We start from the raw sequence: 55,286 nt of genomic DNA on the forward strand, positions 1-55,286 counted from the left end.
TTTCGCGACATGGCGGACCGCACCGGCGCCCGTACCGTCTTCTATGGCGTTGGACCGGAACGCCTGCCATTGTTCCTCGACATGGGCCTGACGGCGCTCAAGCTGGGCGAAGTTGCGCGCGTCGAACTGCGCGATTTTTCGCTGGAGGGTTCAAAACGCCAGCCGCTGCGCTATGCGGCGAGACGGCTGGAAAAGGAAGGCATTTCCTTTGAAATCCTGCCCAAGGAGCAGACACCGGCGGTCATGGACGAATTGCGCGAGGTGTCCGATGCCTGGCTGGAAATGAAATCAGGTTCCGAAAAGCGTTTCTCGCTCGGCTCGTTCGAAGTGGCGTATCTCTCGCATTTCGACATTGCGGTCCTGCGCAAGGACGGCGCGATCGTCGCCTTTGCCAATGTCTGGCGCGGCGCGGGGCAGAAGGAAATTGCTGTTGACCTGATGCGGCATCGGCCGGATGCGTCGAGCGTCATCATGGATGGCCTGTTTGCCAATTTGCTGATGGCGGCGAAGGCAGAGGGCTATGAGTGGTTCAATCTTGGTGCGGCTCCCTTGTCCGGCCTTTCCGACAGCCATCTTGCGTCCCGGTGGAACCGCATCGGTTCGTTCATCTACCGGCGCGGTGCTGAATTTTATCGATTTGACGGATTGCGCGCGTTCAAGGATAAGTTCGGTCCGAAATGGACACCCTATTATCTGATTTGCCCCCCAGGCCTTGCCACACCACGTTCCCTGATCGATGCAACAAATCTGGTGAGCGGCAGCCCCTTCGAGGTCTTTAAACGATGAAATTTCTACGCAGGCCTTATCTGTATCTTGTTGCTGCGCTTGTGATCATCAGCATCATTCTTTCCGTCACCTATCGCTATGTGCCAAGGCTTGCTTTCTGGACATCCGGACGCATTCTGGTCACGTCCGAACGCCTGAGCGAAGTCCCGCTTTTGCAGCCGAGCATGAAACCAACCGGTATTGCCATCCTCGTGTCGCAGACCGGCGGTATCCGTGCCGATGACGAGGCGCTGTCCAAGCTGCTGCTTGATCGCGGTTTCCTCGTCCTGATGGTCGATCTGGAAAGATGGCGTCAGCAACTTAATCAGGATACGGGCGAATGCACCTATTTCGTCTCCGATCTTGAGGGCCTTGCGAAGGAAGCTCAGCGCATGATTTCTCTTGATACCTATATGCATCCTGTGATGATCGGCATTGGTGAAGGCGGCGTGATGTCCTACGCGTCGGTCGCCAATTCACCGGCGGCAACCCTTGCGGGGGCTGTCGCGCTCGACCCGACCGTTGCGCTCAACACCAAGCTGCCATCCTGTGAAGGTGCGGATTTCGAGCCCGTGGCCGGACAGGGCTACAGCTATTCCTATGATGCCGACCTGCCCAATCCGGCGGTCATCGTGCGGGAAAAGGCCGATCCGGCACCGTCCGGCCCGCCGACCCCCGGCTATTTCAAGGCGCAGGAGAAGCTGGCCGCAGGCAAGCCTGAGCGCATGCAGATGGCGGCCGATGCGGCGGTGGAAATTGCCAATGAAGATGCCTCGGCCGATACCTTGCCGATCGTCGATATTCCGAGCAGCAACGGCCCGGCGAAATATCTGGCCGTGTTCTTCTCGGGCGATGGCGGCTGGCGCGATATCGACAAATCCGTCGGCGATATCATCGCCAAGGAGGGTGTGCACGTCGTCGGCGTCGATTCCCTGCGCTACTACTGGTCGGTGCGCAAGCCGGAAGACATCGCCAAGGATATCGGCCGCATCATCAAGAAAGCCGATCCGACAGGCAAGCTGCCCGTGGTCCTTCTCGGCTATTCCTTCGGGGCCAACACCGTACCCTTCGCCTGGCCCTTCATTCCCGAGCACCTGCAGCAGCGCATCGCCATGGTCGGTCTGATCGGCACGGAGGAAACCACGCCGTTCCAGGTTTCGGTCGGCGCGTGGCTCGGTCTTGGCGGCGACAACGAGGTGGCACCCGCCGTTGCCAAACTGCCGCCGGCAAAGGTGCTGTGCGTCTATGGCACGCAGGAGGACGACACCGCCTGCAACGACCCGTCGCTCAGCACGGTGCAAAAGATACAGCTGCAGGGCGATCATCACTACGATGAAAAATACGACACCCTGGCTGCCAAGCTGATGGAAGCCATTGCGTCCCGCGTGCAGGCACAGCCGGCGGCGCAGTAATAGGCGGGCCGGGCTGAACGAAACAGGGGCTGCACGGTGTGCGGCCCCTTTGTTTTGTCTGCCGCGCGGAAATTTAGGCCCCGCGCGGCTTGGCAATATGTGTAATCTGGCAAAGCTGTTGCCGAATCCTTGCTGAGAGACTGTTTATGACGCTGGACCAGTTGCGCATCTTCATCGCGGTTGCCGAGCGCGAGCACATCACCCATGCGGCGGCGGCTCTCAACATGACGCAGTCGGCGGTGAGTGCAGCCATCACCGCGCTTGAGACCAGACATGGCGTCACCCTGTTCGACCGGATCGGACGTTCCATCGTTCTCAACCAGACCGGGCGTGTGTTTCTGAAGGAAGCTGTCGCCGTGGTCGCGCGGGCCAAGGCCGCGGAAACCGCATTGACCGATCTGGCCGGTCTGATGCGCGGTGAGCTCTCGATCATGGCAAGCCAGACGATTGCCGGCTATTGGCTGCCGGACATGCTGGCCGCCTACAGGAAACTTTATCCCGGCATTACGCTTGATATCCGCATCGGCAACACCCGGCAGGTTGCGGCGGCTGTGGAAGCGGGCGAGGCGGAACTGGGGCTGGTGGAAGGCAGGGTTGAGCATGCGCTGCTGTCGACCAGGGTCGTGGCGACGGATGACATGGTGATCGTGGTTGCTGCCGGTCAGCCCTGGGCCGCGCACCGCACTGTCGACGCGAGGGATTTCCGCGATGTCGCCTGGGTCCTGCGCGAAAAGGGCTCCGGCACCCGCTCGGCTTTTGAACAGTTGCTTGGCGCAGTGAACATGGACGTGACCATGCTTGATATCGCCATGGTGCTGCCGGGCAACGAGGCGGTGATCGGAGCTGTCGAGGCCGGCGTGGGAGCGACGCTGATATCGCGCAGTGTTGCCTCATCCAAGCTTCGCGCCAGACTGTTGCGGGAAGTTGCCTATCCGACCATGCCGCGGCCGTTCTATCTCCTGCATCACCGCGAGCGCTATCGCAGCAAGGCGGCGGATGCCTTTGTTTCCCTTGCGGAAGCGCGAGTATAGGCGATCATTCGATTTAGTCGATTGGTTTGACAATTTTAATGCGTTGGAATTGATGGGTTGGCGCTTGCTAAGGATGCTCTGCCAATGACGCAGAGATTCATCATGACCACGCTTGACACCTCGACACGCTCCGTTCCCCGTTCGATTGCGCCCAAAAGACTGGGTATTGTCCGTCAGTTCACGCCCAACTGGTTTGCAACGACGATGGGGACGGGCATTCTTTCCATTGCCTTGGGGCAATTCCCCGGCCAAGCTGCGGTGTTCGCCTTGGGTGAAGCGCTGTGGCTGGGCAATATGCTGCTCTTCGCCGCCTGCAGCCTGGCCTATGTCACGCGTTGGCTCCGCTATCGCCAAGAGGCGAAGCGGGTGTTCGATCATCCCGTCATGTCGATGTTCTTCGGCTGCATTCCCATGGGGCTTGCGACCATCGTCAACGGTTTCCTGGTCTTCGGTATTGCCAGGCTGGGTGAAAGTGCCGTTGCCATCGCCTATGCGCTCTGGTGGCTTGACGTGGTCCTTTCCGTCGGAATCGGCCTTGCCATACCGTTCATGATGTTCACCCGGCAATCCCACGCGATGGAGCAGATGACATCCGTCTGGCTTCTGCCGGTGGTTGCCTGCGAAGTTGCGGCGGTCAGTGGCGGCCTGCTCCTGCCGCATATTGCCGATGCCTCAACGCAGCTCTCCGTCCTTCTTGCCAGCTATGTGCTCTGGGCCCTGTCCGTGCCGCTGGCGATGTGCATTCTCGTTGTGCTGTTCCTGCGCATGGCGCTGCACAAGCTGCCGGCGCCGAACATGGCCGCATCGAGCTGGCTTGCTCTCGGACCGATCGGGACCGGCGCGCTCGGCATGTTCGTGCTCAGCGCCAATGCGCCCGACATCCTCACCGCCCATGGATTGGGCGCTGTCGCCAGTGCTGTCTCCGGCGCGAGCCTGCTTGCCGGCGTGATCCTCTGGGGCTACGGCCTGTGGTGGCTGGCCATGGCCGCGATGATCACCATCCGGTATTTCCATGACGGCATTCCGTTCAACATGGGCTGGTGGGGCTACACATTCCCGCTCGGTGTCTATGCCGTGGCGACCCTGCGCCTGAGCCATATTTTCCCGGTTGCCAGCATTGGCCTGTTTGCGGAAGTACTGGTGATCACCCTTGCCATGGTCTGGCTCGTGGTCAGCGCGCGCACGCTTCGCGGTGTCTGGCTCGGTCAGGTGTTTGCCGATCCGAGCCTGGAAACCCGCGCTGCCTAACCGGCAGCGCTGGTGGCAGCCTTTTTATCCCCGGCGGATTGGACCAATGCCTCGGATGCCTGCTTCTTGCGGGCATCCGCATAGCGCTGGGCAATGACGGCACAGGCCATCAGCTGGATCTGGTGAAAGAGCATCAGCGGCAGCACGATGCTGCCGATGTTCTGTCCGGCGAAGATCACCGTGGCGATGGGCACGCCGCTGGCAAGGCTTTTCTTCGAACCGCAGAAGGTGATGGCGATCTCGTCCTCCTTGGAGAAACCCAGCCAGCGGCTGCCATACATGGTCGTGAGCAGCACAAGTGCCAGGAGCACGATGTTGACGGCAATGACCACGCCGAGATCGCGCAGCGACATGGTCTTCCACAGGCCTTCATTCACCGACTCGCTGAAGGCGAGATAGACCACCATCAGAATGGAGCCGCGATCCACCGGCATCAGGATTTTCTTCTTGCTGCGGATGAAATCGCCGATCCATGGCTGCAACACCTGTCCGAGGATGAAGGGCGCCAGCAATTGCAGCAGAATGGATTGCAGCGCATCCAGCGAGAACCCGGCGTGACCGCTGGCGGAAAACAATACGCCGGCTAGAAGCGGCGTCAGGAACATGCCGAAAATATTCGAGGCGGATGCCGAGCAGATGGCGGCCGGTACATTGCCGCCGGCAATCGATGTAAAGGCGATGGACGACTGCACCGTCGAAGGCAGCACGCACAGAAACAGGATGCCCGTGTAGAAGGCAGGCGGCAGGATTGTCGGCACAAGCACACCGGCAGCCAGGCCGAAAATCGGGAACAGCACGAAGGTGGCCGCGAGAATCGTCAGATGCAGCTTCCAGTGCAGAAACCCGGCAATGACCACATCCCGCGACAGGCGCGCGCCATGCAGGAAGAACAGAAGCCCGATTGCCACTTTCGTCGCCAGACCGAAATAACCGGCGGCGACGCCGCTGACAGGGAAAAACGATGCCAGCACGACGGTCGCAACAAGCATCAGGGTGAAATTGTCAGGCAGGAAACGGGACATGGCTGTTATTCCGGTACGATAGATTTGCGGCAGCATCCACTATCATGATATGGGATGCAAGGAATAACACTTATCATGATTCAGGATTTCAAATGCTTGATCTCATGCAATTGCGCAGTTTCGTCGCCCTGGAGCAGATGGGCAGCTTTTCCATGGCGGCGAAAAAGCTGGGGCTGGGGCAGTCCACGGTCAGCCAGCACATCCAAAGGTTGGAGACGCAGCTTGGCCGCAGTCTGGTGCAGCGCGATACGCATCGTCTTGCCCTGACGCCGGATGGCGAGGCGCTCCTTGCCCATGCGCGGACCATGCTGACGATCAATGGCGAAGTGCAGGCGCTTTTCGCCGAAAACAGCTTGCGCGGCCATCTGCGCCTTGGCGTCTCCGAGGATTTTGTCACCAGCCGTCTGCCTGACGTGCTGGAGGATTTCGGTCGGGCGCACCCGTCCGTCGACCTGGAACTCACGGTATCCTTGAGCGGTGTCCTCTATGAAATGCTGGACCGGGGCGAGATCGACCTGGTCCTGGCCAAGCGTCGCCTTGGCGATCCGCGTGGCGAGCTGGTCTATCGCGAGCCGCTGGTCTGGCTGGCGCGCGATCCGGCGCGTCTTGGCGGAAAGCAGAAGGCGCTGCCGCTGATCGCCTTTCCGCCGCCGAGCATCACCCGCCGCGTTGCGCTGGAAACCCTGGAAAAGCACCAGATTCCCTGGCGCATCGTCTGCACCTGCGGCAGCCTCAGCGGGCTGATTGCGGCAGCGAGAGCCGGCATGGGCGTTCTGGTGCAACCGCGCAGCATGGTTCCGGCAGGCTTGCAGGAGCTTCCCGTGGGCCGGCTGCCCACACTCGAGGACGTGGAATTCGTGCTGGTTCCGCGCAAGGGCGCCGACGGTGAACTGATCGCGGCGCTGTCGAAGGAAATCCTGTCGAATGTCCGCAATTTCCAGAATGCCGGTTAAACTTCCGTCAGATTGCTGAACACCAGTCCTGACGGATTGGCCTTGGCTGAAGCCTTGATCGCCGCGATGGATGCGCTGACCCGATTGACATCCGCATGCATGAGGCCTTCGGCGATCTCCAGCACGGCAATGCTGCAGCGCATGAGCGGGAAGTGGCGCTCGCCGCCGGATCGGTCGTGGGCGCGGATCGCACCGGCGGCGCGGTCTTCCGGCGTATAGAGATCAAGCACATTGGTCTGGAAATCGCCCAAGAGCGCGGTCAGCCGTTCCTCGATTTCCGCCCGGCTGCCGCCGCTCATGCCGATGAAGAAGTCGTCGCCGCCGACATGGCCGAGGAACTTGTCTTCCCCGACAAAATGATGGCGGAGCAGTGAGGCAAACAGGCCAATGGCCAGATCGCCCTTCTGGAAGCCGTAATGGTCGTTGAACGGCTTGAAATTGTCGAAGTCGCAATAGCAGAAGAAGCGGGTCACCGAACTGTCCCGCATGATATCCTGCACGTAGTCACGGATGGACCGGTTGCCCGGCAGGCCGGTCAGCGGGTTCTGGTCCTGTGCCGTTTTGAGCTGTTTCTCGTTGATGATTTTCAGCAGGGACGAGGCGGAGAGGACACCGGCATAGCGCAGGTTCTCGGTAAGGATCACGCAGTCGCTGCCGTCGATCCCGGCGAAAATCTTGAGCATCTGCTCGGCGGGCGTATCGAGATCGGCGATCGGGGTGCCCGTCACGAAGTGCGAGATGCCGCGCTGATAAATGCGGTTCTTCAGGAGATCGCGGCCGAAGGGATGATAGATCATCGCCTTGACGTGGTATTCGTGCAAAACGCCGCGCGGCTCGTCATTGGCGCTGAGCACCGGAAAAAAGCTCTGCTGCGGGTTTTTGCGGAAAAGCTCGAAGACATTGTCGAGATCGTCGTTCTCGCGCACGGCGGGAAGGCGCTGCACCTGCGCCCGGATGAGAATGCTGTCGAGCGTCGTGGTTTGGCGGCGCCCGCTACCTGCCTGTTCCAGGTGGGGATAAATATCCTGCAGCTCGCCGACATTGGTGGTGGGGCGCGCGATGTAATATCCCTGGACGAGATCGCAGCCGAGATCGCGGCAGACAATGTATTCCGCTTCGGTCTCGACGCCTTCAGCGATGACGCGTGCACCCAGCATATGCCCCATCTGCACAATCTGCTTGACGATGTGGCGTTTGCGCGGGCTGGCATCGAGGCCCGAGATGAAGTGGCGGTCGATCTTCACATAGTCGGTCGGATAGTCGCAAAGCAGTTTCAGCCCGTTGAACCCAACGCCGAAATCATCGATGGCAAGCTTGAAGCCGCCATGGCGCAACTTGTTGATCAGCGCGGTGAACGCCGCATCCTTGGTGTTGTCGAAGCGCTCGGACAGTTCGAAACAGATGGAGGAGGGACGAATGCCGGCCTTGATCAGCTGCTGGGCAAGGCGCTCGATGAAATTGGTGCCCAGGCTGATCAGGCGTGCATCGATATTGATGAACAGCATGCGGTGGGTGAAACCGGGCAGGCCGGAAAACCCGGCAAAGGCCCGGCCATTGATCATCTGTTCCAGCTCGGCCAGCTGGCCGACATCATGCGCCTTGTCGAGCAGTTCGGGCGGCGAACCGAAACCCAGCCGGTCAAACCCGCGCATAAGCGATTCATAGCCGAAGGTCGCTCCCGTTGCCGCCTCGACGATGGGCTGGAAAGCGGTTTCTATGGCCAGCTTGGCGAGGGTCACGAGCTGATCGTCACCAAAACGGCGCAGGACCAGCATTTCGGCAGGTTGGAAGGACATGAGGTACTCCGGCATGGATGCAAATTGCTGCCGGATAATTTCCGCTTATCCTTGAATATTCCGTTTCTGCCAGATGACAGTTTTATGAAGTTTGCCGCAGGTATCGGGCCGGGACGTGCCGGTGGTGGTTTCAGCGCGTTTCCGGCCTCACAGTTCACCCGAAATCTCTCGCCGCCGCTGGTCGAGCTCTTCGCTGTAGCGGCGCAGCGTATGGCTTTCCGTAAGAAGCCCGACGACGTTGCGCTCGATGAGATTGTCGATGACGGCCAGCGCTTCACTTTCCGTCTTGTCGAAGATGCCGACCGCCTGCTTGGCATTCATCTGCGGGTGCAGATAATCGCTCTGGTATTTCATCAGGCTGCCGATTTCCTGGGTGCGGGCCGATTCATCGACGATTTCCGAATGGGCTTCGGGTACGAGAACAATACCGGCATATTTGCCCGCATCGTCGAGAACCACGACGCGCTGTGTGGAGCCGAGGGGGAAATCGTGGCGGAAATCGGCGATGGTCATATGCGTCGATGCGGTGCGCACATCCCGGCGCATCAGACGGTCGACGGTGAGATTGCGGATCCAGCCGACATCGTGTGCGCTGCGGATGCTTTCCCCACGCAGATGAAAGCGCCACGTGGCGAAGGAATAGCCAAAGGTGTTGCGCACGGTCAGCGATGCGGTGATGACGGCGGCCAGAACCAGCGCGGTGATCGGAAAATCCCCGGTGATTTCCAGAGCGAGGAAGGTCATGGTCAGCGGTCCGCCAATGACGGCGACAGCAAGGGAACTCATGCCGACCACGGCGTAGATCACCGGTGTGAGCGTGGCATGGGCGAAAATGAAGGGAGCGGAATAGGCGAATATCTTGCCGAGCAACGCCCCCATGAACAGCGACGCGAAAAACAGACCGCCGCGAAAGCCCGAGCCGATGGACACTGCCGAGGCCGTCGATTTGAGCAGGAGGATGCCAAGCAGCGAGGCAATGGTTGCCGTATGATCGAGATTGAGATGCAGGGCGCCATGGCCGCCGGACAGCACCTGCGGCGAAACCAGTGCGAGCGCACCCACGACAGCTCCGCCGATCGCCGGACGGATCGATGATGGAACCGAGCTTTTGCGGGCGAGTTCCTCGACAAAGGAGACGCCCTTCATCAGCAGGATGCCTGCACCGGCACAGAGGATGCCGAGCAGCAGGGCCGGCACATAATCGGCGGTGACGACAGTGCCGAAACTGCCGACGTCAATCATGAAATCGCTGCCGACAAGGGCGCGCGCGACAATGGTGGAGACAAGGGCGGACACGACAACCGGCGCAAGGCTGGTGATGGTGTAGGAGCCGATGATCAGCTCGAAGGCGTAGAACGATCCGGTCAGCGGTGCGTTGAAAGCCGCTGAAATGGCGCCCGCTGCGCCGCATCCAACGAGAATGCGCAGTTCAGCCCGGCGCAGCTGCAGCGACAGGCCAAGTTTCGAGGCCAGGCCCGATGCCAGCTGGGTATAGCCGGCTTCCAATCCCACGGATGCGCCGAAACCATTGGAAATGACATTCTGCACGGCGACAATGATGCTGTCGTTGAGGGAAAGGCGGCCGCCATGCAAGGCGTTGGCTTCGATGGGATCGACCATGGGACGCTTGCGCCAGCGGGCCAGGATCAGCACCAGAATTCCGAGCAGAATGCCACCGGCGAGCGGAGCGGAAAAAACGATCATCTGATCCAGCGCGCTCATGGAACTCAGGCGCTCGCCTTCTTCGATCTTGAAAATGAGCTGATGCATTTCCTGGGTGATCAGGCTCATGCCGGTGACCACGACACCCGCAACCAGACCGATCAGCGCAGCGGCCAGAACAAGCCCGAGCTCGCTGCCGCGCGCAAAGGCCCGGAGCCGGCTGGGTGCCAGAAGAATGGAAAGGACACCGAGGCGGCGAATGTTGAATTTTCGGAGCATTTTAGACTGCAGGGACGAGGAAAGTTGCCCGTGCAGGTTTATACCCAAGGCGCTGCCACGTCAAAACAAGAGGCACGCCAAGCGACCGGATTGTGGCTTCAGCCGCGTGTGTAGCCGGGCCGGTACGGCGCGCTGGGCCCCGGCTTCACCAGGGCAGCCTTGCGGGCCGCCGCCTCGGCCTGTTCGCGGCGCTGCTGATGGGCTCTTGCAGCATCGAGCGTCAGGCGCAGTTCAAAATTCTTGCGGACCGCACGGTCAAGCGAAAGCGCGGCAAGCCGCGTCACATCCGATACACCTGATGTATAGATCTGCAGGATGATGAGGGAGATTTCCTGCGCATAGATCTTTGAGCGCGGGCCAAGATCCAGCATGCGGAAAGCTTCAGCATAAGCCTTTCGCATGATTGCCAGGTCTTGCGGCGAGTAGACCGGTCCCGCTGAATCGCAAAAAATCATTTTTACCCCCGAAACGGCACGCAAAACATGCCGTCACAACCCAATCAGCCCGTCACCAAACTATTGGTAATAGGCGCGGAGAACAACTGGAAATTGCGCTGAGGCATGCAGCCCATTGCAACGACCGTTGATGGGCTGATGCGGTGGCGTGGATTCGACGCCTGTGCCGTCAGTGCGGGCAGGTCTGCGGCTGTCCGTTCAAGCCCTGATGCTTGATTTCGAACGTCGATTTTGACGTCTCGCCGTTTCGGGTGATCGTGACGACATAGATGCTGTCAAAATCATCTTTCTGCCATTTCGGCACGGCTCCGGCGTCGCCATTGTTGGCTTCGAGAAGGTCGCTGACGATATTGTCGATTTTCTTGTGTTCCCAGGCGACCAGAATGCGGGCATTGCGCAATTTTTGCTTGCTCAGGGCCTTGGTAAGGTCCTTGCGCTCGGACACGCCGATGCTTGCGTTGACCGGCAGGCCGAACGAGATGGCCGTCGGCTCGATCGTGGCCAGAGGGCGGATGTAGTCATAGTTCTCGCCGCCATCTTCCTTCTGATCGGAGGGGTTCGGTGCGAAAATATAATCGGGCTTACCCAGTGTCCTGGCAATCACCGGGGGAAGGGCGAGGGCGCGATTCAGTCCCTGGCAATTGAGCTGGCCCAGGCCTTTTTCCGGCTTTTCACCATGCCTGATAAAGGCAATCGTCTGGACGCTGTCGCTGCTCCAGGCGGGCGCCGTGCCGGCTGTCAAAGCCAGCATGGCAATTGCGGTGAGTGATCCGAATATGCGTAGAGCCATGGTTGATTCCTTCCTTTGCCAATTCCTATTCCGGCTAACATGGAAGCGCTACAGGATTCTTCGAGCGGCAACCCGTCAGGGTATGCCGGCTGGGACATGGGCCAACGCCATGATCTGGGCGGATGAATGCCGTATCGGCAGACTGGAGATATCCCCATTGCGGTCCGCAATTGAACAAATCTGATGATTTGAAGCAGAAAAGTGCGTTTTTATGTTGGAAATGACCGTATAAGGATTGATAAAAGTTCTTTGTTGGGAAAAAGTACAATTATTATTACAAGGGGTATTGGAACTTGACCAAGCACACACCACTTCAGACACGGATTCGCGATCAATTGCAACGACGGTTCGGTGAGGACCTGCATGTCGGCGACCGGGTGAACGAGGCGGAAATTGCCGATGCCCTGGGGATTTCGCGCACGCCCGTCCGCAAGGTGCTCTGGCAGCTGCAGAATGAAGGTGTCGTCAGCTACGAGCAGCACCGCGGGTTTCGCCTCGCGGATGCAAGCGCCGACGTGTTTGATACGGATGCCGAGAAGAATGAGCTGCTGGATGAAAGGGTGATGCGCGACATGGCGCTCGGCCAGCTCGGCAGCGTGATCAGCGAGCGGGCGCTGATGCAGAAATATGCGGTCCCGCACGGCATTCTCATGTCGACCCTGCGCCGCCTGATGCGCGACCAGCTGGTCGAGCCTTCCGTCGGTCACGGATGGATTTTTGCCGACGTCAGTGCCACCGCCCTGGAGAGCGGATACAAGTTCCGCCAGATTCTTGAACCGGCCACCATTCTGGCCGATCCCTACTTCGTTGATGTCGAGGCCTTTCAGGCGATTGACCGCGACCATGCCAATACAATCGCCAATATCGAAAAGGTTGATCAGCGCCGGCTTTTCGATCTGGATGCCAAATTTCACCGGCTGATTGCGCTCGGCGCCAAGTCTGCGCATCTGGTTGACGCCATCGAACGCCAGAACAATATCCGGCGGGTCAACGAATATATCGGGTTTGTCCGGCTCGACCGTATCCGCGAATCCCTCGGTGAGCACCGCAACATCATCGCAGCCCTGCTGCGCGGCGAGAGGCAGGTGGCTGCGGCCCTGATGCGGCTGCATCTGCAAATCTCCAGGGATGAGACATTCAAGCACATCGAGGACGATCTGGAGCGGGTCCGGGCGGGGGATTTGCATCTTTCCCTGGAACAGGACTGATACGTCACCTGCCGGTCGCGGCACCGTGCTGATCCGAGGGTGGGATACCGGTGTCCTGCTTGGGTCGTTTCCGTATTTGTCTCAAGTATAGTGCAATAGAGAATTTTCACGCTGGTATCGCCTGATGCCGGGCTAAATCCTTATTTCAAGAAATGTCATGGTGAATATGTCGATAAATGGACGTTTTTACGCCGAACTGTAAAATACTGTTGCGAGATATGGTTCGCTGAGGTGACGATATCTGCAACAACAAAAAGCATTTTATATTGACAAAATGCAATATGTGAACTCTCATGAAGGCAGATGCGATCAACGCATCGTTACTTCTGGAGGGATTCATGGACGCAACAGTACAGTCTTGGGAGCGCCGGGAACTTGGCAGCTTCTTTCATACATTCTCGGATCTGGCATCGCTGCGGGAGGATGGACCCGCCATCGTCGAGAAAGGCGATGGCGCCTATATCTTCGATACCGCCGGCAAGCGCTATTTCGAGGGCAACTCCGGCCTTTGGAACATGACGCTGGGATTTTCCGAAACGCGCCTGGCCGACGTTGCCGCCCGGCAATATGCGCAGTTTCCCGGTTATCACACCTTCTTTGGCCGCAACTCGAAGCCGACCGTTGCTTTGGCCGAACGCATGCTTGAACTGGCGCCGGTGCCGATGAGCCGTGTCTTTTTCACAAACTCGGGCTCGGATGCCAATGAATCCGTCATCAAGCTCCTGTGGATGATGTGGGCGGCAGAAGGCCAGCCCAGACGGCGCAAGCTGCTGACACGCAAGAACGCCTATCACGGCGCCACCGTCATGGCTTCGGCGTTGACGGGCAAGGATTACGTGCGGGCCTTCGGTCTGCCCAATGCCGAGATCGTTACCCTTGACTGTCCGCATAGCTGGCGCTTTGCGCTGCCGGGTGAAAGCGATGAGGACTATTCCGCCCGGCTTGCCGCCCGGCTCGAACAGCAGATTTTGGCGGAAGGCCCCGAGACCATCGCCGGCATGTTCGCTGAACCCGTGATGGGAGCCGGCGGCGTCATCGTGCCGCCGGATGGGTATTTCCGCATGATCCAGCCGGTTCTGCAGCGTTATGGCATCCCGCTCGTCGCCGATGAGGTGATCTGCGGCTTCGGCCGGACGGGGCATCTGTGGGGTGCGCAGGCGGTCGGCCTGCGGCCGGATATCATCGTGGCATCAAAGAGCATGTCGGCGGGTTATTTCCCGATGGGCGCCGTGATGCTGTCGGCCCACATGGACAAGCGGGCGACCGCCGCCTGCGAACTCTGGGAAGAGTTTCCGCATGGTTATACCACCGGCGGCCATCCCGTCGGATGCGCCATTTCGCTGGAAGCGATCCGCATCATCACGGAGGAGGGCATTCTCGACAATATTCGCAAGGTCGGCCCGGTTTTCCAGGCCGGATTGCGCACGCTGGCCGAACACCCCATGGTTGGCGAGGCGCGCGGCCTTGGCCTGATGGGCGCGCTGGAGATGGTGGCGGACAAGAAAACCAAGACCGCCTATGCGGGGGAGTATCGCGTCGGGGACCGGATCGCCAAGGCGGCGCGCGATCTTGGCTTCATCATTCGTCCGCTCGGCGCCTCCGTGGTTCTGGCGCCGCCATTCATCGCCACGCTTGACCAGATCGGGCAGTTGCTGGATGTCCTGAAGCAGATTCTGGACGATGTTCATGCGGATGTGAGCAGGCATCACGCGTGAGGTATTGCGGCCTGCTCCCGGGCATTCCCGTCCGGGTGCAGGCCATGCTGTATCCTGACAGGTTATGCCGCTGCCGCCAGACCGGCATTTTCCTTGAGCTTCCGGAATTTGCCGGATATTTGCGACAGCTTGGCTTCCCATTCGGGATTGGGCGATTGACCTTCAATCGTCCGGAAAAACACCTGCATCATGCATGTGATGGCAAATGGTTCGATGAGAGCGGCCTTGACGGCCCAGGCAAAGATGAGGGCGAGAAGGAAGCCGCCCGATGTCCAACCGCCCGGAATCCAGTAGAGCAGGGCCGCTGCCGGCGCCAGCATCACCAGGAACACGGCGATCGACAGGCCGTAGACGATGACGGTCAGAAACGCGGCGTTACGCAGCATCGTTCCGGCATTCTGGCCGTAGAGCACCAGTGCCGACTGTGCCGATTGCCAGGGATTGGGGCTGCGGGTCCGGATGATATAGGCAAGCATGACCTCGTCGATGAAGCCGACGGCGATGCGCAGGAATGCCCGGATCAGCGACATGAGCTGGTCCAGGCCGGGAAGGGGCAGAAAGGCTGCGATACCCTGCACCAGCCCGGTGATGGCCGTCAGCACGCCCTTTATCAGCTGGTCGACGGCAAAAAGGACGCTTGCCTCGACAAATCGGTTTGCGACGATGCCTCTGGCATACTGGATCTGCCCCTGATTGTCCGGCAATGGCCTGCCGTCGAGGAGTTCCACCAGCACGGCAATATGCCCTGCCTTGACGACGTAGAGGATGTATTCCCGCATGAGATAGAATGCCCCGGCGGTCATGCAGAAGCCCACAAGCCCGCCGACGAAGATGGAATTGGCCCGGAAATTTTCGTCGCCGAGGCCGCCGATACCCCAGCCGATACCGGCGCCGGTCGATGTGACAAGCACATAGGCGATGACCATGCCGAAATAGATCGCAATTCTAAGCGCGATGAACGGGGCCGTGCGCGCCATGAGGCCGAGTGAACGGCTGATGCTGAAGTTCCACATGAGTGTCCTGCTTGATCTTTGAGAATGTGCAACTGCCGGCGTACCTGATTGCCATGTCGGCCATTCACCCGCCTGCGGAGATAAAAGCTCTGAAACACATCGCGTTGGCGGCATTTGCGCCGCCAACGGATTGTGCGTGTTAGCGCATTTTGACGAGCTCAACGCGCCGGTTCTTTGAGCGGTTTTCCTCGGTTGCATTGCTTGCGGTGGGGGCAGACATGCCCGCACCGAAGGAGCGCAGCCGCCCGATCGCGATACCGTAGCGATCCGCCAGCGTTCTGGTCACCGATGCCGCCCGGCGCTTGGACAGGTCGACATTGTAGTCGAAATTGCCGACGTCATCGGTGTGGCCAACGACCAGAACGTTCAGGTCCTGGTTCAATTTCATCATGTTGGCGATCTCCGCCAATGCAGCGTCGGATTCCGGCTTGATGTCGGTCCGGTCCGTGTCGAAGAAAATGCCATAGAGCGCAACGCGGCCGCTGGTGTCGAGGGCCGTTGCCATTTCGCGGGCATTGACGGTGACCATTTTCTGTTCACGCTTTTCCGGTTCCACCACGTTGACAAGGGCGATCGTCCGGTCGGTGAAACGGGCGCAACCATCCGTGAAGCTCTTGGCGATGCGATAGGTGTGGACCGTCGCATAGGCGTCCGCGCCGCCCTGCGGAAAGCTGGCTGCAAAAAAGCGCTGGTCATCGATCTTGTACGGCAGTGCCGAGCAGCCCAATGCATCATCGAATTTCGCCTGCAGCTTGCTCTCGTCGATGAAATACATCATCAGGCTGGTGTCCTCATTGCCGCCCGTGGGGACGCGGGCCGACAGATCGGCGCTGCCGCCGCATTCTTCGCCCTTGCAGGAATAGAGAACCTTGCCGCCCTTCGCGGCGATTTCATCCTGATAGTTCCGCGTGACCTCAAGCGTGGAACGGCCTTCGGGGGTGAGATAAATAAGCCGGGTCAGTTCGCCTTCGACCGCCTGCTTCTGCTTGGGCTTGAATATCTCCATATAGCTCTGTTCGGTCTTCTCGCCCGTGTCGACCAGCGGAGAGAGCGGAAAGGTGAAGTCGGTAAACTTTTGGTGGAGATAGCTCAGGATGAGCGAACCCTCATACCGCTTGAGCGCCGGGCTGTCCGATGCGCCCGCAATATCCTTTTTGGGCAGCGCCGTTTCCTGCGCCCATGCGGCTGTTGCCATCATGGCCACGATCAGGCTGGTGCGGACACATAGTTTCGTGAAGTGGTTGAACATGATTTTTCCTGTCAATGGTCAGTTGAGTTGTATTCGCCAAGGTATGAGCCTGTGCCGCCGGGTGTTCATCGGTGGCTTGGCGATGTGGGGTGCAATCCGCGATTCCTGGGAGACTGTTAGGGATGGTGCCGCCAAGTTTTGCATTTTACCGGGTTATAATACAAAAAATTGACTTGCCCGGAAACAAGGGGAGCTGATAGATAGGCCATCGAAACATGTAAAATGAAAACTTCTGGACGCGCATCATGAGCAAGATTCATATCAACCTGACCATGCTGAAGGCTTTGATTGCTATCGTGGAAGAAGGCGGCTTTTCCCGCGGCGCCGACCGGATCGGCGTAAGCCAGTCTGCCGTCAGCCACGCCATCCGCGGCCTGGAACTCGCGATAGGCGCACCGCTGATCGAGCGGCAGCGGGGCAATATGGAACTGACGGCGATGGGCCAGAAAGTTGCCGAGGAAGCGCGCGGCGTGCTGCAGGCCATCGAGCGGCTGCGGAAACTCGGCCAGAACCGGAATGTCTGCGGCACGGTGCGCGTCGGCGTTGTCGCCAGCATCGCGTCGCGGATTACGCCGGCGGCCTTGCGCGACCTGCGCCGCAATTTCCCCGATATCCGGCTCGATATCTGGGATGGAACTGATCAGGAAGTGCATGAATGGGTCAGGAATGGCCTGATCGACATCGGCATAGCCGGTATATGCGACGGTCTGAATGCCGAGCACTTCATGGAGGACAAACTGCTTCTCCTCGTTCCGCACGATCATGTCCTGGCCGGGCACGAGACCGTATTCCTGGCCGAATTGCAGGATGCCCGCTTTGTCGTATCGGCAACGGGGTGCGGACCGCAGATCGACGCGATGCTTGAGGAGGCCGGTGTTGCAATCGATGTTGTCGTGCGCGTGAGGGAAAAGGAAACGCTGTTTTCGATGGTCCGGTCCCATGTCGGCTTGGCCATGGTGCCTGAACTGGCGCTGCCGGCCATTGTCGAAGGCTGTGTCGTGCGTCCTCTTGATCCGCCATTTTCCCGGAAGCTGTTTCTGATGCACGGCGATGCCAGCCTGAACTCGTCTGCCCGGGCGGTGGCTGATGCGTTCAGGCGTGCTTCATGCAGCTTTGCTTTTTGTTCGCCTGACGAAGCAATTCGGGACGATGCCAGAATCGAGGAAAAAACGGCCTGACGCGGGGCTCGATCCCTCCCGCAAGGGATCGAGCTTGCCGTGGTTCCCGGCTAATGCACAAAGCCCATATGGCGCGGCAGCGACAATGTGATGTCCGGGATGAACGCGATCAGCAGGAGGCATATGAACAGGATCGCCAGATATTTGGCGATTGGCTTGACCGTCGCTTCCAGGGACACGCCGCCCACCGCACAACTCGTGTAGAGCCCGAGCCCCAATGGCGGTGCGAACAGGCCAAGCCCCATCGCGACGATGAGCACAATGCCGTAGTGCAGGGGATGGATGCCAAAACTCTGCGCCACCGGAATGAGCAGCGGGCCGAAGATGATCAGGGCCGGAGCGCCTTCCAGTGCCGCCCCCATGACGATGAGGATCAGGATGGAAGCGACGATGAACGCCCAGGAGCCTGCGCCGTGGCTGAGGTTGATCATGGCTTCCGCCAGCATGTGCGGCACCTGGTCGATGGTCAGCGAGAAGGCAACGGTCTGGGACGCCGCCACCACGAACAAGATCATACCCGCAAGCGTCGCGGAGCGGATGAACAGGTGTACGGTGCTGCGCCATGTCAGTTCCCGGAACACGATGCGTCCGACCAGCAGTGCATAGGCCACGGCGAAGGCGCCGATTTCAGTCGCCGTTGCAAAGCCGGAGCGGTAGCCGCCGAAAATGATGACGATGACACCAAGGCTGACTGCACCGCTCCACAGCAGATTGTTGAGACTGCGGCCCGATGTTTCCACCGGGGCGGGTGGCGCTTTCTTGGAGAAGATGATGACGCCAAGGATCAGGGCGCCGGCCATCAGGATCGCCGGATAAATGCCTGCGGCAAACAGGCCGCCGATGGACAGGTTGGCCACATAGCCGAGAATGATGAGGTTGATGCAGGGCGGGATGGTTTCGGCCATGACAGCGCTGGCCGCCAGGAGGGCCACGCCTTCCGACGGATCATGGCCCGACCGGCGCATGGCCGGGATCATGACCGTACCGACGGCGGTCACATCCGCCAGCTTCGAGCCGGAAATGCCTGAAAACAACACCATGCTGAGAATGGTGACGATGTTGAGTCCGCCCTTGCGCTCGCCGACACCCCGGCGCAGCAACTCAATCAGCCGCACCGACATGCCGTTCACTTCCATGGCAAGGCCGGTCAGGACAAAGAACGGTACGGCAAGCAGCACGAAATTGTCGATTCCGCTGGATGCCTGCTGGGCAAACACCGCGAATGGAATGAAGCCATCGCCCAGAATATAGAGCAGGGCGCCGACGCACAGTGAAAAGGCGATGGGAATACCGCTGGACAGGCAAATGGCAAACCCGCCGAGCATGAGAACCAGCGGGCTGGGCGCATGATCTGGCAGAAGTGTTGTCCAGAGTGTCACCACACCCGCCAGAACAAGAAGCCCGGCCAGGCCCATTGCGATATCCGCCCTGGGATAGGCCAGCAGCCGTGCCGCGGTGAAAATGGCCATGCAGAAGCCGCCGACAACGAGCGGATACATGAAGAGGTTTTGCGGCAGCCCGGTTGAGGTGACCTGCGTGGAGGCAGACTCGCAATATTCAATGGCGAAAACCGCCACGGCGAGTGTCACGCCGAGTTCGATCCACAAGCCGGCCGCTTCCACGCGGGATGCATGCTGCGGCGCCAGCTTGTCCCGCAGGATACGGATACCGACATGATTGCCCTTGGCGACCGCTGCAGCACCACCCAGGAAGGCGACGGTGATAAGCAGCATGCGTGCGACTTCATCGGCCCACAGAATGGTGTCGTTGAAGACAAAGCGCCAGAGGACGGCGATGATGACCAGCGCGAGATCGGCGGCCAGGGCGATGGCAGCAAGAATTTCGACGATGCGCAGGAGAGCGCCGACAAACGGCGCCCCCCTGACAGCTGGTGCATGGGCGGTGGGCAAGGCGGCCTCGACTGACATGGGCGACCTCAGGCCTTGGTGATGGATTCAAGCACGGGCTTGGTGCTCGGGTAGGCCTTGGCGAACTCGTCCCAGAGCGGCATGACAAGCTGCTTGAAGGCGGCACGGTCGACCTCGTGCGTCGTCACGCCATTGCCGCGCAGTTTTGCCAGCGCGCTGGCTTCGATCTCGTTTGCCTTGCTGCGCTGGAAGGCGGAGGCTTCCGCCGCGGCCTCGCGGAAGGCGGGCAGCTGTTCCGCCGGTATCTTGGACAGTGCGCGCCTGCCGATGACGATGGTCTGTGGATTGCAAATATGCTGGGTGAGGGAAATGTGCTTGGCCACCTCGTAGCACTTCAGCGCCAGGACGGTCGGCGCATCATGCTCCAGCCCGTCAATGACGCCCGTCTGCAGGGCGGTGTAGACCTCGCCGAGCGACATTGGCGTGGGCGAAGCCCCCATCGCCTTCAGCGTCGCGACGAAATTGGCAACCGGCAGGACGCGAATCTTCTGTCCCTTCAGCAGTTCGGGCGTGTTGGCGGGCTGGCGCGCCGTCACATTGCGCCCACCAAGACTATAGGCCCAACTGACCACCTCGACGCCAATCTTGTCGGCAAAAATGCCGTTCAGCACCTTGCCCGCGCTGCCATCGAGCACCGGTCCGGCCGCATCCATCGAATTGAAGAGATAGCCGAGATCGAGAACACCGATTTCCGGCGCGAGCGTGCCCCAGATGGAGGAGCCGGAGATCATCATGTCGACAATGCCGAGCTTCACCTGGCCGACAATGTCGGCTTCCTTGCCAAGCTGATTGTCGGGGAAGTATTTGATCTCGACGGCATCGCCGACCTTGTTCTTCAGGCTGCTCTGGAAGCGGTCATACCACAGCCAGTGCGCCGAGTTCGGATCAGCGGGCAGGGACGACGACATGCGCAGGGTCACCGGGGCGGCTTCGGCGCGTGTCGCGCGGCCAAGAATGGCAAATGTTCCGGCACCGGCAAGGCCAAAGCCAAATGCACGGCGTGTCAGGCGAAAATCCTTCATAGTCTCTCCTCCACATCGACCACTCCCCGTGGCCTTGATTGTTCCCGACGCCAGACATGATCGGCGTCACCCCATGTTGCCGTTCTTCCTCAGGACGGCTTCGGACACGACGGCGGACTCCTCAATCCGCCTGCCATGTTGCTGGCTCTATGCACGCTTTGCTTGGTTCAGGCGGATTCCTGTGCGAAACAGCATGGGTGCCATCTTTATCCGGCACCGGATTCTGGTTCACAAACAGGCCGTCGCTTGACCGCGGCTGGCACGGCATATACTAGTATGGTAGTATGATATGGTAATCGATGCAATGCAAGCGGATTGGAGGAGCAGGTTTGACGATTGATCTCAGCCGTGGTGGCTCAACGGCGCACCGGCTCGAAAAGGAGCTGCTCAGGGCCATTGTTTCGCTGGAGTTATATCCGGGCGTGCGCTTGTCGGAGCAGGAGATTGCCGAGCGCTACGGCGTGTCGCGCCAACCCGTGCGCGAAGCCCTGATCGCGCTCAGCAAACAGCAGTTTGTCGAAGTGCTGCCGCAGCGGGGCACGATGGTGGTCAAGATTTCCATTGCCAAGATGCGCGAGGCACGGTTTCTGCGTGAGGTGATCGAAAGCGCCGTCGTGCGCCGCGCCTGTGAAGCGTTTGATCCGGCAAGCCGGGAAAAGATCGATGAGGCGCTTGAAGCGCAGGCGCGTGCCGCCGCCCGCACCGACCACAGCGCTTTCCAGAGATTTGACGAGCAGTTCCACATTGCGCTTGCGGAAGGCGCGGGCTGTCCCATGGCGTGGTCGGTCGTCGGCAACCTCAAGGCGCATATGGATCGGGCCTGCCAGCTTACGCTGCTGAATGCGGCGGCCATGCAGCTTCTCATCCAGCAGCATCAGGCGATCGTCACCGCCATCGATGCGGCTGATCCGGAAGCGGCGGAAGCGGCCATGCGCCACCACCTCACCGAAATATTGCGGGCCCTGCCGGAGGTCGAGAAAAACCATCCGGATCTGTTCGAATAAGGGTCAGCTTATCGCATCGTGCCGGCTCGACTTCAGCTCCCGGCCAAGAAACAGGACCATGACTGCTGCCGCGGCAAGGCAGCAGGCAAGCACGCCCATACCGATCTGGAAACTGCCGGTGCTCTGCTTGATCCAGCCGACGAGATAGGGGCCGACGAAACCGCCGAGATTGCCGACAGAATTGATCAGCGCGATGCCGCCGGCCGCCGCCGTTCCCTGCAGGAAGACCGGTGGCATTGCCCAGAAGGGTCCGAGGCTCGCATAGATGCCGACGGAGGCGATGCCGAGACAGAGCAGGGCCACCAGATTGGACTGGAGATAGACGCTGCCGATGAAGCCGATGGCGCTGACCGCCGCGGCAATGGCGACATGCCATACCCGCTCGCCGGTTTTGTCGCTGTGCCTGCCCCAGAGCAGCATGGCGATGGCGCTGACGAGATAGGGGAGCGCGGTGATGAAGCCGACCTGCGTGTTGGAAAAACCCATTGCCTTGATCATTTGCGGCAGCCACAGGCCGATGCCGTAGAGCCCGATCACGATGCCGAAATAGACAAGGCCGAGGAGCAGCACCCGCCTGTCGACCAGGGCAGGCCAGAGCCTGTGCTGGGCGCGGCCGGAATGGGCGAGGTGATCCTTGTCCAGTCTCTCCTGGACGATGCGGCGTTCGGTCAGTGTCAGCCAGGGTGCCTGCGCGGGGCCATTGGGCAGCAGGCGCAGCACCGCAAGGCCGAGCAGGCAGGACGGGATGCCCTCGATGATGAACAGCCACTGCCAGCCTTTCAGCCCCCAGGCGTGCTCGATCCCGATGATCAGGCTGGAAAGCGGTGCGCCGACGGCGCTGGCCAGCGGCACCGCCGCCATGAACAGACCGATGAATTTTGCCCGCTGCGCCGCCGGAAACCAGTAGGTGAGGTAAAGGATCATGCCGGGAAGAAAGCCCGCCTCGGCAAGGCCGAGCAGAAAGCGCAGGATGAAGAAACTCCATGGCCCCTGCACAAAGGCCATCGCGGCGGAGACAAGTCCCCAGGTGATCATGATGCGGGCGATCCACAGCCGCGCCCCGACCTTTTCGAGAATGACGTTGCTGGGCACTTCAAACAGGAAATAGCCGAGAAAGAAGATGCCCGCACCCCATCCATAGACATAGGGTGTCAGGCCGACATCGTCGTTCATGGTGAGGGCAGCAAAGCTGATATTCACCCGATCGAGAAATGCGACGAGATAGAGCACCATCATGAAAGGAATGATGCGCAGGCTTATTTTACGGTACGGATCTACCGTTTCGTTCAGTGACATGCGTGCCTCCCAACCCACTGTCGTGATCTGCCGCTTCTTTGTCAGGCCAGATCGATCGTCTTGTTCTTGAATTCCTGCAGAATCATCTCATTGATATCAGAAATGATCCCGATCCGGCCATTGTTAGGATCACCGATCCAGAACTGCGCCAGACGCGTGATGCTCATGCGGGCAGTGCTGGCGCATCGTGGTTGCAAACACAGATTTTGTTGCCGTCCGGATCGCGGAAATAGGCGCCGTAATAATGCGCGTGGTAATGCGGCCGAAGGCCGGGCGGGCCCTCGCAACGGCCGCCGCTGGCCAGAGCCAGGGCATGGATGCTATCGACACTTGCCCGGTCCGGCGCCAGGAACGCAATCATCTGGCCGTTGCCGGATTGGGCCGGTTCCCCGTCAAAAGGCGTTCCGAGGAGAAAGAGCGGGCGCCCGCCATTCCGTGGCTGCCAGCCCGCCCACGGTTTCTGCGGATCGGAAAAACGCAGCCGATTGCCCAATATCTCCATGATCGGGGTGTAGAAGGCGACCGCGCGCGCGAAATCATTGGTGCCGACGTAAACATGCGAAAACATGGATGTCCTCCTTGGTCGCCCTGCGCTCCGGCCGTGAAATCGCACAGCGCTGCCGGATTCGGATTTGCGCCGGAAATTAGCACGGCGGGCGTTGCGGGCAAGCGCTGCAATTGTGTATCGGTGGTTTTGCCAATGAAAGGAAATTCAAATTGTCTCCAACCACTTCCGCCGTTTTCAGCAAGCCGTTTTCAGCACTGCTTTTCGACATGGATGGCACGATCCTCAATTCGCTGGCTTCCGCCGAGCGCATATGGGGCAACTGGGCACGCCGCCGGGGCCTTGATGTGGAAACGTTCCTGCCAACCATGCACGGCGTTCGCGGTGTCGACACGATCCGCCGGCTGGCTTTGCCGGGGGTGGATCCGGAAGCGGAGGCAGCGGAGATCGAGCGGGAGGAAATCGACGATGTCGAAGGCATCGTCGCGATTGCCGGAGCGGTGGCGTTTCTGAATTCCCTGCCGCCGCAGAGCTGGGCGATCGTGACCTCAGCGCCCCTTGCGTTGGCGCAGCGGCGGCTGGAGGCTGCAGGCATTGCCGTACCCCGGACCATGGTGACGGCCGAGGATGTGTCGGTCGGCAAGCCGAATCCGGAATGCTATCTGCTCGGTGCCGAAAAACTCGGCGTGGATATTGCGGACTGTCTGGTTTTTGAAGACGCGCCAGCCGGTATTCAAGCGGGCGAGGCGGCCGGTGCCGAGGTCATCGTGGTGACGGCGACGCAGGTGCACGCGATTGCGACCGCTCACCCGACAATCGCCAGCTACGACACCATCGCCGCCAGCGTCGGCACTGACGGAAAAATCTCCATCGTCAGCCGGTACGGCGAACGGGACTGGGCGTTCAGGCGTTCACCCGGCTAGTGGAACGAATTTGACATTCGCATCCCATTTCACATGACGCGCAGCATGCGAATGTCAAATTCAAAGTTCCACTAGAATCTTATCGCTGCTAGTGGTCCTTTGATTCTGACATTTGCCTGAACGGCCTGTATCAACGGGATGCAAATGTCAGAATCGGACCACTTGCATAGAGATTGCCGTACTGTTCGCGCAGCACATTCTTCTGCACCTTGCCCATGGTGTTGCGCGGCAGGTCATCGACGAAAATGATCCGTTTGGGCTGCTTGTAGCGCGCAAGGCGATCCTGCAGCGCGTCGAGAATGGCTTTCTCATCGATATCGGCGCCGGGGTGCCTGACCACGACGGCGGTCACGCCCTCGCCGAAATCCGGATGGGCAACGCCGATCACCGCGCTTTCCACGACGCCCGGAAGTTGATCGATTTCGGTTTCCACTTCCTTGGGATAGATGTTGTAGCCGCCTGATATCACCAGATCCTTGCCGCGGCCGACAATGTGCACATAGCCACCCGCATCGATCTTGCCGAGATCGCCGGTGATGAAGAAGCCGTCATCGCGGAACTCCGCCTTGGTCTTCTCCGGCATGCGCCAATACCCCTTGAACACATTCGGCCCCTTGACCTCGATCATGCCGGTTGCATCGGCCGGGAGCATCGCGCCGGTTTCCGGATGGGTGATACGTACGGCAACGCCTGGAAGCGGGAAACCGACCGTTCCGGCAATCCGCTCGCCGTCATAGGGATTGGAGGTGTTCATATTGGTTTCGGTCATGCCGTAGCGTTCCAGAATGGCATGGCCGGTGCGCTGCTGGAATGCCCGGTGCGTATCGGCAAGCAGAGGCGCCGAGCCGGAGATGAACAGCCGCATTCCCTGGACGGCATCGCGGGTCAGTCCCTCATTCTGCAAAAGCCTGACATAAAAGGTGGGAACACCCATCATGGTGGTGGCGCGCGGCATCAGGGACAGGATTTCCGCCGGGTCGAACTTCGGCAGGAGGAACATTGATGCGCCGGACATCAGGATGACATTGGTGGCGACGAAAAGCCCGTGGGTGTGAAAGATCGGCAGGGCATGGATCAAGCGATCCTTGGCCGTGAACTGCCAGTAGGCCCGCAATGTCAAGGCATTCGACAGGAGATTGTCATGGGTCAGCATCGCGCCTTTGGAACGGCCTGTCGTGCCTGATGTGTAGAGGATGGCGGCGAGATCGTCCGGTGCTCTTGGACTGTCGGGAAAATCCGCCGGTTGACCGCTTGCGATATGCATGAGCGAGCCGCCGCCGTCGTCATCGAGCGTCTCAACCAATGCTCGATATTTCGATGCCACGGCCTTGATGCCATCGGCTGCCTGCGGCGTTGCCACGACGAGACGCGGTTCGGCATCACCGATGAAGTAGTCAAGTTCAGCGAGGGTGTAGGCAGTGTTCAACGGCAGATAGACCGCACCGCAGCGGATGCAGGCGAGATAGAGCATCAAGGCTTCGGCGCTTTTTTCCACCTGAACGGCCACCCGGTCGCCGGGCACAACGCCCAGGTAGTCAAGGGTGCTCGCGATCTGGCCGGAGCACCGCAGCATGTCGCCATAGGTCCATGTGCGGCCGTTGCCTGTTTCAATGAACACCGTGTTGCCGGCTGGAATGGCATGCCGGATGGCGTCAAACAGGTGGTTGCTCATGAACTCAGTTCCTCGTCGTCTGCTCTGTTTTTGCCGCGGCACAAACGACTGTAGCAGAACGGAAACGATGCCGCCCAAGCGATATCGGGCTGAAAGCCTGACAGGCGGGTATAAATTGGCGGGAGGCGGATTTGCCGCTCCCGCCAGCAGAGAGATCGGGCGTTAGCTCTTGCCGCCGTTCTTCTTGCATTCGGCGCGGAACTTGTGGCGTTCCTTGCCGTGCAGGCCCTTGGCATCAGCCTGAGCCGAGCAAGCCTTGGAGATGGCTGTCTTGGCCGGGGTGGTTGTTGCTGTGGCAGCCGGGGCAGTAGCGGGTTTCTTGGCCATGGAATTGGCCGCCGGCTTCATCGTGGTTGCCGGTGCGGTTGTGGTCGCTGGCGCTGTCGTTGCGGGGGCTGCAGTCTGTGCCATCGCGCTTGTGCCGACAAAGGCAAGGATCGCGGTGGCGGTAAGGGTGGCAACTAGTCTCATGGTCGTTTCCTTTGAGTTACAAACCCGTTTTGTAGCGCGTCATGACGCGAAGTTTTCTCGCGCTACGGTTGCACCTGAGCACTGCTTGCATTTCGCCAAGCCCTTGCAAATCAATGAGATGCGCGGTGCTATACGTCATGCCAACATTGCTCGAGTCACAGAATATTGATCGACCGTGTTTTCTTTGTGTGCATCAACATTAATTTTTTTCCATGAAACGGCCATGTTTTGCAGCTGCTTGACGCTCGCACATCACGGCTCTATATCGGCGCTTCAACCGAGAGCTGCACCTACGATGAAAGCCACCACGCTCGCAACCCGCTAGGCCGTAACAACCGTTTTCAACCGTTGTTGCGGCATTCAAAGCTCTCACCATGCTTCTTGCGTTGGGATCAATGATCGCCGCCGAACCTTCCTGTTCGCGTGGGATTTTTTGTTATGCTTTACCCCAAAATTTGGACTTATTCGCTGCCGGCGGCCTTGCTGCTGATGGCTCCCTTTGACCTGCTCGCTTCGCTGGGCATGGACATCTATCTGCCCGTCGTCGTCCGCATGCCCGCGGTTCTCCGAACCACACCGGCAACAATCCAGCTGACACTCAGCCTGTACATGATCGTTCTTGGCTGTGGGCAGCTGCTGTTCGGCCCGCTGGCGGACCGTATCGGGCGCAGGCCCGTCCTGCTCGGCGGGGCATTCCTGTTCGCGCTTGCCTCCGCCGGATTGGCCGTGACCAGTTCCGCCGGCGTTTTCATAGCGCTCCGGGTTCTCCAGTCGGCGGGCGGCGCAGCAGCCTTGGTGGCAACCTTTGCCACTGTCCGCGACGTTTATGCAGCACGGCCGGAAGCCGCCATCATCTATGGCCTGTTCGGCTCCATGCTGGCCTTCGTCCCGGCTTTTGCACCCATGATCGGCGCGCTGGTTGACCATATGTTCGGTTGGCGGGCCGTTTTCTGGTTGCTTGCCGGCCTTGCTGTTTTGTCCGGGCTGCATGCGTTTCTGCGCTGGCCCGAAACATGTCCGGTACAGACAGATCCGGCGACACTCCAAGGCAGTTTTGGCAGGGTGTTCTCCAGCGTCAGGTTCTGGACCTATACAATGGGTTTCAGCACGGCCATGGGAACATTCTTCACCTATTTCTCGACGGCGCCGCGCATTCTCATGCAGGCGCTTGGCTTGTCCTCGACCATGTTCAGCCTCGTCTTTGCAACCGTTGCCCTTGTCATGATCGTGTGCAGCCGCTTCGGCGGTGTATTCGTCAGGCGCTGGGGCCAACAGGGATGTCTGGTCAGGGGCATGGCATTGTTCCTGGCCGGCGCGGTGTTGCTGATTGCGGGGCAGATGGTCCTGCCAATCTCCATTGCAACGTTGATGGTGCCGATGTGGATCATGGCGTGCGCCATATCATTGACATCTGCCGTTGCGGCAAACGGGGCTTTGCACGACTTTGGCGATATCGCGGGAACGGCGACAGCCATCTACTATTTCATCCAAAGTGTGATTGTCGGGGCTGCTGGAACGCTGGCTGTGGTCCTGCTTCCCGAGGCGAGCTTTTGGCCTGTTGCGGTGTTTGCAGCCGTCGCGGCCGTTGCCACGCTTGGCCTGGCGAGCCTGTCCGGATGTGATGAAAAACCTGTAACCCCTTAACTCCTAAGATAATTCGCGATCCCGACCGGATGAGTGCCGGGATCGCGGATATGGCAATCCGCTCATGCCCTGTACGAATGCAGTTCCGGATCAAGCTCCACTTCGACCACGTTGGTGAAGACCGCCGTGGCGATCATGATGCCGGCAAAGGCGACCAGGTTGACCAGCGTCGGCTCGTCATAACGCGCGGCCAGTTTGTTCCACAGCCTCTCGGGTACCGCATTGGCATCGGCAACAATGGCCTTGCCGAAGTCCATCAGCACCGTTTCATCCGCATCCGGGACGATGGTCTCGGGCTGCAGGCCGGAATCGATCAGGGCGCGGCGGAAAAAGGTAACGGGCACATCCGCATGGCTTGCCTGCGCGATGGCGAGCGATAGAAGCCAGATGGCGCGATCCGGCAGGGCCGGGCGCAGCAGGTCGCGCAAGGTGAACCATTCGGCATAGATGCGGTGGGCGACGGGTGAATGCAGCATGATGCGCTTCATATTGGTCATGCGTCCGCGCAACTGCAGCTCCCGGTCATGCTCGGCACGAACATCCGGTGCAGCGTGTTCATAAACGATCGGGGAAATGCGGCTCATGGGAAATATCCCTCTGTGACAGGTTTGTGGGGGGTAGCGGGGCAGGATGTGCAAAGGCATATATTTTCTGGCCGCGGCGCGCCATGCAAAACCCGCTGGCAGATTCATTTCGCGGCAAAACCCGGATGTATTCCACATTGTGGAAAATTCTAGCTCCGGTTGCGGCAATTGTTGAAAGGTTTTTCGCCTGCTGCTCTGCACAAAAGATAGCCATCCCTCGCTCAATCCGTGTGCATTCGCGAATATCCGAGATGAAACAGGACGTTTCTCTTTTCGCTATTCACACTGCCTACGGGGGCCAGCACATGACAAAAACCATAGAAAATCTCGGAAACAACGGGAAAATCACGCGGCGCGCGGGCCTGTTTGCGCTGGTGGCTTCGGCCATCGCCATTGCCAGCTTCACCGCGCCACAGCCATCCCAGGCGGCTGACAAGGCCATCAAGGTCGGCATCATCAGCGGTGAGGACGAAGATGTCTGGAAAGTCGTGACGGCGGAAGCCGCCAAGAACGGCCTGAAAATCCAGACGGTCGTTTTCAATGACTATACCCAGCCGAACGAAGCGCTGGAACGTGGCGATCTCGACGCCAATGCATTCCAGCACAAGCCCTATCTCGACAACCAGATCAAGACGCAGGGCTACCACATTGTTCCGGTCGGCTACACCGGCGTCTGGCCCATAGGCCTTTATTCCAAAAAGTTCAGCAAAATCGCCGAACTGCCGCAAGGCGCCGTGATCGGGGTGCCGAATGATCCATCGAATGAAGGCCGTGCGCTGCGGGTGCTGGAAGACCAGGGCGTCATCAAGCTCAAGCCCGGCACGGGCATTCTCGCCACCATCGCCGACATTGCCGAGAACCCGAAGAAGGTGAAAATCAAGGAACTCGACGCCGGTATCGTCGGCCGTTCGGTCGAAGATCTCGACGCAGCCGTGGTCAATACGGATTGGGCGCTGAAGAGCGGCCTGACACCGGCAAACCGTATCGCCCAGGAAAAGATTGCCGACAATCCTTACCGCAACTTCATTGCCGTGAAGGCCGGGCAGGAGAAGGAGCCGTGGGTGAAAGCCCTCGTGTCATCCTATCAGAACGACAAGGTCAAGGCTGAATTCGACAAGGTGTACAAGGGAACAGGTATCAGCGCTTACTGATAACCGGTTGATCTTACAAGCAATCACGACAAAGCGGCTCGCAGCATCGATATATGCCGCGGGCCGCTTTCCCGGTTGAGGCGAGTGTCGTTACGGCATCCCTCCAAGAGGAAAACATATGAACTCGCATGTCTCCGTTCCCGGCCAGACGGGTGCAATCATAGCCGATACGCCGCTTGCCGACGCTGTCGTGCGGCTTGAGAATGTCAAACGGCATTTTGGGGACACACCGGCTTTGGACGGTGTGTCCCTGACCGTCCGCAAGGGTGAAATCCTCGGCATCATCGGCCGCAGCGGTGCGGGCAAGTCGACGCTGATCCGCTGCCTCAACGGGCTGGAACGGCCGGAATCCGGTGCCATTTTTGTCGAGGGCCGGCAGATCACCGGGCTCAGCGAGCGCGAGCTGCAGCCCTTCCGCCGCCGTATCGGCATGATCTTCCAGCACTTCAACCTGCTGTCGGCCAAGACGGTGGAAGAAAATGTGGCGCTGCCACTGAAGATTGAGGGCCGACCGAGGGCGGAACGTCTCAACCGGGCGCGCGAGCTGCTCGACCTTGTCGGCCTTTCCGACAAGGCAAAGGCCTATCCGTCCTCCCTGTCCGGCGGGCAAAAGCAGCGTGTCGGCATTGCGCGGGCGCTGGCGGCGCGCCCGGCGCTGCTGCTTTCGGACGAAGCGACATCCGCGCTTGATCCCGAGACAACCCGTTCGATTCTTGCGCTGCTGAAGGATATCAACCGCAAGCTCGGCCTCACCATCCTGCTGATTACGCATGAGATGGAAGTGGTCCGCTCCATCGGGGACCGCGTGGCGGTCATCGATGCCGGAAAGATCGTCGAGGAGGGGCCCGTCTGGTCGGTGTTCGCCGATCCGCAGACGGATATCACCAAAAGCCTGCTGGCGGGCATTCGCCCGCAGCTTCCCGCGCATATCGCCGATGCGCTATCGCCGGAACCCGGCGGCGAAGCCGTGCTGGGTGTCGATCTTGCCGGTGCAGCGGCGCAGGGCACCTTGCTGGCCGAGCTGCCACGGCCGTTCCGCCTGCTGCATGGCGGTGTCGATCATGTGCAGGACCAGGCGGTCGCCCGGCTTTATCTTGCGGTTCCGGCCGTGCCCGCCGGTGCTGTCCAGACATTCATTCAATTTCTCGAGGCCCGTTCGGCCCGTGTGGAGGTGCTCGGCTATGTCACCGGTCATGCTTGATCTTCTCGTTCAATCCATCTGGGAAACGCTTGTCATGACCGGCGCCTCCGGTCTGATCTCACTGGCCGCCGGTTTGCCGCTTGGCCTTGCTCTCGTGGCAACGGACCGTGGCGGCATTGCACCCAATCCCTGGGTCAACAGCGTGCTCGGTGCTGTCATCAACGCCTTCCGGTCCGTGCCCTTCATCATCCTGCTGGTGGCGCTCATCCCGGTGACGCGGCTCATTGTCGGGACGTCCATCGGTACGTGGGCGGCCATCGTGCCGCTGTCCATCGGCGCGACACCCTATTATGCCCGCATTGCCGAGGTCTCGCTGCGGGAAGTCGATCGCGGGCTGATCGAGGCGGCGCGCGCCATGGGCGGCAACCGCTGGACGATCATCCGTGAAGTGCTGGTGCCCGAAGCGCTGCCGGGCATCGTTGCCGGTTTCACGGTAACGCTCGTCACCCTGATCGGCGCATCGGCCATGGCCGGTGCCATCGGCGCAGGCGGGCTGGGCGATCTGGCCATCCGCTATGGCTACCAGCGCTTTGAAACCTCGATCATGATTGCGGTGGTAATCGTGCTGATTGTCCTCGTCTGCGGCATCCAGTGGGTGGGCGACAGGCTGGTCAAGCGGCTCGATCACCGCATCTAGAAAAAGCGGTTGGCGGGGCGCTGCAGGCCGAGATTTTCGCGCAGCGTCCTGCCTTCATACTCGGTGCGGAAAATACCGCGCCGCTGCAGTTCCGGCACGACTTTTTCGACAAAATCATCAAGACCTTCCGGCAGATAGGGGAACATGACGTTGAAACCGTCGGAGCCTTCCTCCTCACGACATTGCTGCAGCTCGTCGGCGATGGTTTCCGGCGTGCGGACGAAGGCGAGACCGGCATGGCCGCCCGGCCGCTGCGCCGGCTGGCGCACCGTCAGGTTTTCCCGCCGCGCCAGATTGACCGTGCGTTCAAGGCTGCTCTTGCTGGCATTGGTGTCGGTGATCTGAGGCAACGGCCCATCGGGATCGAAACCTGAGGCATCATGGCCAAGCGCAATCGACAGGGAGCCGACGGCATTGGCATAATGCACAAGACTGTCGAGATGCGCGCGCTTTGCCTTGGCTTCCTCAACCGTATCGCCCACCACGACAAAGGCAGCGGGGAGAATTTTCAACTGATCGCGCGGGCGTCCGATTTTATCCATGCGGGCCCTGATATCGGCATAGAGGCTTTGACCATCGGCAAGACGGGCTGGCGCGGCAAAGACCAGTTCGGCGGTTTCGGCCGCAAGCTGGCGCCCCGGCTCCGATGAGCCCGCCTGCACGATGACCGGCCAGCCCTGCACAGGACGGGCGATGTTGAGCGGGCCGCGCACCGAGAGGAATTCGCCCTTGTGGTCGAGGACGTGCATGCGCTCCGGGTCGAAATAGATGCCGCTCTCCGCATCGCGGATAAAGGCGTCGTCGGCAAAACTGTCCCACAGCCCCGTAACCACATCGAAGAATTCCCGGGCGCGGCGGTAGCGCTCGTCATGCTCCATGTGGTCCTCCAGCCCGAAATTGAGCGCGGCATCCGGGTTGGAAGTCGTGACGATATTCCAGCCCGCACGTCCTCCGCTGATATGGTCGAGCGAGGCGAAGCGGCGGGCGATGTGATAGGGCTCGTCAAAGGTCGTCGAAGCCGTGGCGATGAGCCCGATATGCTCGGTAGCGCCCGCCAGCGCGGAAAGCAGGGTGAACGGTTCGAAGGATGTCACGGTGTGGCTGCGCTTCAGCGCTTCCACCGGCATGTTCAGCACGGCCAGATGGTCGGCCATGAAGAAGGCGTCGAACTTGCCGCGCTCCAAGGTCTGGGCGAAACGTTTGAGGTGGGTGAAATTGAAGTTGGCATCGGCATAGGCGCCGGGATAACGCCAGGCGCCCGTGTGAATGCTGACGGGCCGCATGAAGGCGCCAAGATGCAGCTTGCGTGTCGTGCTCATCGCATGTCCTTTTACAATCCTGCCTGTGAGGGGAACAGTCTGTGGCTCGTTTGCATATGGGGTGGTCAGCTTTGCTGGAGAAGGCCCATGCGCCGCGAAATGAAACGTTCCATCGCCGACAATCCGTCATAGATCATGACGGCGAGAACACCGACGATCAGACCGCCCTGCAGGACAAAGGAAAGGTTGTTGGATTGCAGCCCGGCAATGATCACTTCGCCCAGCGTTTTGGCGGCAACCGTTGAGCCGATGGTGGCCGTCGCCAGATTGATCGTCACCGAGAGGCGTATGCCGGCAAGAATGATCGGCATCGCCAGCGGCAGCTCGACTTTGACAAGCCGCTGCCAGCCGGTCATGCCGACGCCGCGCGCCGCATCGGTGACGGTCGGCGGCAGGGTGGTCAGGCCGGTCAGCGAATTTTCGAAGATCGGCAGCAATCCGTAGAGAAACAGCGCGATCAGCGTGGGCTTTTCACCAAAGCCGACGGCGGGGACGGCAAGGGCGAGCACGGCCACGGGCGGAAATGTCTGGCCGATGTTCACCAGACTGCGGGACAGCTGCAGAAACTCCGCGCCGAAGGGGCGCGTGACCAGAATGGCCAGCGCGACGGCCACAATGGTTGCGCCCGCCGTTGCAATGGCAACGGTGCGCAGGTGGAGCAGCGTCAGGGTCAGCAGGCTGCCCTGATTGTAGATCACCGGAGCATTGTTCTGCGTCAGCGGGCGAAAGATGGGTTCAAACCAATCGGGCCGCAGGAGAAACACGATCAGCAGCGCCAGAATGCCGATGCGCAGAATGGTGGGCAGGCGCAGTTTCATGCGGCGGGCCTCGATGCCCGTTTGACCAGGCCATCGACGGTGACCCGGCCGATGGCTTTACCGGCCTCATTGACCACGGGCAGGGCGGGCCGGCCGGACCACAGGAGTTCTGCCAGGGCATCGCGCTGGGTGGCGGAGGCCGGAATGGCTTCGCCTTCGGCCGTGCCGGGTTCCACCGCATCACCTGCGGGACTGAGGGACAGGAAGCGGAACGGCCGGTCGCTGGTGCCGACCAGCGTCGCGACGAAATCGGTTGCGGGATTGGCGAGAATTTCTGCGGGCGTCGCATATTGCAGCAGATTGCCGCCATCCATCACCGCGATCTTGTGGCCGAGATGGATCGCTTCCTCCATGTCATGCGTGACGAGGATGATCGTGGTGCCGAACCGCTTCTGGATGGCGAGCAGGTCCTCCTGCGCCTTCGACCGTATGACGGGATCGAGCGCGCCAAAGGGCTCGTCCATCAACAGGACATTGGGTTCGGCTGCCAGTGCCCGGGCAACGCCGATGCGCTGCTGCTGGCCGCCGGAGAGTTCATGCGGATAGCGCGGGCCGAATGTTTCCGGGTCGAGCTGGAACAGGGCGAGCAATTCACGCACGCGGGCATCGATTTTGGCCTTGTCCCAGCCGAGAAGCTCGGGAACGACGGCGATATTCTGCGCCACGGTGCGATGCGGGAAAAGGCCATGCCCCTGAATGGCGTAACCGATGCGGCGGCGCAGTTCGTATCCGGGGAGGGTGCGGTTGTCCTCGCCATCGAGCTTGATCACGCCCGCTGTCGGTTCGACCAGCCGGTTGATCATGCGCATCAGCGTTGTCTTGCCCGAGCCCGACGTGCCGACGATAACGGTGATCGTTCGCGGCTGGACGACCAGCGAGACGTCGTTGACGACCGTTGCAGCACCATAGCGCTTGGTGATGTTCTCGATTTCAATCATGCGGATGTCCTCGAGTGAAAGGGGGAACTGAGTTCGACTGCCGCATCGAGAATGATGGCCGCGGCAAAGGCGAGAAGCACGGTGGGAACGGCCCCGAGCAGAACCAGGTCCATGGCGGTCTGGCCGATGCCCTGAAACACGAAGACACCGAAACCGCCGCCGCCAATCAGCGCAGCAATGGTGGCAAGGCCGATATTCTGCACGAGGACGATGCGCACGCCTGTGAGGATCACGGGAAAGGCCAGGGGAAATTCCACCCGGAACAGGCGCTGCCATTCCGTCATGCCGACACCGCGGGCGGCGTCATTGGCCTGTGGCGGCACGCCGGCCAGACCGACCACCGTGTTGGCCACCACCGGCAGCAGGGAATAGAGAAACAGTGCGACGAAGGCGGGTGCCATGCCGATGCCCTTGATGCCGATTTCCGCAGCACCCGGCACGTGTGCCGCAATCCAGCCGAGCGGGGCGATCAGAATGCCGAACAGAGCGATGGAAGGGATCGTCTGGACGATATTGAGAACATTCAAAACGACAGCGCGCAGCTTCTGCACCCGGTGACACAGGACGCCAAGCGGTATGCCGACGATCACGGCAGCGGCGAGCGAACCGAGTGCCAGCGTCACGTGCTTGCTGGCCTCCGCCCAGAAACTGTCGGCACGGGCGCTGTATTCCTTGAGAATCGACAACTTGTCCCAGCTTCCGGTGAACAGGACAAAGCCGAGGAAGGCCCCGGCCAGAACCAGGACAAGGATGCGGAACGGCGGTGTCGGGCGCAGACGCGTCAAGGCATCCGCCGCAAGCAGGGCGAAGGCAAAGAGCAGCAGCCAGAAGCCCGATGCGGGAGATACGCGCGCGTAGGTGTTGCCAGGCGGTGTCAGATGGTCGGCCGCCGTGCCGATCAGCAGCAGCAGGGCGGCCAGGGCGGCAAAGCTGGCTGCCAGCCGCAGTGTCGAGGGCGTGCGGAACAGTCCAATGAGAACGGCTGCTGCAATGACCGCCAGAAGCGTGGGGCCCGCCCAGGAGGGCAAGGCCGCCAGCAGCGTTTGCGGTTCACCGGCGACGATCCGGTTGGCACGGAACGTGGCGAAGGGTGCCGCCGCCACGGCATATCCGGCGATCAGGGCAATCGCGACACCGAGTTTGTCCAGACGCACGGCATGGCCTCCTTTTCGCCGGAACAGGGTGAGATTCCGATTGGCGCACCCTATCCCGGCAAAGAGCGGATTTACTTGAGGAAGCCGTTTTTCTTCAGAAAGTCTTCCGCAACGGCCTTTGCCGGTTCACCGCCAACCTGTACGCGGCCGTTGAGTTCCTGCAGCGTGACAAGATCAAGCTTTTCGAACACCGGCTTCAGCAGGGCTTCGATCTGCGGATGTTCCTTCAGAACCGCTTCGCGAATGATCGGCGCCGGCTGGTAGACCGGTTGAACACCCTTGTCATCCTGAAGAACCACCAGCCCGGATGGCGCAATGCCGCCATCGGTGCCGTAAACCATGGCCGCATTGGCACCGTTGGTCTTGTTGGCCGCAGCGGCAATGGTCGCGGCGGTATCGCCGCCGGAGAGCGTGATCAATTGTTCGGGCTTCAGCTTGAAGCCGTAGGTTGTCTGGAACGCCGGCAGGGCTGCAGCCGAATTGACGAATTCGGAGGAGGCGGCAAGCACCACCGTTCCGCCCTTGGTGACATATTTGCCGAAGTCGGAAAGGGTTGCCAGCTTTTCCGCGTCCGCCACTTCCTTGCGCAGGGCAATGGCCCAGGTATTGTTGGCGGGCGAGGGTGTCAGCCAGACGATCTTGTTGGCATCGTAGTCGAGTTTCTTGGCGGTCTGATAGGCCTTGGCCGCGTCTTTCCAGGCTGGATCATCGGCCTTCTCGAAGAAGAACGCGGCATTGCCGGTATATTCGGGATAGATGTCGATTTCCTTGGCCGTGATCGCCTTGCGCACGATCGGGGTGGCGCCCAGTTGGATTCGATCGGTCGTTGGAATCTTATTCGCGTTGAGAACGGCCAGGATAATGTTGCCGAGGACACCGCCTTCGGTATCGATCTTGGAAGAAACAACGACCTGCGCACTGGCAGATCCGAGAGAAAGCGCCAGAGCAAGCGCCACGCCGAGAAAGGTTTTGCTGGTAGACATTCTTTTCGTTCCCTTTGCATATCCCGAGTTGAGGCGACCTTTTAATCACGATTACAGTGATCGGTCCGGGCATTTATTTTCGCGAAAAGATCATGCAACGAAAAATTTGCAGCTTTTCGTTCGCCCGTGAGCTTGTCCTATTTCAGGCGATGTCTCAAGCCTGATATGTCAGCATTTATCACCGGAATGGCAGGAGTGTGCCGGGCGGACTCAGGCGACCGCCGTGCATATGGCGGCAAAGTGAATGCTTGCCGCCATCAGAACGAAGCCGTGCCATATCGCATTGTGAAAGGGCAGCCGTTCCAGCATATGAAAGATGACGCCGAAGGAGTAGACGAGGCCGCCGGCGAGGATCAGCCACAAGACCGTGGCGGACAGGGCAATCGTCAGTTCCTGATAGGCGGCAACGCCGCTCCATCCCAGGGCGAGATAGAGAACAATGGAAAGCCTGTCGAACCTGTTGGGCATCAACAGCTTCAACAGGACGCCGGCTATGGCAATCGACCAGACGATGGACAGAAGCCACCACGTGCCACTCTTGGCCATGAGGGGGGTGTAGGTACCGGCGATCAGCAGATAGATGGCCGAATGGTCAAAGCGCCGCAGAACCCCCTTGGTCGGGGAAATCGGCCATATGTTGTACATCGCCGACAGGGCCATGGAGAGAACGAGGGTCGCCAGATAGATGGCGGTTGCCGCATAGGCGCCGGCGGTTGCTTCCTCCGGAACAAAGGCAAGCAGCAGAATCGATCCGATGATTGCCAGCGTGACACCTGCTATATGGACGACGCCATCGGCCCACAATTCTGCCACGCTATAGTTGCGGAAGGTGAATACCGGCAGCGGGCGGGGCGAGGAGATGGGCAATGCGGCGTCCTTGATAAAACAGTTTTTCCGGAGATTAGGCGTTTATCCCATATAACAACGAAAGACCGTGCTGCGTAAATGCCGCATAAATGTGTCTCGGCGGCAAGGATCCATTCAGCAACTGCAGATTGATCTGCGCACCTGCGGACGGTTATTCGCAGGCGATTCTTTCGATCTCGTCCGATTGCTTTTTCTCCGGCCATTTTCTTGTTATTTGCCGGACATGTTTGATAAAGTAGTATTTTAACAAAACTCGTTCGTAATCATTTGAAATCTTGTAATAATTTGTCATGTTTGGTGAATATTTTCCCCGAACGATTCTGGTTGGTTACTTCTCAAATTTAAGCCATAATCATTTCATCACATGGGAAGACTATGGGTTCTGGGGAAACCTGTAGTTGGTGACAGTTTCTGAATCTGCACTGTTGAAATTGAGGGAGTTCAAAAATGACTATCACTCGGAATCTCATACTCGCCGGAATTATTGGCGCGGCATCATTTACGGTTGTACCAGCCTATGCACTGACCGCGAAGGAATGCAGCGTCAAATATCAGGCGGCCAAAACAGCCGGTACGCTCGGCAGCGTGAAGTGGAACGACTTCCGTAAGACCCAGTGCGCCGATGCTTCACCGGCCGCTGCAGCAGCGCCGGCGGCTCCTGCAGCCACGACCAAGCCCGCTGCCAAGGCGACAGCCGCAGCACCCAAGGCCGCTGCGCCAGCCGCTGCAGCCGCACCGGCTGCGACAGGCCTGAGCATGAAAGAGTGCAGTGCCAAGTATCAGGCTGCAAAAACCGCCGGTACACTCGGCAACGTGAAGTGGAATGACTTCCGTAAGACCCAGTGTGCCGCCGGTGCAACGGCAGCAGCTGCTGCTCCTGCCGCTGCCGATGAGACGGCACCAACACCGCAGACGGCGACCTACAAGGATGAACCGCCGGCAGCCACCACCGCTGCTCCAAAGGGCGTTGTTTTCCCGAGCGCCGTTTCCAGCACATATTCCACCGCAAGGGCCGGCAAGGCCCGTATGCAGACGTGCCTTGAGCAGTATTACGCCAACAAGCAGAACAACACGCTTGGCGGCCTCAAGTGGATCCAGAAGGGCGGCGGCTATTACAGCCTCTGCAATTCCCGCCTGAAGGGCTGATCACGGCAAACCAAAACAGAAAGCGGGATGAATGTCCCGCTTTTTCCTTTTGAGCCTATCGGCTGAAGTCTTTCGCTTTTTCCGTGCCTGCCGGATCGGGCAGGAGCAGTGCGGGACTTTCCCCCGCGCCCGGACTATGCCGGAGAATGTGAACGCGGTTGTCCGCATCGCGGTGGATGGAATAGACCAACTCACCGTCAAAACGCCTTTCCACCTTCCTGCTCTCGATGCGAAAGCGCAGCGTCAGCGCCACCAGCCCCAGCACGAAGGCCGGCGGGACGATCAGCCACAGAATTTTGAGCCAGTCGGATAGCGACTGGTACGTATCGAACAAATCCTGCCAGAAATTGTAGTTGTCCATGTGCACTCCCTTGTCTCGCGAGGAAAGCGGTCACCCGAGGTTTAGCCTCTGGTGACCGGGGAGTTAGAAAATCGCCAAGAGACGACCGCCACGGCCTTTAAGCCGAAGCTCTGGACATACGCCGGGGCCTCCCCGGCCATAGGGCTGAGGAGGTGCCTTTGCGGTCGACACCGACCGCTCTTGGAAGGAGTTTCTACGCCCCAAGACCGATCCATTTCGACCGGTCTCATCGCGGACCATAGTGGGAAAATTATGCGGGCGGAAGGGGTTAGGGTGTCTGTTTGTATATTGATGGCTGCAAAACCTCTGGCGCGTGGTTCGACAAGCTCACCATGAGGGAGAGTGAGAATTGCAGGGCGTTATATTCTGCAACCTCTGCGATTAGCATTGCAGCCCACCCAACTCCCTCATGGTGAGCTTGTCGAACCACGAACCACGAACCACGCGCAAAAAACCTGCACCGGGAACACCTGAACCGGACGAAAATGCCCTAGCCGTAAACCACGCGGTTGCGGCCCTGATGCTTGGCTGAATAGAGATATTTGTCGGCCACCGCCAAGGTTTCCTCGAGCGATTGTCCGGGGTCATGCAGGGCAATGCCGATGCTGACGGTGGTTGGCGTTTTGTCGAGTTCCAGTTCCCGGCCGATGGTGCGGGCTGCAATGAGGATTTTATGCGAGATCCAGTTGGCTCGGCCAAGATCCGCATCGGTCAGAAATACGGTAAATTCCTCGCCGCCGATCCGCGCCGCCAAATCCCGTCCGCCGATGTTCGCCTTGATCACCTGGCCGATCTCATGGATGACCTCGTCGCCGGTGGCATGGCCAAACCGGTCGTTGATTGCCTTGAAATGATCGGCGTCGATGTAGAGGAGGGCCCCGGCACTGTCCATGGGCCTCGATGCGAGAAACAAGCGCTGCGTCTGCAGATAGAATTCCGCCCGGTTGAGAAGCCCGGTCAGATCGTCACGGCGGGATTCCAGATCAAGCTGCGCGGCAAGCTGCTTCAGCTTGAAGTTCAGGCCGATGAGGAATGCACCGAGGGGGAGGCTGACCAGCACAACGATGACGGTGGTGACGCCGACAACGCGATAGGGCGTCTGCAGGCCAATCACGAAAAAGGCCAGAGCAGCCAAAATATCTGACGATATGGTGGCCATGCCAACCATGATCGCGACCTGTCTTAAGGGCGAGAGAGCGCCGAATTTGGTCATCCATAGAGCGTAGATGTTCATCTCATTTGCCGGGCCGGTTGAAAACATCGGTATTCAAGCCCGAAACAAATGAAGAAAGCCATGCCCGCTTGTGTTTAATTCGAATTATTCTGTTCGGAAATGGCCAGCACCCTAACTGTCCAGGGCGTAACTGATGCGCACGGTGGTTCCGACATCGGGCGTCGAGGTGATTTTGAACTTGCCGGCCATGGTTTTCACCAGTTCCATGCAGTTGGTCAGTCCGAGACCAAGATGAACGCCTGCCTTGGTTGAAAAGAACGGCTCCTTGGCCTTGGCAAGCGTCGACGGGCTCATGCCGATGCCGTTGTCGGCAACGACCAGTATCAGCCGCGGGCGCTGCAGAAAGCGCCGGTGGATACTGGCCTTGATGGCAATGACGGGGGTGGCGCGGGTGGCGACGGCATTGATCGCATTGCGGACAAGTTCGTCGATGATCAGGTGGAACTGCGACGCCGGAATAAGCGAATTGCGCGCGGCCTGATCGATGTCCAGCTGCAGGTTGACCGCGCTCTTCGACACGATGTCCGCAAGCAATTCGCCCAATGGCACCTTGCGGAACTGCGTCTTGGAGTGCCCGATCATCATCAATCCCTCATTGATGCTTTCAAGCTCGGCAATGGTGTTGCGGGCCGCCGCGGTCATTTCAGAGGACGGAATGGCGTTGTTGCCGACATAGCCGAGAAAAAGGCGCAGGGCGGCAATCCGCGTCCGGGTCATGTGGGCAAACAGGGTGGAGAAAGAGCGGATATGCTGATCCTTGCGCCGCGCCAGAAGGCTGCGCTGATGCATGAGCAATCCCACCAGGATAAGTGCGCCGGCGGCGCCCAGGAGCTTGTTTCTGGCGACATCCGCGGCAATTGTCGCGGTTCCCTGAAGGGTGATGCTGTGAGCCAGTGTCGAACCGGCAGTGCGAAAAATGTCCGTTTCGATTGTCTGTATGGTTTTCAGCGCCTTGTCGAACTGGTTTCCCGCCTTGATCTGCGGAACCAGTACGGTGTCCACCGTCGAGATCGTCTTTTGCAGGGCCGCAATATCGGGTGCATCGAGGAACCGGTCGGCATAGTCCAGCTGCTGCAGCGATTTGAGGTTGAAGTTCATGAGCGTGACCTCCGACAGCAGGCGCGGCTCGACTTCACCTGTCCGGGTTGCCAGCGTCAGGTAACCCTTGATGCTGGCAATCTTTTCGCGCGCCTGCGAAGCCCGGACCTGGACCTCGAAGCTCTGGCTCATGATTTCGTTTGACTGGATACGATACGTGTCCGCCCGGATGAATGACCAGCAACACACCAAAGCTGCGCTGATCAGAATGATGTAGAAGAGCGGATCGAGGTATTTATCCAGCTTCATGTTCAGTCAACCGGACGGATCGAGGTAACAAACCAAACCCATATGGTGTTGCGTGCGGGGACGTAAGCTTTCGGAAGCTTGGAGAGTGGCCAGACAATATAAAACGGGCCGCCATCATCGAGCGACAACGGTCTGAAATTCTGATCCTTGGTACAGGCCCCGCTTTGCTTGTCGGCATCGGTACAAGCTCTCTCGATTGCGATGATGGGCGCAAATTCAACAACTTCTTCCATCGTGACTTTTACAATGAAATTGTCGAATGCAGCAACTTCGAGATTGGCTTTGTCGCCGATTTTGTATTTCGCAATCATTTCCTGCAGGGAAGGGCCGCGAAAATGCACCTTTGCCCCGTTGGTCCAAGGCGTTTCCGTGACCAGATCATGCATGGGAAATTGCTGCCTCAGTTGCTCCTGGGTAAAGGTCCCCAGAGGCTTGCCTGACGTGTCCTGCATTTGAATGACCGCAGGGTCGTCATTGGCAAATGCCGTGCCGTACCAGAGCGGCGAACCGATCCACAGCGCCGCGAAAAAGAATGCAAGATATTTCCAGGCGCGCGATGCGCCTTTGTCTTCGTTGGAGATGGCGGCAGGGAAGGGTTCTTCCGACACTGCCTTTGCCATCGATTCTTCAGTTTTTTTAATGTCCAGAGCCAACCCCATTATAACCCCTTTGGTAGGAGCCCGGTTTTTAAAAGCTTTGCGCGTGCTCGCTTGTAGTATTTTTCTGCCGATGCCGCGTCTATATCAAAGCGTTCCCCAAGCTGTTCGTATATTTCCTTGCGGCTGATCCCCGACGGTCTTTGTCGCATCCAGCCGAGTATTTCCTGTTCACGCGGCGTGAGGCCGGAATGGTAAAATTCCGGTGGAGCCGTTGTTTCATTGGACAACCTCACGCTGTAACCCCGTTCTGCAACCTCCTGCAGAACGTCTACGAGGGCTCCGGGCCTTATATTGTTCTTGGCCAGGTAGCCAACCACGCCAAGTTTCTGACAATGCTCCCATTCTTCATCCGTATCGGAACCCGTGACGACAAAATGGATTGCGTCCGGTGAAAGATCGAGGATGACTTGTACAACGTCCAAGCGGTCGTCCTGCGATTTGGGATCATAGCCGGGCATGCCGGGGTCAATGACCACAAGGTCGAACTGATGCGACTCCAGCAGGTCCAGCGCAATGGTGACATTGGCCGCGCCGTGAACAATGGATGCCGGCAACGCTGCCTGCAATTCATGGATCAGGGCCAGCCTCATGAGGTGTTGATCTTCAATGACCAGCACATGTGTATGCTTGGACGTTTGTTCCGACATCGCTCTCACGCGTACCAACAGTTGCACGCCACTCTGTTCAAATTACAGCAGTTGCGTCTACAGAGTAGTGCGATTTATACAAAGCGCAAAATAGGGACAGGGTTGTCCCTATTTTTCCAAGCACAACCGCATAGTGTTCCGACCGAAACGCGAAACGGTGCATTGAGTTGCATTGAGAGGGTATGCGGCGTGACTTTGGCTATCATTACCATCGATGGTGTCCGGGTTGATCCGACCGAACGCGTTGCTTCGATTGCAACTGTGCTTGAATGGCACAGGCATTCCAGACGTGAATTGCAATGGATTGTCCGGACATGCACCGATCGTGCGGACTCCGAACAGGACAACGCATCGTCAGACCGGCGCCTGGCGGCGGCAACCGACGCGGAACATCGTGCGCGCGTTGCCATGTTGAGGTATCCGGCAAAAACGCTGGAAGAATTTGCGGCGAAGGCACAGCATATCTGTTCTCTTCTGCTGGAGGACGATGACAGTTTGGACAAGTATGAACTGTTTTCAATCCTGCAGAGGCTGATCGCACAACCACAGTCGGAATGCCAGTAAATCGAACCGGTACATGCGGTGCAATTCTGGTCCTGCACGCCTGACAGGACTTCGCATCGCATAGGAAAATGCCTCCTCAAGTGCCTCCATTTTCGAGGGAATCGACCACTATGCCGAGCAATTGGGATAAATCCCAACCTATAGATGCCCATCCGGAAACCGCAAAACTGATCCAGGGTGCGGAAGCGGTCATTCAACAGGAGATCGGACCGCTGGCCGCGCTCTGCGACGCGCTGCGCCTGCGTCTGGATTCGTACCACAGTGCCGCCAATCCGGCTGAGCGTCTCGAGCGATGGCGGCTTGCAGTCGTCCTGCACAGCGAGATCATGGAAGTCTGGAAATCGGCATTTCTGAATGCGCGGGCCGCCGTGGATGCCTATCTCTCCAACTGTGATCTGGCCACTTTTTTCTCCTGCCGCGAAATTCTCGTGGCATCCCTGCATGGGCGCTGCAAGCCGTCCGTCGGCATTGCATTGTCGGTGATGCAATTTGAAAGTGAGCGCAACCTGCGCAGATTGGCAGATGCTTCGCCCGATATGGTGACGCACAACGAGCCTGTCGACCGGCGATTCCTTCGGGCGGCGGCTGCGGGCCGGCATCGATAATTTTTGCCCCGTTTTTCCCGAGGGGTGCACAAGGCCTGCCGTCCGGCAGGCCTTTTTGCTTTTAGCGCATCGTCCGGGTGTTTGACTTTACTAGACGACTGGTCTATTCTAGTGGGATGGGTAAGATCGACACACGCGCCGTACTGATTGAGGAAGGGCTGAAAGCCCTGCTTTCGCACGGCTATGAAGGGGCGGGCATCGGCCCCGTGCTCAAATCGGCTGGTGTGCCGAAGGGCTCGTTCTACCATTTCTTTGCCAGCAAGGAGGAATTTGCCTCCGCAGTCCTCGGCTTTTACACGGAGGGCAACCAGATCGTCCGGACGCGGATCCTGGGCGATGAAACCCAGACGCCGCTTAAACGCCTGCGTGCCTATTTCGAATATTACGAGCAGGAATTCGCCCGGGAGAATCCGATTGGCGGCTGCCTGCTCGGCAATCTCGCCCAATCGATTGCCGCCCACAGCGACGTCCTCAGGCAGGAACTGCACCAGGCTTTTGCCGCGTGGCAACGCGATTTCCAGACGGTTCTGCGGCAGGCGCGCGCGCAGGGCGAATTGCCCGCGCATCTCGATCCCGACGAGACGGCAGCCTTTCTGATCGATGCCTATGAAGGGGCGCTGGTCCGCATGAAGACGGAAGGCAGCATCGCACCGCTCAAGCGGTTCACGACCATGACGCTCGATTGCTTGCTCACAAACCATCCATAGGAGATTTATCATGTCCCATACAGAGACGACTGGTCTACTACAACGGCATAGCGGCGGAGGGTTTGCGGCATTCGTCAAAACCGCTGCGATGGCTATCTGGAACATCTATCTGCGTTATCGCGGAGAACGGGCGGGCGATCCGAGGGTCAGCAAGCTCAGCGATCATCTGCTCGACGATATCGGGATAACGCGGGAGCAAGCCCGGGAAATTGATCGCCGTCGCCGCTGATTGGGCCGCAGCCTCATGGGCCCGCCGGTCATCGACACGCGGTACGCCGCCCGTGCGAATCCCTTCCATGGATTCACGACTTGGCTCTACAACGTCGGTGATCGCTCCGCCCAAGCTTTGGTCGCTTGGCAGATATCCATCGCTCGGGCGTATGCGGGCCGTGCCGTCGTGCGGGCGAGATAGGCACGCTCGACTGAACCCGGGGTATAGTTGCTGGTTCGCAGACCAAGCAAGAGAGCGTAGCTCACTGAAATGTCAGCAGCGGTAAACTGGTCGCCGGCGAGAAACGGGCGATCTGCGAGACGCCGGATGACCAATCCCAGCCGACTATGAAAGGTCTCCAGTGCCCAGCTCGTGACCCGGGCATTTCGCTCTGCTTCGGGCGCGAGCGCACGACCAACGAAGACGGCATTCATTGGCCCAGCGAGCCCAGCCTCTCCCAAATGGAGGAACTGCAGATACGCGGCGAAACCCGGATCATCCGGGGCGACGGCGAGAGGGCTCGGGCCGTGGCGGGCGAGCAGGTATTCGAGGATCGCGATCGATTCGACCATGGTCGTCTCGCCGTCCTGTAGCGCCGGGATAAAGCCAGCGGGGTTGATGGCAAGAAAATCGGGATCATTCCCGACAGTGAGCAGATCGACCGGGCGCAACCGATACGCCACTCCCAATTCCTCGAGCAGCCAAACGATACGGAACCCACGACCTTCGCCATAGACAGTGAGCATACTTGAGCGTCCTTACGTTGGCTTAAGCGCTTCATTCGCAGGAGCGAGATTTCTGCATATACTGCTATCGCCCGGCCGCGATATGCGCAAGGCTCGTCACATACGCGGCATCATGCAGCGCCGGTCCTCCGTTTACGGCGTAGCCTGTTTTCGCGGTTTCCGGGCCATTTTGCCGGTTCGCACTGCAATTTTTTCCTCAGCACAATCATACGCGTAGCTCTTCCGACGGAGCAAACACCCGATGCATATTGAAGTTTGTATTTACAGATAGACTCAAAAGATATATCGTTTGTGCATGAAAGGAGAATTTGCAATGTTTGGAAATTGTCATCACGAACGGCATGAACGCGATGAGCGTTTTGTCATATATGGCATGGGACGCGGCTTTGGCCGCCACGGCGGCGGTCACGATGGCCCCGGCGGCGGCGGACGTTTCGGCCGCAGGGGCGGCGGCGGCAGGGTGTTTGCATCGGGCGACCTGCGTCTGGTTCTGCTGGCACTGGTCGCTGAGCGGCCGCGCCATGGCTATGAGTTGATCAAGGACATCGAAGAGTTGTTCGGCGGCGCCTATGCGCCGAGCCCCGGTTCTGTCTATCCGTCCCTGACTTTCCTCGAGGAAATCGGGCAGGTAACGGCAGCGGCGAGCGAAGGCTCGAAAAAGCTCTATACCATCACGGAGGAGGGGCTTGCCTATCTCGCCGAGAACAAGAACCTGGTGGATGCGGTCCGCACGCGGATGGGCATGGTTGCCCGTTCCATGGCCGGACAGCGCGCACCGGAGGCCATTGCCCACGCGATGGACACGCTGCGCACCGCGCTCCACCTGCACAGTCACGGCTGGGATGCGGAAGAGGCGGACCGGGTTCGCAAGATCCTCGAGCAGGCGGCGCTGGACATAGAATCAGGCAAGAAAAAAGACTGATGTTTAAACCCATGCGGCGCCGGAAGCGGCGCCGCTTGGGAGTTCATGCAAGGGAATTCAGGCCTGGCGTCTTGTCATCGACAGAACGGAGCCGGGTGTGCCTGCGTCAGACAGTGCGGCAGCGCGGGCAACATCGATGCCGGTTGCAACCACCGATACCCGGAATACGCCTTCCAGCGCATCGTCAAAGGTCGCGCCGAGAATGATGTTGGCCTGATCGTCGACTTCTTCGCGGATACGGGTTGCGGCTTCATCGACCTCGAACAGGGTCATGTCGCGTCCGCCGGAAATCGATACCAGGACGCCCTTGGCACCCTTCATCGATTCCACGTCGAGAAGCGGATTGGCGATTGCAGCTTCGGCGGCCGCCTGTGCGCGGCCTTCGCCGGTGCCTTCGCCCGTTCCCATCATGGCGCGGCCCATGTCGCGCATGACCGAGCGCACGTCGGCAAAATCCAGATTGATCAGGCCTTCGCGGACCATCAGATCCGTGATGCAGGCAACACCGGAATAGAGAACGCGGTCGGCCGTGGCAAAGGCATCGGCAAAGGTCGTGGACGCGTTGGCGACGCGGAAAAGGTTCTGGTTGGGGATGACGATCAGCGTATCGGCGCTGTCGCGCAGTTCTTCCAGACCTTCTTCAGCCATGCGCATCCGGCGCGTGCCTTCAAACGAGAATGGCTTTGTCACGACGCCAACCGTCAGGATGCCGGCCGAGCGGGCTGCGCGGGCAATGACCGGCGCTGCGCCGGTTCCGGTGCCGCCGCCCATGCCTGCCGTCACGAAGCACATGTGCGTGCCGGCAAGATGATCCATGATTTCGTCGATGCTTTCTTCCGCGGCAGCCCGTCCGATTTCCGGATGCGAGCCTGCGCCAAGCCCCTGCGTCACATTGGCGCCGAGCTGGATCAGCCGGCTTGCCTTGGACATGGCCAGTGCCTGGGCATCCGTATTGGCCACAATGAACTGCGTGCCCTGCAGGTTTTCACGGATCATGTTGTTAACCGCATTGCCGCCGCCGCCGCCGACACCGAACACGGTGATATTCGGCTTCATCTCGGAAATTTCCGGCTTCTTGAGGTTAATTGACATCGTGCAATCCTTATTCCCGGCCGATCGTCTGTATCGGCGTGCAGGTACGTAATGTTATGACGGAGCTCACTCGGAGAATCAAAGCCTCTCCGTACCCCAATGTCCGGCAAAGAATCAGACAGCGGGTTTCGGCGCAAGCCCTGAAATGGCATATCGCCCGGATGGGTTGTCAAAAGTATGTCCGGAACGACGGGCGAAAGGACATCGCGGATGCAATGTCCTTGAGATTGACGCAATAGTTCACGAAGGAACCATCCCGGCACTCTGATGTTTCCCTCCACAGTTTCTGATCAGGAGAATTGGCCTATGGAACTTGATCCCCAAAACGCTGTCACCGCCATACAGACCGGTATTCACCAGGCAAGCGCGCTTGTTGTCACCTATTCATTCTCGGTCCTTGGCGCCATATTGCTGCTGGTGATCGGCTACATCGTTGCCGGACTGGTGGAACGCTGGCTTTATGCCGGATTGGGGAAGGTCGGCGGCTTCGACCTGACACTGCGCCGCTTCTTTTCAAAAATTGCCCGCTATGCGGTTCTGGGACTGGTGGCGGTCATGGTGCTCGGCCAGTTCGGCATTCAGACCGCGTCGGTCATTGCCGCCATCGGCGCTGTCGGCCTGGCCATCGGCCTTGCCCTGCAGGGGACCCTGCAGAATATCGCGGCCGGCATCATGCTCCTGGCCTTGCGGCCGCTGCGTATCGGGGAATATGTCGAAGTCGGCAGCATTTCCGGCACGGTGGAGGAAATCGGGCTGTTTGCCACCCGCTTGCGGGCTGCGGACGGCGTCTATGTCCTCGCGCCCAATTCAACCCTTTGGACCCAGCCCGTCAAAAACTACACGCGCAACGGTGTCCGCCGCAATGACATTACACTCGGTGCCGATCATGGCGAGGATATCGACCGGATGCGCAAGAGCCTGGTGGCGCTGACCGCCAATGACAAACGCATTTTGCGGGATCCGGCCCCGCAGGTCTTCGCCTCGGATCTCACGGATGAATCCATGGCCATCACCCTGCGATACTGGACATCGGCCAGCGACTTCGCCGCGGTGAAAGCCGATTTGACCATGGGAACGGGAGAACTGTTCTACGACAGGAAGCCGGCAGATCAGCAAGCCGCAGGCATTTGAACGGAACAACATCCCTCGCTTGGCGTTTCCCTTGGTGAGCATGCATTTTAACAATGTTCTTTGGGAGGCTATCATGTTTAAACATTTTGCTATTGCAGCCATTGCGGCGGCGACAGTCCTGTCGGCGGCCCCGTCTTTCGCGCAATCACTCGAAATCGGGCCGGGCGGTGTGCGTCTTGTCGAACCGGGTGCCGAGCGGCCCATGCGGCGCGGCATGGATATCAGCGAGCGTGAAGCAGTGCGGATCGCCCGCGCCGAAGGTTTGCGTAACGTGGATAATATTGACCGGACGAGGTCCCGTTTCATCGTGGAGGGGACAGACCGGCGCGGCAATGATGTTCGCGTCAGCGTCGACCGGCGCACGGGCGAAGTGATTTCCGTCGACTAGCCGGCCTTCGATCTGCATCTGACGATTTGTTGACTTGAATTGCTGCCGGTTGGCGGCTAGGACAGCCATGCACAGGACGACCTGTGTCATGGTTGCGCATGGGGACGGCCCCGTTATCTCGATTGAAGGAGATGATGGTGTCCCACACCGGACTGAATTTTTCCTATTTGACTGTCGCCGTTCCAGCCAGCTCTCATCGTCAGACCGGGCGAGGTCTGTAATGGCTGGCCCTATCGAACAATTCGAAATCAAGCCGCTTGTCCGCCTGACCGAGATCGCGGGCCATGAGATCAGCTTCACCAACTCGGCCGCCTATATGGTTCTGACCGTTGCTGTTTCCAGTGCGTTCCTGATGATTTCCACACGCAAACGCAGGCTCAATCCGGGGCGTCTGCAATCCACGGCGGAGATGCTGTACGAGTTCGTCGCCGGCCTGCTGCGGCAGAACGCGGGTGAACTGGGGATGCGGTTCTTTCCGTTTGTCTTCTCGCTGTTCATGTTCATCCTCGTGGCAAACCTGATCGGCATGTTTCCGTACGCCTTTACGGTGACCAGCCAGATCATTGTCACCTTTGCCCTGGCAATTCTCGTTTTCCTCACGGTCACCATTTACGGCTTCCGGCGGCACGGCTTGAAATTCCTGCGGCTGTTCATGCCGTCTGGCGTGCCGGTTGTCCTCGCACCGGTGATTATCCCCATCGAGATCATCTCCTACCTGTCACGCCCGCTCAGTCATTCGGTGCGCCTGTTTGCGGTGATGCTGGCAGGACACATCACCCTGAAAGTGTTTTCCGGCTTTGTGGCTGATCTGGTTGATGCGGGCGGCGTCGGGCTTCTGGCCGCCGTTCTGCCGCTGGCCATGGCCGTCGCCCTGACCGGTCTTGAACTGCTGATGTCCTTCATCCAGGCCTACGTCTTCGCCATGCTGACATGCATGTATCTGAACGACGCGCTTCATCCCGGCCACTAAAACCACCACCCCTGTGAAAGGAACGATCATGGCATGGATCTATCTTGCCCTTGCTGGCCTGTTTGAGGTGATTTGGGCTTCCACAATGAAACAGTCCGATGGTTTCACACGGCTTGTGCCGAGTGTTATCACCATCGTCACGATGATCATCAGCTTCGGCTTGCTTGCCGTGGCGATGAAATCCCTGCCGCTCGGCACCGCCTATGCCATCTGGACGGGTATCGGAGCGGTTGGCGCATTCCTCGTCGGCATATTCTTCCTCGGCGAAGCGGTCACGCTTTTCCGGCTTGCAAGCGTCGGCTTCATCGTTGCGGGACTGATTGGTCTGAAACTATCGACGCTGTAGGCAATGTTGCGAAACCCGGCGCAGATGAGCACGATCACGATTTTGCGGTATCGGTCGCCGGTGTTTCGGCGCGGACGTCAACCGGTGTCTGCACAGTCTTGCCGCGCATGTTCACGATCACAACCCCGGCCAGGATGAGCATGCCGCCGAGGACCGTGCTCATTTTCGGTGGTTCGCCGGCAATGAGCCAGGCGATCAGCATGGCGATGGGGGCAATGAGGTAGAGAAAGTTTCCGGCCCGGGCGACGCCAAACGTGCCGAGCGCATAGGCCCAGCAAACCAGGCCGATTGCGGTGGGAAAAATGCCGAGGAAGCCGATCCAGCCTCGCACGGCAAGCGATGCATTGCCGGTTTGCGCTATGGCCTGCGACAGCCATGGCGAAAGCGCGAGCGCAGCTGATATAAACATGATGGCCGCCACATGCAGGGCACCATAGCGCGAAACCAGCTGGCGCTGCACCGTGAAGCCCGTTGCCGAGCACAACGCAGCGCCAAGTACAAAGGCGGCACCTGAGTTCAGGGTCAGCCCGCCAGCCTGTGCGCTGGCTATCAAGCCAATGCCGATAATGCACAACAGGGTTCCGCCCCAGGCTATGGGCGGGAACCGCTCCTTCAGGAGCACGACGGCGAATGTCGCCATCCAGAGCGATTCAGTCTTGATGAGGAAACTTGCCGCGCCCGCCGCGACAGTTTGCTGTCCGATATTCAGGAGGACGCTGTAACCGGCGCCGCCCACAATGCCACAGCCGGCACAGAGCAGGAGATGAGGCAGCGGCATGCGGGCAGGGCGCTTCCAGACCAGCCATATCGCCGCCAGCAGTGCGGCGATGGCATAGCGGATCGATGCGAGTGGCAAGGGCTCCAGTTGTGTGAGCGCAAGCTTGATTGCGGGAAAAGCTGTCGCCCAGACGAGAATGGTCGTGGAGATAGCCAGGATCGGTAAAAGTGCGGGGCGGGATGAGGTCATGGGGAGACAGTAAAACACGTTCCAGACTTGACATAGAGTGCTGATATGGCGTGAGCTGTGAGAATGAAGCACAGCTCAGATCTTCCGTCCTTCGACGCCATACAGGCGGTTCTATCGTCCAATCGCACCGGCTCGTTCTCCGGTGCCGCCGATGAACTCGATTTGACGCATGGAGCTATCAGCAGGCGCGTCGCCATTGTCGAGGCATGGGCGGGGACGGCATTGTTCGAACGGCATGGGCGCGGGGTTCGCCTGACGATTGAAGGGCAACGGCTTGTGCGGTTGTTCGAGCAGGCGCTTGACCTGATCGATAGCGGGGCCGCCGAATGGCGGGAGAACCGCCAGCCCGAAACCGTCAGGATCAGTGTCCTGCCGTCCTTTGCACGGCTGTGGATTTTGCCGAACCTTGCCAAACTCGAAGGCTCTCCACCCGATCTGCGGATCGAACTGGAGCTTGACCGCCGGTACGCGCCGCTCGGCGAGGTCGACGTGGCGATACGCTATGGCCGCGGTGACTGGAGCGATGGTGTGGCCATGCCGCTCTTCGACGAAGTCCTCCTTCCCGTCGCGTCGCCCGAACTGGCCCTCGTCTTGGGACATGAACCTGAGCCAGGCGATATTCTCCGCCATCCCCTTATCCACGATGCTTATCCCGATGCGTGGCGTATCTGGCTGGCCGAGCGCGGGCACCGGTATCGCCCGCGTCCGCAGGATCGCCGCTATCCGGACTATGATCTGGGTTTGCATGCGGCGGCTGCGGGAAGCGGTGTGGCGCTCCTGCGCGCGCCCTATGGCGAGATATTTGTCCAAAACGGCAGCCTTGTGCCGATTTCCAGCGTTCCGGTAGCCAGCCAATTGAAATTCCATGCCATCACGGAACGGGGGAGCCAACGGCGGGCCGTCCGCACATTGCTGGAGCGCATCCGAGGGCTTTCGGCATCTTGATTGCGCCGTTGACAATCGAACGGCGCTTGGCGAGTCTGGATTAGCACGTTGAGATCAAGCGAGGACGAACCCATGCCGACAACCATCGCCATCATCGGAGCCGGAGCCATGGGCAGCGCCGTCGGGCAACGCCTGATACAGGGCGGAGCCCGCGTCCTTTCCTTTACCGAAGGGCGAAGCCAGCGGACACTGGACCGCGTCCGGGCGGCGGGCATTGAACCGGCAGCCATCGCCGATATCGCAGCGGCCGACCTGATATTTTCCATTGTTCCACCGGCAGAGGCGGTCGGCGTCGCGCACGGGTTCGCACCGGTTTTGTCTGCAGCGGGTGCCAAAGGCACGTTCATCGATTTCAACGCGATCAATCCGCATTCGATGCGCAAAGTCGGATCAGTTCTGTCCGGGACAGGGTGGGATATACTCGATGGCGCCATTATCGGCCTGCCGCCGAAACCCGATAATGCAGGACCGAAATTCTATGTGAGCGGTGGTGACGATGGGATTGTCAACCGTCTTAAGGCGCTCGGCCTGCGGACGCACCGCGTCGACGGTTCGATCGGTGCAGCCTCCGCCCTGAAGATGGTCTATGCCGGCATCAACAAGGGACTGGTCGGGCTTGGAACGACCATGCTGCTGGCCGCAGCCGGATCGGGTTCCGCGGCAAGCCTGCACGCCGAGATGGCGGAAAGCATGCCGGAGCTTCTCGCCCGTTTTCAACACTCAATACCCGATATGTATCCTAAGGCCTATCGATGGGTTGCCGAGATGGAAGAGATTGCCGAATTCCTTGGACCTGACGAGCCCGGCGCGGCGCTTTTCCACGCCATGGCTGAGGTTTTTGCCAGGATCGCCGGTGATCAGAACGGCGATGGACGTCTCGCTTCAACGCTGGATGGTGTGCTTGCCGGGAAGTAAGCCGCAAGGCGAATGACACCCGACGGACAGGTGGTCAAGCATTTCAACCATATCGACAATTTAACACGCTGCACGCCCCATGATGGGTGACAAACGGAAATCCCGATACCATATCTTGAGAAGGACATGGTTCAAGGAGTATTCCGATGCTTTCCGTGTGGCGTGATATCGTCGTTTTCCTGGATGCCTCTCTCCCCGGCGAGAAAGTTGGCGCGCACGCGGCGCGCCTCGCCAAGAAACATGGGGCTTATCTCGTCGGTGTTTATGGTTTGACGCGGGCCGCCTACGGCTCGGCATCCGAAAATTTTGCGCGCGGGTCGGAAGCAATCCGACAGGTGATCGTTCGTCAAAGAAGCGCTGACGAGAACAAACTGATCAGGTCGGGCCGGCACTTCGCCCGGATAACCGAAGCCGAGGGCATCGGTTCCGAGTTTCGTGTTGCATGGCAGGACAGGCTTGACGACCAGAACATGGTCCGCGGCCTGAATGCGGACCTCATCGTTGCCGCGCAACCGCCGCTGGGTGATCTTCCGATGAGCTGGTCGGCCGAACAATTGCTCCTTGCAACGGGAATTCCCGTTCTGGTTGTTCCGCGGGAGTGGGATGGAGGGACTATCGGTGACAAGGTGGTTATCGCCTGGAATGGCAGCCGTGAGGCGCGCCGGGCGGTTTACGATGCCATGCCGTTTATCGTGACGGCAAAGCAGGTCACGATACTGGTCATCGAAAACGGTCGCGCTGCGGCCGATTACAATCATGAGCCGGGCGCGGATCTCCTGAGCCATCTGGCAAGGCACGATGTGTCAGCAACCGTTCTCGTCGTTTCGTCAAATGAACCGGTTGCCCACACGATTGTACGGGAAGCCCGTGGGGTAGGGGCAAATCTGCTGGTCATCGGCGCCTATAGTCACCCGCGCTCCACCGAAATCCTGTTTGGCGGCGTGACGCGATCGCTGTTGTCCAACACCGAACTGCCGATGCTCATATCGCGGTGAGCATTGCGTCAAAGCAGCGGCACCGAAGATGCCATTCTCCTATTTCGGCGTCAGCCGCAGCAGGCGGCCGTTGCTTTCGTCTTCGATCAGCCAAAGCGCGCCGTCCGGTGCCACGGCGACATCGCGGATGCGATGGCCAAGCACCCATCGGTCCGCTTCCCTGGCGCCGCCATTCGCGTCGAAGCTGATCCGCACGAAGCCCTTCTCGACCAATCCGCCGATAAAGGCCGAGCCTTTCCATTGCGGGAAGAGGTCGCCCTGATAAAATGCAAGACCGGCGGGAGCGATGACCGGCGTCCAGTAGACAAGAGGAGCTTCGAATTCCGGGCGGGTATCATGGCGCGGGATGGGTGTCCCATTGTAATTGTCGCCGTTGGAGACGATCGGCCAGCCGTAATTCCGTCCCGGCTTCAGGAGGTTGAGTTCATCGCCACCCTTCGGACCCATTTCATCCAGCCAGAGCCTGCCCTTGGCATCAAAGGCAAGGCCGTAGGG

Annotated in this window: 57 protein-coding genes (1 of these 57 running past the window's edge); 27 read left to right on the forward strand and 30 right to left on the reverse strand. The window is 59.6% G+C overall.

The window, feature by feature from the left end; translation table 11 throughout:
• From RDL77_RS12645 to RDL77_RS12660, 4 genes are all read left to right on the forward strand, one after another.
• On the forward strand, positions 1-786 hold a 786-nt coding region (locus RDL77_RS12645), incomplete at its 5' end, for a phosphatidylglycerol lysyltransferase domain-containing protein (protein WP_288193114.1).
• Positions 783-2,177 carry a virulence factor family protein gene (locus RDL77_RS12650; protein WP_288193115.1) on the forward strand — a complete coding sequence of 465 codons (1,395 nt, stop codon included), beginning with the start codon at positions 783-785 and terminating at the stop codon, positions 2,175-2,177. The genes RDL77_RS12645 and RDL77_RS12650, both read left to right, overlap by 4 nt.
• A 146-nt stretch (positions 2,178-2,323) precedes the next feature.
• Positions 2,324-3,208 (forward strand): LysR family transcriptional regulator, encoded by an 885-nt coding sequence (locus RDL77_RS12655; RefSeq protein WP_288193116.1) that lies wholly within the window; start codon positions 2,324-2,326, stop codon positions 3,206-3,208.
• 84 nt (positions 3,209-3,292) lie between these two features.
• Positions 3,293-4,456: a TDT family transporter gene (locus tag RDL77_RS12660; protein ID WP_288193117.1), complete on the forward strand. Its 1,164-nt coding sequence runs from the start codon at positions 3,293-3,295 to the stop codon at positions 4,454-4,456.
• On the opposite strand, the gene RDL77_RS12665 is transcribed toward RDL77_RS12660, so the two are convergent.
• Positions 4,453-5,478: a bile acid:sodium symporter family protein gene (locus RDL77_RS12665; protein ID WP_288193119.1), complete on the reverse strand. Its 1,026-nt coding sequence runs from the start codon at positions 5,476-5,478 to the stop codon at positions 4,453-4,455. The genes RDL77_RS12660 and RDL77_RS12665 overlap by 4 nt on opposite strands.
• A 92-nt stretch (positions 5,479-5,570) precedes the next feature.
• Here RDL77_RS12665 and RDL77_RS12670 point away from each other — a divergent pair, with 92 nt between their 5' ends.
• The gene (locus tag RDL77_RS12670) at positions 5,571-6,431 is read left to right on the forward strand and encodes a LysR family transcriptional regulator (RefSeq protein WP_288193120.1); all 861 of its coding nucleotides are present in this window, start codon (positions 5,571-5,573) and stop codon (positions 6,429-6,431) included.
• Here RDL77_RS12670 and RDL77_RS12675 read toward each other — a convergent pair.
• The 4 genes from RDL77_RS12675 to RDL77_RS12690 form a co-directional block, all read right to left on the reverse strand.
• The gene (locus RDL77_RS12675) at positions 6,428-8,227 is read right to left on the reverse strand and encodes a GGDEF domain-containing protein (protein WP_288193122.1); all 1,800 of its coding nucleotides are present in this window, start codon (positions 8,225-8,227) and stop codon (positions 6,428-6,430) included. The two genes, RDL77_RS12670 and RDL77_RS12675, sit on opposite strands and share 4 nt — an antisense overlap.
• A 147-nt stretch (positions 8,228-8,374) precedes the next feature.
• Positions 8,375-10,168, reverse strand: coding sequence for a chloride channel protein (locus RDL77_RS12680; RefSeq protein ID WP_223613000.1), 1,794 nt, complete (start codon positions 10,166-10,168; stop codon positions 8,375-8,377).
• Between the two features lie 98 nt (positions 10,169-10,266).
• Positions 10,267-10,569, reverse strand: a complete 303-nt coding sequence (locus RDL77_RS12685) for a hypothetical protein (protein ID WP_288193123.1) — start codon at positions 10,567-10,569, stop codon at positions 10,267-10,269.
• A gap of 223 nt (positions 10,570-10,792) precedes the next feature.
• Positions 10,793-11,413 carry a hypothetical protein gene (locus RDL77_RS12690; protein WP_288193124.1) on the reverse strand — a complete coding sequence of 207 codons (621 nt, stop codon included), beginning with the start codon at positions 11,411-11,413 and terminating at the stop codon, positions 10,793-10,795.
• Between the two features lie 293 nt (positions 11,414-11,706).
• On the opposite strand from RDL77_RS12690, the gene RDL77_RS12695 reads away from it, so the two are divergent.
• Positions 11,707-12,621, forward strand: coding sequence for a GntR family transcriptional regulator (locus RDL77_RS12695; protein WP_288193125.1), 915 nt, complete (start codon positions 11,707-11,709; stop codon positions 12,619-12,621).
• A gap of 338 nt (positions 12,622-12,959) precedes the next feature.
• A complete protein-coding gene (locus RDL77_RS12700) occupies positions 12,960-14,336 on the forward strand; it encodes an aminotransferase (RefSeq protein WP_288193126.1) in 1,377 nt (458 codons plus the stop codon).
• A 62-nt stretch (positions 14,337-14,398) separates the two neighbouring features.
• On the opposite strand, the gene RDL77_RS12705 is transcribed toward RDL77_RS12700, so the two are convergent.
• Positions 14,399-15,349 (reverse strand): hypothetical protein, encoded by a 951-nt coding sequence (locus tag RDL77_RS12705; protein WP_288193128.1) that lies wholly within the window; start codon positions 15,347-15,349, stop codon positions 14,399-14,401.
• Positions 15,350-15,488: 139 nt separating this feature from the next.
• A complete protein-coding gene (locus RDL77_RS12710) occupies positions 15,489-16,598 on the reverse strand; it encodes an OmpA family protein (RefSeq protein WP_288193130.1) in 1,110 nt (369 codons plus the stop codon).
• 245 nt (positions 16,599-16,843) lie between these two features.
• Between RDL77_RS12710 and RDL77_RS12715 the strand changes: the two genes are divergently transcribed.
• Positions 16,844-17,776 carry a LysR family transcriptional regulator gene (locus RDL77_RS12715; RefSeq protein WP_288193131.1) on the forward strand — a complete coding sequence of 311 codons (933 nt, stop codon included), beginning with the start codon at positions 16,844-16,846 and terminating at the stop codon, positions 17,774-17,776.
• 50 nt (positions 17,777-17,826) lie between these two features.
• Here the strand turns inward: RDL77_RS12715 and RDL77_RS12720 are convergent, their stop codons facing one another.
• Positions 17,827-19,704: a TRAP transporter large permease subunit gene (locus RDL77_RS12720; protein WP_288193133.1), complete on the reverse strand. Its 1,878-nt coding sequence runs from the start codon at positions 19,702-19,704 to the stop codon at positions 17,827-17,829.
• Positions 19,705-19,712: 8 nt separating this feature from the next.
• Positions 19,713-20,726, reverse strand: coding sequence for a TRAP transporter substrate-binding protein (locus RDL77_RS12725; protein ID WP_288193134.1), 1,014 nt, complete (start codon positions 20,724-20,726; stop codon positions 19,713-19,715).
• A 329-nt stretch (positions 20,727-21,055) separates the two neighbouring features.
• Here RDL77_RS12725 and RDL77_RS12730 point away from each other — a divergent pair, with 329 nt between their 5' ends.
• Positions 21,056-21,730, forward strand: a complete 675-nt coding sequence (locus tag RDL77_RS12730; RefSeq protein ID WP_223613010.1) for a GntR family transcriptional regulator — start codon at positions 21,056-21,058, stop codon at positions 21,728-21,730.
• 3 nt (positions 21,731-21,733) lie between these two features.
• On the opposite strand, the gene RDL77_RS12735 is transcribed toward RDL77_RS12730, so the two are convergent.
• The 3 genes from RDL77_RS12735 to RDL77_RS12745 are packed head-to-tail and all read right to left on the reverse strand — an operon-like array spanning position 21,734 to position 23,594.
• Positions 21,734-23,026, reverse strand: a complete 1,293-nt coding sequence (locus tag RDL77_RS12735; RefSeq protein ID WP_288193136.1) for an MFS transporter — start codon at positions 23,024-23,026, stop codon at positions 21,734-21,736.
• Between the two features lie 41 nt (positions 23,027-23,067).
• Positions 23,068-23,193: a hypothetical protein gene (locus RDL77_RS12740; protein WP_288193138.1), complete on the reverse strand. Its 126-nt coding sequence runs from the start codon at positions 23,191-23,193 to the stop codon at positions 23,068-23,070.
• Positions 23,190-23,594 (reverse strand): VOC family protein, encoded by a 405-nt coding sequence (locus tag RDL77_RS12745; RefSeq protein WP_288193139.1) that lies wholly within the window; start codon positions 23,592-23,594, stop codon positions 23,190-23,192. The genes RDL77_RS12740 and RDL77_RS12745 overlap by 4 nt, the downstream gene beginning before the upstream one ends.
• Positions 23,595-23,800: 206 nt before the next feature.
• Between RDL77_RS12745 and RDL77_RS12750 the strand changes: the two genes are divergently transcribed.
• Positions 23,801-24,454 carry an HAD-IA family hydrolase gene (locus RDL77_RS12750; protein ID WP_374042712.1) on the forward strand — a complete coding sequence of 218 codons (654 nt, stop codon included), beginning with the start codon at positions 23,801-23,803 and terminating at the stop codon, positions 24,452-24,454.
• 130 nt (positions 24,455-24,584) lie between these two features.
• Here RDL77_RS12750 and RDL77_RS12755 read toward each other — a convergent pair whose 3' ends face one another.
• Positions 24,585-26,126: a malonyl-CoA synthase gene (locus RDL77_RS12755; protein ID WP_288193143.1), complete on the reverse strand. Its 1,542-nt coding sequence runs from the start codon at positions 26,124-26,126 to the stop codon at positions 24,585-24,587.
• Between the two features lie 162 nt (positions 26,127-26,288).
• Positions 26,289-26,597: a PsiF family protein gene (locus tag RDL77_RS12760; RefSeq protein ID WP_288193145.1), complete on the reverse strand. Its 309-nt coding sequence runs from the start codon at positions 26,595-26,597 to the stop codon at positions 26,289-26,291.
• Positions 26,598-27,035: 438 nt separating this feature from the next.
• Here RDL77_RS12760 and cml point away from each other — a divergent pair, with 438 nt between their 5' ends.
• Positions 27,036-28,241 carry a CmlA/FloR family chloramphenicol efflux MFS transporter gene (cml, locus tag RDL77_RS12765; RefSeq protein ID WP_288193146.1) on the forward strand — a complete coding sequence of 402 codons (1,206 nt, stop codon included), beginning with the start codon at positions 27,036-27,038 and terminating at the stop codon, positions 28,239-28,241.
• A 62-nt stretch (positions 28,242-28,303) separates the two neighbouring features.
• On the opposite strand, the gene RDL77_RS12770 is transcribed toward cml, so the two are convergent.
• Entirely contained in the window at positions 28,304-28,825 is a 522-nt protein-coding gene (locus RDL77_RS12770) for a hypothetical protein (RefSeq protein ID WP_288193147.1), read from the reverse strand.
• A 305-nt stretch (positions 28,826-29,130) separates the two neighbouring features.
• On the opposite strand from RDL77_RS12770, the gene RDL77_RS12775 reads away from it, so the two are divergent.
• From RDL77_RS12775 to RDL77_RS12785, 3 genes are all read left to right on the forward strand, one after another.
• Complete coding sequence (locus RDL77_RS12775; protein ID WP_288193148.1) at positions 29,131-29,976, forward strand: MetQ/NlpA family lipoprotein; 846 nt, start codon at positions 29,131-29,133, stop codon at positions 29,974-29,976.
• A 118-nt stretch (positions 29,977-30,094) separates the two neighbouring features.
• A complete protein-coding gene (locus RDL77_RS12780; protein ID WP_288193149.1) occupies positions 30,095-31,177 on the forward strand; it encodes a methionine ABC transporter ATP-binding protein in 1,083 nt (360 codons plus the stop codon).
• On the forward strand, positions 31,158-31,814 hold the full coding sequence (locus RDL77_RS12785) for a methionine ABC transporter permease (protein WP_288193150.1): 657 nt from the start codon (positions 31,158-31,160) through the stop codon (positions 31,812-31,814). The genes RDL77_RS12780 and RDL77_RS12785 overlap by 20 nt, the downstream gene beginning before the upstream one ends.
• Here RDL77_RS12785 and RDL77_RS12790 read toward each other — a convergent pair.
• The 6 genes from RDL77_RS12790 to RDL77_RS12815 all read right to left on the reverse strand — a co-directional run bounded on the left by RDL77_RS12790 (position 31,811) and on the right by RDL77_RS12815 (position 37,887).
• A complete protein-coding gene (locus tag RDL77_RS12790) occupies positions 31,811-33,133 on the reverse strand; it encodes an LLM class flavin-dependent oxidoreductase (RefSeq protein ID WP_288193151.1) in 1,323 nt (440 codons plus the stop codon). The two genes, RDL77_RS12785 and RDL77_RS12790, sit on opposite strands and share 4 nt — an antisense overlap.
• Before the next feature lie 65 nt (positions 33,134-33,198).
• Positions 33,199-33,951 (reverse strand): ABC transporter permease, encoded by a 753-nt coding sequence (locus RDL77_RS12795; RefSeq protein ID WP_288193153.1) that lies wholly within the window; start codon positions 33,949-33,951, stop codon positions 33,199-33,201.
• A complete protein-coding gene (locus tag RDL77_RS12800) occupies positions 33,948-34,889 on the reverse strand; it encodes an ABC transporter ATP-binding protein (RefSeq protein WP_288193155.1) in 942 nt (313 codons plus the stop codon). The genes RDL77_RS12795 and RDL77_RS12800 overlap by 4 nt, the downstream gene beginning before the upstream one ends.
• A complete protein-coding gene (locus RDL77_RS12805; RefSeq protein ID WP_223613023.1) occupies positions 34,886-36,043 on the reverse strand; it encodes an ABC transporter permease in 1,158 nt (385 codons plus the stop codon). The genes RDL77_RS12800 and RDL77_RS12805 overlap by 4 nt, the downstream gene beginning before the upstream one ends.
• A 71-nt stretch (positions 36,044-36,114) precedes the next feature.
• Positions 36,115-37,026, reverse strand: a complete 912-nt coding sequence (locus RDL77_RS12810; protein WP_288193157.1) for an ABC transporter substrate-binding protein — start codon at positions 37,024-37,026, stop codon at positions 36,115-36,117.
• A gap of 210 nt (positions 37,027-37,236) precedes the next feature.
• Positions 37,237-37,887, reverse strand: a complete 651-nt coding sequence (locus RDL77_RS12815) for a hemolysin III family protein (RefSeq protein ID WP_374042713.1) — start codon at positions 37,885-37,887, stop codon at positions 37,237-37,239.
• Positions 37,888-38,340: 453 nt separating this feature from the next.
• Between RDL77_RS12815 and RDL77_RS12820 the strand changes: the two genes are divergently transcribed.
• A complete protein-coding gene (locus tag RDL77_RS12820; RefSeq protein ID WP_288193158.1) occupies positions 38,341-39,039 on the forward strand; it encodes an antifreeze protein in 699 nt (232 codons plus the stop codon).
• 55 nt (positions 39,040-39,094) lie between these two features.
• On the opposite strand, the gene RDL77_RS12825 is transcribed toward RDL77_RS12820, so the two are convergent.
• The 5 genes from RDL77_RS12825 to RDL77_RS12845 form a co-directional block, all read right to left on the reverse strand.
• Positions 39,095-39,400 (reverse strand): hypothetical protein, encoded by a 306-nt coding sequence (locus RDL77_RS12825; protein ID WP_288193159.1) that lies wholly within the window; start codon positions 39,398-39,400, stop codon positions 39,095-39,097.
• A gap of 490 nt (positions 39,401-39,890) precedes the next feature.
• The gene (locus RDL77_RS12830; protein WP_288193160.1) at positions 39,891-40,634 is read right to left on the reverse strand and encodes a GGDEF domain-containing protein; all 744 of its coding nucleotides are present in this window, start codon (positions 40,632-40,634) and stop codon (positions 39,891-39,893) included.
• Between the two features lie 111 nt (positions 40,635-40,745).
• Positions 40,746-41,981: a HAMP domain-containing sensor histidine kinase gene (locus RDL77_RS12835; protein ID WP_223613028.1), complete on the reverse strand. Its 1,236-nt coding sequence runs from the start codon at positions 41,979-41,981 to the stop codon at positions 40,746-40,748.
• 2 nt (positions 41,982-41,983) lie between these two features.
• Positions 41,984-42,640 (reverse strand): hypothetical protein, encoded by a 657-nt coding sequence (locus tag RDL77_RS12840; protein ID WP_288193161.1) that lies wholly within the window; start codon positions 42,638-42,640, stop codon positions 41,984-41,986.
• Positions 42,640-43,287, reverse strand: coding sequence for a response regulator transcription factor (locus tag RDL77_RS12845; protein WP_288193163.1), 648 nt, complete (start codon positions 43,285-43,287; stop codon positions 42,640-42,642). Before RDL77_RS12845 ends, RDL77_RS12840 begins: the two co-directional genes overlap by 1 nt.
• 189 nt (positions 43,288-43,476) lie before the next feature.
• On the opposite strand from RDL77_RS12845, the gene RDL77_RS12850 reads away from it, so the two are divergent.
• The 4 genes from RDL77_RS12850 (at position 43,477) to RDL77_RS12865 (ending at position 45,392) form a co-directional block, all read left to right on the forward strand.
• Complete coding sequence (locus tag RDL77_RS12850) at positions 43,477-43,851, forward strand: hypothetical protein (protein ID WP_223613031.1); 375 nt, start codon at positions 43,477-43,479, stop codon at positions 43,849-43,851.
• Between the two features lie 110 nt (positions 43,852-43,961).
• Entirely contained in the window at positions 43,962-44,456 is a 495-nt protein-coding gene (locus RDL77_RS12855) for a hypothetical protein (RefSeq protein ID WP_288193166.1), read from the forward strand.
• Between the two features lie 116 nt (positions 44,457-44,572).
• Positions 44,573-45,163, forward strand: coding sequence for a TetR/AcrR family transcriptional regulator (locus RDL77_RS12860; RefSeq protein WP_288193167.1), 591 nt, complete (start codon positions 44,573-44,575; stop codon positions 45,161-45,163).
• Between the two features lie 10 nt (positions 45,164-45,173).
• Complete coding sequence (locus tag RDL77_RS12865; RefSeq protein ID WP_288193169.1) at positions 45,174-45,392, forward strand: DUF1127 domain-containing protein; 219 nt, start codon at positions 45,174-45,176, stop codon at positions 45,390-45,392.
• An 86-nt stretch (positions 45,393-45,478) separates the two neighbouring features.
• Here the strand turns inward: RDL77_RS12865 and RDL77_RS12870 are convergent, their stop codons facing one another.
• Positions 45,479-46,120, reverse strand: coding sequence for a glutathione S-transferase family protein (locus RDL77_RS12870; protein WP_288193171.1), 642 nt, complete (start codon positions 46,118-46,120; stop codon positions 45,479-45,481).
• A gap of 313 nt (positions 46,121-46,433) precedes the next feature.
• Here RDL77_RS12870 and RDL77_RS12875 point away from each other — a divergent pair, with 313 nt between their 5' ends.
• Positions 46,434-47,042 carry a PadR family transcriptional regulator gene (locus RDL77_RS12875; RefSeq protein WP_223613036.1) on the forward strand — a complete coding sequence of 203 codons (609 nt, stop codon included), beginning with the start codon at positions 46,434-46,436 and terminating at the stop codon, positions 47,040-47,042.
• 57 nt (positions 47,043-47,099) lie between these two features.
• Here RDL77_RS12875 and ftsZ read toward each other — a convergent pair whose 3' ends face one another.
• Positions 47,100-48,134, reverse strand: coding sequence for a cell division protein FtsZ (ftsZ, locus tag RDL77_RS12880; protein ID WP_223613037.1), 1,035 nt, complete (start codon positions 48,132-48,134; stop codon positions 47,100-47,102).
• Positions 48,135-48,440: 306 nt separating this feature from the next.
• Between ftsZ and RDL77_RS12885 the strand changes: the two genes are divergently transcribed.
• The 4 genes from RDL77_RS12885 (at position 48,441) to sugE (ending at position 50,969) form a co-directional block, all read left to right on the forward strand.
• Positions 48,441-49,265, forward strand: a complete 825-nt coding sequence (locus RDL77_RS12885; RefSeq protein WP_288193172.1) for a mechanosensitive ion channel family protein — start codon at positions 48,441-48,443, stop codon at positions 49,263-49,265.
• A gap of 73 nt (positions 49,266-49,338) precedes the next feature.
• Entirely contained in the window at positions 49,339-49,653 is a 315-nt protein-coding gene (locus RDL77_RS12890) for a PepSY domain-containing protein (RefSeq protein WP_288193173.1), read from the forward strand.
• A 220-nt stretch (positions 49,654-49,873) separates the two neighbouring features.
• On the forward strand, positions 49,874-50,623 hold the full coding sequence (locus tag RDL77_RS12895; protein WP_288193174.1) for a F0F1 ATP synthase subunit A: 750 nt from the start codon (positions 49,874-49,876) through the stop codon (positions 50,621-50,623).
• A gap of 28 nt (positions 50,624-50,651) precedes the next feature.
• Positions 50,652-50,969 (forward strand): quaternary ammonium compound efflux SMR transporter SugE, encoded by a 318-nt coding sequence (gene sugE / locus RDL77_RS12900; protein WP_223613041.1) that lies wholly within the window; start codon positions 50,652-50,654, stop codon positions 50,967-50,969.
• Positions 50,970-51,003: 34 nt separating this feature from the next.
• Here sugE and RDL77_RS12905 read toward each other — a convergent pair whose 3' ends face one another.
• Complete coding sequence (locus RDL77_RS12905; protein WP_288193175.1) at positions 51,004-51,936, reverse strand: DMT family transporter; 933 nt, start codon at positions 51,934-51,936, stop codon at positions 51,004-51,006.
• A 63-nt stretch (positions 51,937-51,999) separates the two neighbouring features.
• Here RDL77_RS12905 and RDL77_RS12910 point away from each other — a divergent pair, with 63 nt between their 5' ends.
• From RDL77_RS12910 to RDL77_RS12920, 3 genes are all read left to right on the forward strand, one after another.
• Entirely contained in the window at positions 52,000-52,881 is an 882-nt protein-coding gene (locus RDL77_RS12910; RefSeq protein ID WP_288193176.1) for a LysR substrate-binding domain-containing protein, read from the forward strand.
• A gap of 72 nt (positions 52,882-52,953) precedes the next feature.
• Positions 52,954-53,796, forward strand: a complete 843-nt coding sequence (locus tag RDL77_RS12915) for an NAD(P)-dependent oxidoreductase (protein ID WP_288193177.1) — start codon at positions 52,954-52,956, stop codon at positions 53,794-53,796.
• A gap of 146 nt (positions 53,797-53,942) precedes the next feature.
• Positions 53,943-54,791 (forward strand): universal stress protein, encoded by an 849-nt coding sequence (locus RDL77_RS12920; RefSeq protein WP_223613045.1) that lies wholly within the window; start codon positions 53,943-53,945, stop codon positions 54,789-54,791.
• A gap of 39 nt (positions 54,792-54,830) precedes the next feature.
• On the opposite strand, the gene RDL77_RS12925 is transcribed toward RDL77_RS12920, so the two are convergent.
• On the reverse strand, positions 54,831-55,286 hold the 3' portion of the coding sequence (locus RDL77_RS12925) for a PQQ-dependent sugar dehydrogenase (protein ID WP_288193178.1). The gene runs 687 nt beyond the window's last position; only the last 456 of its 1,143 coding nucleotides appear in the window; its start codon lies beyond the right edge, outside the window; the stop codon is at positions 54,831-54,833.

Origin of the sequence: uncultured Phyllobacterium sp. (assembly GCF_902479695.1) — a bacterium.
In the GTDB taxonomy this organism is placed as follows: domain Bacteria; phylum Pseudomonadota; class Alphaproteobacteria; order Rhizobiales; family Rhizobiaceae; genus Phyllobacterium; species Phyllobacterium calauticae.

What these genes read in the sequence shown, in the direction of transcription:
- RDL77_RS12820 (WP_288193158.1), top strand. Translation starts at nt 38,341, where the DNA reads ATGACTATCACTCGGAATCTCATACTCGCCGGAATTATTGGCGCGGCA.
- RDL77_RS12665 (WP_288193119.1), bottom strand. Translation starts at nt 5,478, where the DNA reads ATGTCCCGTTTCCTGCCTGACAATTTCACCCTGATGCTTGTTGCGACC.
- RDL77_RS12775 (WP_288193148.1), top strand. Translation starts at nt 29,131, where the DNA reads ATGACAAAAACCATAGAAAATCTCGGAAACAACGGGAAAATCACGCGG.
- RDL77_RS12690 (WP_288193124.1), bottom strand. Translation starts at nt 11,413, where the DNA reads ATGGCTCTACGCATATTCGGATCACTCACCGCAATTGCCATGCTGGCT.
- RDL77_RS12795 (WP_288193153.1), bottom strand. Translation starts at nt 33,951, where the DNA reads ATGAAACTGCGCCTGCCCACCATTCTGCGCATCGGCATTCTGGCGCTG.
- RDL77_RS12720 (WP_288193133.1), bottom strand. Translation starts at nt 19,704, where the DNA reads ATGTCAGTCGAGGCCGCCTTGCCCACCGCCCATGCACCAGCTGTCAGG.
- cml (WP_288193146.1), top strand. Translation starts at nt 27,036, where the DNA reads ATGCTTTACCCCAAAATTTGGACTTATTCGCTGCCGGCGGCCTTGCTG.
- RDL77_RS12830 (WP_288193160.1), bottom strand. Translation starts at nt 40,634, where the DNA reads ATGAACATCTACGCTCTATGGATGACCAAATTCGGCGCTCTCTCGCCC.
- RDL77_RS12740 (WP_288193138.1), bottom strand. Translation starts at nt 23,193, where the DNA reads ATGAGCATCACGCGTCTGGCGCAGTTCTGGATCGGTGATCCTAACAAT.
- RDL77_RS12670 (WP_288193120.1), top strand. Translation starts at nt 5,571, where the DNA reads ATGCTTGATCTCATGCAATTGCGCAGTTTCGTCGCCCTGGAGCAGATG.
- RDL77_RS12910 (WP_288193176.1), top strand. Translation starts at nt 52,000, where the DNA reads ATGAAGCACAGCTCAGATCTTCCGTCCTTCGACGCCATACAGGCGGTT.
- RDL77_RS12890 (WP_288193173.1), top strand. Translation starts at nt 49,339, where the DNA reads ATGTTTAAACATTTTGCTATTGCAGCCATTGCGGCGGCGACAGTCCTG.
- RDL77_RS12920 (WP_223613045.1), top strand. Translation starts at nt 53,943, where the DNA reads ATGCTTTCCGTGTGGCGTGATATCGTCGTTTTCCTGGATGCCTCTCTC.
- sugE (WP_223613041.1), top strand. Translation starts at nt 50,652, where the DNA reads ATGGCATGGATCTATCTTGCCCTTGCTGGCCTGTTTGAGGTGATTTGG.
- RDL77_RS12750 (WP_374042712.1), top strand. Translation starts at nt 23,801, where the DNA reads ATGGATGGCACGATCCTCAATTCGCTGGCTTCCGCCGAGCGCATATGG.
- RDL77_RS12770 (WP_288193147.1), bottom strand. Translation starts at nt 28,825, where the DNA reads ATGAGCCGCATTTCCCCGATCGTTTATGAACACGCTGCACCGGATGTT.
- RDL77_RS12875 (WP_223613036.1), top strand. Translation starts at nt 46,434, where the DNA reads ATGTTTGGAAATTGTCATCACGAACGGCATGAACGCGATGAGCGTTTT.
- RDL77_RS12760 (WP_288193145.1), bottom strand. Translation starts at nt 26,597, where the DNA reads ATGAGACTAGTTGCCACCCTTACCGCCACCGCGATCCTTGCCTTTGTC.
- RDL77_RS12915 (WP_288193177.1), top strand. Translation starts at nt 52,954, where the DNA reads ATGCCGACAACCATCGCCATCATCGGAGCCGGAGCCATGGGCAGCGCC.
- RDL77_RS12790 (WP_288193151.1), bottom strand. Translation starts at nt 33,133, where the DNA reads ATGAGCACGACACGCAAGCTGCATCTTGGCGCCTTCATGCGGCCCGTC.
- RDL77_RS12810 (WP_288193157.1), bottom strand. Translation starts at nt 37,026, where the DNA reads ATGTCTACCAGCAAAACCTTTCTCGGCGTGGCGCTTGCTCTGGCGCTT.
- RDL77_RS12660 (WP_288193117.1), top strand. Translation starts at nt 3,293, where the DNA reads ATGACGCAGAGATTCATCATGACCACGCTTGACACCTCGACACGCTCC.
- RDL77_RS12745 (WP_288193139.1), bottom strand. Translation starts at nt 23,594, where the DNA reads ATGTTTTCGCATGTTTACGTCGGCACCAATGATTTCGCGCGCGCGGTC.
- RDL77_RS12735 (WP_288193136.1), bottom strand. Translation starts at nt 23,026, where the DNA reads ATGTCACTGAACGAAACGGTAGATCCGTACCGTAAAATAAGCCTGCGC.
- RDL77_RS12685 (WP_288193123.1), bottom strand. Translation starts at nt 10,569, where the DNA reads ATGCGAAAGGCTTATGCTGAAGCTTTCCGCATGCTGGATCTTGGCCCG.
- RDL77_RS12860 (WP_288193167.1), top strand. Translation starts at nt 44,573, where the DNA reads ATGGGTAAGATCGACACACGCGCCGTACTGATTGAGGAAGGGCTGAAA.
- RDL77_RS12715 (WP_288193131.1), top strand. Translation starts at nt 16,844, where the DNA reads ATGAGCAAGATTCATATCAACCTGACCATGCTGAAGGCTTTGATTGCT.
- RDL77_RS12870 (WP_288193171.1), bottom strand. Translation starts at nt 46,120, where the DNA reads ATGCTCACTGTCTATGGCGAAGGTCGTGGGTTCCGTATCGTTTGGCTG.
- RDL77_RS12680 (WP_223613000.1), bottom strand. Translation starts at nt 10,168, where the DNA reads ATGCTCCGAAAATTCAACATTCGCCGCCTCGGTGTCCTTTCCATTCTT.
- RDL77_RS12705 (WP_288193128.1), bottom strand. Translation starts at nt 15,349, where the DNA reads ATGTGGAACTTCAGCATCAGCCGTTCACTCGGCCTCATGGCGCGCACG.
- ftsZ (WP_223613037.1), bottom strand. Translation starts at nt 48,134, where the DNA reads ATGTCAATTAACCTCAAGAAGCCGGAAATTTCCGAGATGAAGCCGAAT.
- RDL77_RS12885 (WP_288193172.1), top strand. Translation starts at nt 48,441, where the DNA reads ATGGAACTTGATCCCCAAAACGCTGTCACCGCCATACAGACCGGTATT.
- RDL77_RS12905 (WP_288193175.1), bottom strand. Translation starts at nt 51,936, where the DNA reads ATGACCTCATCCCGCCCCGCACTTTTACCGATCCTGGCTATCTCCACG.
- RDL77_RS12725 (WP_288193134.1), bottom strand. Translation starts at nt 20,726, where the DNA reads ATGAAGGATTTTCGCCTGACACGCCGTGCATTTGGCTTTGGCCTTGCC.
- RDL77_RS12655 (WP_288193116.1), top strand. Translation starts at nt 2,324, where the DNA reads ATGACGCTGGACCAGTTGCGCATCTTCATCGCGGTTGCCGAGCGCGAG.
- RDL77_RS12710 (WP_288193130.1), bottom strand. Translation starts at nt 16,598, where the DNA reads ATGTTCAACCACTTCACGAAACTATGTGTCCGCACCAGCCTGATCGTG.
- RDL77_RS12840 (WP_288193161.1), bottom strand. Translation starts at nt 42,640, where the DNA reads ATGGGGTTGGCTCTGGACATTAAAAAAACTGAAGAATCGATGGCAAAG.
- RDL77_RS12755 (WP_288193143.1), bottom strand. Translation starts at nt 26,126, where the DNA reads ATGAGCAACCACCTGTTTGACGCCATCCGGCATGCCATTCCAGCCGGC.
- RDL77_RS12780 (WP_288193149.1), top strand. Translation starts at nt 30,095, where the DNA reads ATGAACTCGCATGTCTCCGTTCCCGGCCAGACGGGTGCAATCATAGCC.
- RDL77_RS12675 (WP_288193122.1), bottom strand. Translation starts at nt 8,227, where the DNA reads ATGTCCTTCCAACCTGCCGAAATGCTGGTCCTGCGCCGTTTTGGTGAC.
- RDL77_RS12800 (WP_288193155.1), bottom strand. Translation starts at nt 34,889, where the DNA reads ATGATTGAAATCGAGAACATCACCAAGCGCTATGGTGCTGCAACGGTC.
- RDL77_RS12895 (WP_288193174.1), top strand. Translation starts at nt 49,874, where the DNA reads ATGGCTGGCCCTATCGAACAATTCGAAATCAAGCCGCTTGTCCGCCTG.
- RDL77_RS12825 (WP_288193159.1), bottom strand. Translation starts at nt 39,400, where the DNA reads ATGGACAACTACAATTTCTGGCAGGATTTGTTCGATACGTACCAGTCG.
- RDL77_RS12700 (WP_288193126.1), top strand. Translation starts at nt 12,960, where the DNA reads ATGGACGCAACAGTACAGTCTTGGGAGCGCCGGGAACTTGGCAGCTTC.
- RDL77_RS12785 (WP_288193150.1), top strand. Translation starts at nt 31,158, where the DNA reads ATGTCACCGGTCATGCTTGATCTTCTCGTTCAATCCATCTGGGAAACG.
- RDL77_RS12650 (WP_288193115.1), top strand. Translation starts at nt 783, where the DNA reads ATGAAATTTCTACGCAGGCCTTATCTGTATCTTGTTGCTGCGCTTGTG.
- RDL77_RS12855 (WP_288193166.1), top strand. Translation starts at nt 43,962, where the DNA reads ATGCCGAGCAATTGGGATAAATCCCAACCTATAGATGCCCATCCGGAA.
- RDL77_RS12835 (WP_223613028.1), bottom strand. Translation starts at nt 41,981, where the DNA reads ATGAAGCTGGATAAATACCTCGATCCGCTCTTCTACATCATTCTGATC.
- RDL77_RS12865 (WP_288193169.1), top strand. Translation starts at nt 45,174, where the DNA reads ATGTCCCATACAGAGACGACTGGTCTACTACAACGGCATAGCGGCGGA.
- RDL77_RS12845 (WP_288193163.1), bottom strand. Translation starts at nt 43,287, where the DNA reads ATGTCGGAACAAACGTCCAAGCATACACATGTGCTGGTCATTGAAGAT.